General features: G+C 69.4%; 49 protein-coding genes (2 of these 49 running past the window's edge). 27 read left to right on the top strand and 22 right to left on the bottom strand.

What is annotated here, in order from left to right; translation table 11 throughout:
* Together GXW76_RS00760 and GXW76_RS00755 are read right to left on the bottom strand one after the other, a co-directional pair.
* On the bottom strand, positions 1-1705 hold the 5' portion of the coding sequence (locus GXW76_RS00760) for an AMP-binding protein (RefSeq protein ID WP_211860042.1). The gene continues 260 nt to the left of window position 1, outside the view; 1705 of the gene's 1965 nt are visible here — the first part of the coding sequence; the start codon lies at positions 1703-1705; its stop codon lies off the left edge, out of view.
* A gap of 349 nt (positions 1706-2054) precedes the next feature.
* Positions 2055-3041: a Bug family tripartite tricarboxylate transporter substrate binding protein gene (locus GXW76_RS00755; protein ID WP_211860041.1), complete on the bottom strand. Its 987-nt coding sequence runs from the start codon at positions 3039-3041 to the stop codon at positions 2055-2057.
* Positions 3042-3169: 128 nt separating this feature from the next.
* On the opposite strand from GXW76_RS00755, the gene GXW76_RS00750 reads away from it, so the two are divergent.
* From GXW76_RS00750 to GXW76_RS00740, 3 genes are read left to right on the top strand one after another with little or no spacing between them, the layout of a single operon-like run.
* Entirely contained in the window at positions 3170-4381 is a 1212-nt protein-coding gene (locus GXW76_RS00750; RefSeq protein WP_211860040.1) for a CaiB/BaiF CoA transferase family protein, read from the top strand.
* Between the two features lie 5 nt (positions 4382-4386).
* Positions 4387-5553, top strand: a complete 1167-nt coding sequence (locus tag GXW76_RS00745; RefSeq protein WP_211860038.1) for an acyl-CoA dehydrogenase family protein — start codon at positions 4387-4389, stop codon at positions 5551-5553.
* A gap of 16 nt (positions 5554-5569) precedes the next feature.
* Positions 5570-6307, top strand: coding sequence for an IclR family transcriptional regulator (locus GXW76_RS00740; RefSeq protein WP_211860036.1), 738 nt, complete (start codon positions 5570-5572; stop codon positions 6305-6307).
* A 289-nt stretch (positions 6308-6596) separates the two neighbouring features.
* Here the strand turns inward: GXW76_RS00740 and GXW76_RS00735 are convergent, their stop codons facing one another.
* From GXW76_RS00735 to GXW76_RS00705, 7 genes are all read right to left on the bottom strand, one after another.
* Positions 6597-7697, bottom strand: coding sequence for a tellurite resistance/C4-dicarboxylate transporter family protein (locus GXW76_RS00735; RefSeq protein WP_246513814.1), 1101 nt, complete (start codon positions 7695-7697; stop codon positions 6597-6599).
* Positions 7698-8202: 505 nt separating this feature from the next.
* Positions 8203-8955 (bottom strand): ABC transporter ATP-binding protein, encoded by a 753-nt coding sequence (locus GXW76_RS00730; protein WP_211860032.1) that lies wholly within the window; start codon positions 8953-8955, stop codon positions 8203-8205.
* Complete coding sequence (locus GXW76_RS00725) at positions 8936-10735, bottom strand: branched-chain amino acid ABC transporter ATP-binding protein/permease (RefSeq protein ID WP_211860030.1); 1800 nt, start codon at positions 10733-10735, stop codon at positions 8936-8938. The genes GXW76_RS00730 and GXW76_RS00725 overlap by 20 nt, the downstream gene beginning before the upstream one ends.
* Positions 10735-11592, bottom strand: coding sequence for a branched-chain amino acid ABC transporter permease (locus GXW76_RS00720; protein WP_211860028.1), 858 nt, complete (start codon positions 11590-11592; stop codon positions 10735-10737). Before GXW76_RS00720 ends, GXW76_RS00725 begins: the two co-directional genes overlap by 1 nt.
* A gap of 24 nt (positions 11593-11616) precedes the next feature.
* Entirely contained in the window at positions 11617-12801 is a 1185-nt protein-coding gene (locus GXW76_RS00715) for an ABC transporter substrate-binding protein (RefSeq protein ID WP_211860027.1), read from the bottom strand.
* Between the two features lie 40 nt (positions 12802-12841).
* Positions 12842-13924 carry a mandelate racemase/muconate lactonizing enzyme family protein gene (locus tag GXW76_RS00710; RefSeq protein ID WP_211860026.1) on the bottom strand — a complete coding sequence of 361 codons (1083 nt, stop codon included), beginning with the start codon at positions 13922-13924 and terminating at the stop codon, positions 12842-12844.
* On the bottom strand, positions 13921-15045 hold the full coding sequence (locus GXW76_RS00705; RefSeq protein WP_211860025.1) for a mandelate racemase/muconate lactonizing enzyme family protein: 1125 nt from the start codon (positions 15043-15045) through the stop codon (positions 13921-13923). The genes GXW76_RS00710 and GXW76_RS00705 overlap by 4 nt, the downstream gene beginning before the upstream one ends.
* Before the next feature lie 122 nt (positions 15046-15167).
* Between GXW76_RS00705 and GXW76_RS00700 the strand changes: the two genes are divergently transcribed.
* From GXW76_RS00700 to egtD, 4 genes are all read left to right on the top strand, one after another.
* Positions 15168-16067, top strand: coding sequence for a LysR family transcriptional regulator (locus tag GXW76_RS00700; RefSeq protein WP_211860024.1), 900 nt, complete (start codon positions 15168-15170; stop codon positions 16065-16067).
* 128 nt (positions 16068-16195) lie between these two features.
* Positions 16196-16393: a hypothetical protein gene (locus GXW76_RS00695; protein ID WP_211860023.1), complete on the top strand. Its 198-nt coding sequence runs from the start codon at positions 16196-16198 to the stop codon at positions 16391-16393.
* 54 nt (positions 16394-16447) lie between these two features.
* On the top strand, positions 16448-17644 hold the full coding sequence (egtB, locus tag GXW76_RS00690; RefSeq protein ID WP_211860022.1) for an ergothioneine biosynthesis protein EgtB: 1197 nt from the start codon (positions 16448-16450) through the stop codon (positions 17642-17644).
* Positions 17644-18639, top strand: coding sequence for an L-histidine N(alpha)-methyltransferase (gene egtD, locus GXW76_RS00685; RefSeq protein ID WP_211860020.1), 996 nt, complete (start codon positions 17644-17646; stop codon positions 18637-18639). Before egtB ends, egtD begins: the two co-directional genes overlap by 1 nt.
* Before the next feature lie 309 nt (positions 18640-18948).
* Here the strand turns inward: egtD and GXW76_RS00680 are convergent, their stop codons facing one another.
* Positions 18949-20181 carry a CaiB/BaiF CoA transferase family protein gene (locus tag GXW76_RS00680; protein ID WP_246513799.1) on the bottom strand — a complete coding sequence of 411 codons (1233 nt, stop codon included), beginning with the start codon at positions 20179-20181 and terminating at the stop codon, positions 18949-18951.
* Positions 20178-20945, bottom strand: coding sequence for an enoyl-CoA hydratase/isomerase family protein (locus GXW76_RS00675; protein WP_211860018.1), 768 nt, complete (start codon positions 20943-20945; stop codon positions 20178-20180). The genes GXW76_RS00680 and GXW76_RS00675 overlap by 4 nt, the downstream gene beginning before the upstream one ends.
* A 163-nt stretch (positions 20946-21108) precedes the next feature.
* On the opposite strand from GXW76_RS00675, the gene GXW76_RS00670 reads away from it, so the two are divergent.
* The gene (locus tag GXW76_RS00670) at positions 21109-22125 is read left to right on the top strand and encodes a Bug family tripartite tricarboxylate transporter substrate binding protein (protein WP_211860016.1); all 1017 of its coding nucleotides are present in this window, start codon (positions 21109-21111) and stop codon (positions 22123-22125) included.
* Between the two features lie 295 nt (positions 22126-22420).
* The gene (locus GXW76_RS00665) at positions 22421-23215 is read left to right on the top strand and encodes a DUF2189 domain-containing protein (protein WP_211860014.1); all 795 of its coding nucleotides are present in this window, start codon (positions 22421-22423) and stop codon (positions 23213-23215) included.
* Between the two features lie 87 nt (positions 23216-23302).
* Here the strand turns inward: GXW76_RS00665 and GXW76_RS00660 are convergent, their stop codons facing one another.
* The 9 genes from GXW76_RS00660 to GXW76_RS00620 all read right to left on the bottom strand — a co-directional run bounded on the left by GXW76_RS00660 (position 23303) and on the right by GXW76_RS00620 (position 33559).
* Entirely contained in the window at positions 23303-23683 is a 381-nt protein-coding gene (locus GXW76_RS00660) for a cytochrome C oxidase subunit IV family protein (protein WP_211860012.1), read from the bottom strand.
* 10 nt (positions 23684-23693) lie between these two features.
* Positions 23694-24416, bottom strand: a complete 723-nt coding sequence (locus GXW76_RS00655; protein ID WP_211860010.1) for a heme-copper oxidase subunit III family protein — start codon at positions 24414-24416, stop codon at positions 23694-23696.
* Positions 24417-24430: 14 nt separating this feature from the next.
* Entirely contained in the window at positions 24431-25099 is a 669-nt protein-coding gene (locus GXW76_RS00650; protein ID WP_211860008.1) for a cytochrome c oxidase subunit 3, read from the bottom strand.
* Positions 25096-26856: a cytochrome c oxidase subunit I gene (gene ctaD, locus GXW76_RS00645; protein WP_211860007.1), complete on the bottom strand. Its 1761-nt coding sequence runs from the start codon at positions 26854-26856 to the stop codon at positions 25096-25098. Before ctaD ends, GXW76_RS00650 begins: the two co-directional genes overlap by 4 nt.
* 114 nt (positions 26857-26970) lie before the next feature.
* Complete coding sequence (locus tag GXW76_RS00640) at positions 26971-27771, bottom strand: cytochrome c oxidase subunit II (protein WP_211860006.1); 801 nt, start codon at positions 27769-27771, stop codon at positions 26971-26973.
* Between the two features lie 291 nt (positions 27772-28062).
* The gene (locus GXW76_RS00635) at positions 28063-28269 is read right to left on the bottom strand and encodes a hypothetical protein (protein ID WP_211860005.1); all 207 of its coding nucleotides are present in this window, start codon (positions 28267-28269) and stop codon (positions 28063-28065) included.
* A gap of 471 nt (positions 28270-28740) precedes the next feature.
* Positions 28741-30432 (bottom strand): hydantoinase B/oxoprolinase family protein, encoded by a 1692-nt coding sequence (locus GXW76_RS00630; RefSeq protein ID WP_211860004.1) that lies wholly within the window; start codon positions 30430-30432, stop codon positions 28741-28743.
* A gap of 11 nt (positions 30433-30443) precedes the next feature.
* Positions 30444-32519: a hydantoinase/oxoprolinase family protein gene (locus GXW76_RS00625; protein ID WP_211860003.1), complete on the bottom strand. Its 2076-nt coding sequence runs from the start codon at positions 32517-32519 to the stop codon at positions 30444-30446.
* Positions 32520-32569: 50 nt separating this feature from the next.
* Positions 32570-33559 (bottom strand): Bug family tripartite tricarboxylate transporter substrate binding protein, encoded by a 990-nt coding sequence (locus tag GXW76_RS00620; protein WP_211860002.1) that lies wholly within the window; start codon positions 33557-33559, stop codon positions 32570-32572.
* A gap of 209 nt (positions 33560-33768) precedes the next feature.
* Here GXW76_RS00620 and GXW76_RS00615 point away from each other — a divergent pair, with 209 nt between their 5' ends.
* On the top strand, positions 33769-34671 hold the full coding sequence (locus GXW76_RS00615; RefSeq protein WP_211860001.1) for a LysR substrate-binding domain-containing protein: 903 nt from the start codon (positions 33769-33771) through the stop codon (positions 34669-34671).
* 351 nt (positions 34672-35022) lie between these two features.
* Here the strand turns inward: GXW76_RS00615 and GXW76_RS00610 are convergent, their stop codons facing one another.
* On the bottom strand, positions 35023-35748 hold the full coding sequence (locus tag GXW76_RS00610) for an ABC transporter substrate-binding protein (protein ID WP_211859999.1): 726 nt from the start codon (positions 35746-35748) through the stop codon (positions 35023-35025).
* A gap of 140 nt (positions 35749-35888) precedes the next feature.
* Complete coding sequence (locus GXW76_RS00605; protein ID WP_211859997.1) at positions 35889-36713, bottom strand: IclR family transcriptional regulator; 825 nt, start codon at positions 36711-36713, stop codon at positions 35889-35891.
* Between the two features lie 159 nt (positions 36714-36872).
* On the opposite strand from GXW76_RS00605, the gene GXW76_RS00600 reads away from it, so the two are divergent.
* The 17 genes from GXW76_RS00600 to GXW76_RS00520 form a co-directional block, all read left to right on the top strand.
* Positions 36873-38942 carry a hydantoinase/oxoprolinase family protein gene (locus GXW76_RS00600; protein ID WP_211859995.1) on the top strand — a complete coding sequence of 690 codons (2070 nt, stop codon included), beginning with the start codon at positions 36873-36875 and terminating at the stop codon, positions 38940-38942.
* Positions 38939-40588: a hydantoinase B/oxoprolinase family protein gene (locus tag GXW76_RS00595; protein WP_211859993.1), complete on the top strand. Its 1650-nt coding sequence runs from the start codon at positions 38939-38941 to the stop codon at positions 40586-40588. The genes GXW76_RS00600 and GXW76_RS00595 overlap by 4 nt, the downstream gene beginning before the upstream one ends.
* A gap of 42 nt (positions 40589-40630) precedes the next feature.
* Positions 40631-42160, top strand: coding sequence for an ABC transporter substrate-binding protein (locus GXW76_RS00590; protein ID WP_211859991.1), 1530 nt, complete (start codon positions 40631-40633; stop codon positions 42158-42160).
* A 4-nt stretch (positions 42161-42164) separates the two neighbouring features.
* Complete coding sequence (locus GXW76_RS00585; protein ID WP_211859989.1) at positions 42165-43118, top strand: ABC transporter permease; 954 nt, start codon at positions 42165-42167, stop codon at positions 43116-43118.
* Positions 43118-44977 (top strand): dipeptide/oligopeptide/nickel ABC transporter permease/ATP-binding protein, encoded by a 1860-nt coding sequence (locus GXW76_RS00580; RefSeq protein WP_246513798.1) that lies wholly within the window; start codon positions 43118-43120, stop codon positions 44975-44977. The genes GXW76_RS00585 and GXW76_RS00580 overlap by 1 nt, the downstream gene beginning before the upstream one ends.
* Positions 44974-45963, top strand: a complete 990-nt coding sequence (locus GXW76_RS00575; RefSeq protein ID WP_211859987.1) for an ABC transporter ATP-binding protein — start codon at positions 44974-44976, stop codon at positions 45961-45963. Before GXW76_RS00580 ends, GXW76_RS00575 begins: the two co-directional genes overlap by 4 nt.
* Before the next feature lie 22 nt (positions 45964-45985).
* A complete protein-coding gene (locus GXW76_RS00570; RefSeq protein WP_211859985.1) occupies positions 45986-46681 on the top strand; it encodes an SDR family NAD(P)-dependent oxidoreductase in 696 nt (231 codons plus the stop codon).
* Positions 46678-46953 (top strand): (2Fe-2S)-binding protein, encoded by a 276-nt coding sequence (locus GXW76_RS00565; protein WP_211859982.1) that lies wholly within the window; start codon positions 46678-46680, stop codon positions 46951-46953. Before GXW76_RS00570 ends, GXW76_RS00565 begins: the two co-directional genes overlap by 4 nt.
* Complete coding sequence (locus tag GXW76_RS00560) at positions 46950-48332, top strand: FAD-dependent oxidoreductase (RefSeq protein WP_211859980.1); 1383 nt, start codon at positions 46950-46952, stop codon at positions 48330-48332. The genes GXW76_RS00565 and GXW76_RS00560 overlap by 4 nt, the downstream gene beginning before the upstream one ends.
* Positions 48329-49447 (top strand): NAD(P)/FAD-dependent oxidoreductase, encoded by a 1119-nt coding sequence (locus tag GXW76_RS00555; RefSeq protein WP_211859978.1) that lies wholly within the window; start codon positions 48329-48331, stop codon positions 49445-49447. The genes GXW76_RS00560 and GXW76_RS00555 overlap by 4 nt, the downstream gene beginning before the upstream one ends.
* Positions 49448-49484: 37 nt before the next feature.
* Positions 49485-50348: an N-formylglutamate amidohydrolase gene (locus GXW76_RS00550; RefSeq protein ID WP_211859977.1), complete on the top strand. Its 864-nt coding sequence runs from the start codon at positions 49485-49487 to the stop codon at positions 50346-50348.
* A 190-nt stretch (positions 50349-50538) separates the two neighbouring features.
* Positions 50539-52257 carry a peptide ABC transporter substrate-binding protein gene (locus GXW76_RS00545; protein WP_338150859.1) on the top strand — a complete coding sequence of 573 codons (1719 nt, stop codon included), beginning with the start codon at positions 50539-50541 and terminating at the stop codon, positions 52255-52257.
* Between the two features lie 4 nt (positions 52258-52261).
* Positions 52262-53212 carry an ABC transporter permease gene (locus tag GXW76_RS26085; protein ID WP_211859975.1) on the top strand — a complete coding sequence of 317 codons (951 nt, stop codon included), beginning with the start codon at positions 52262-52264 and terminating at the stop codon, positions 53210-53212.
* A complete protein-coding gene (locus tag GXW76_RS00535) occupies positions 53209-54081 on the top strand; it encodes an ABC transporter permease (RefSeq protein WP_211859973.1) in 873 nt (290 codons plus the stop codon). Before GXW76_RS26085 ends, GXW76_RS00535 begins: the two co-directional genes overlap by 4 nt.
* Positions 54078-55088, top strand: coding sequence for an ABC transporter ATP-binding protein (locus tag GXW76_RS00530; protein ID WP_211859972.1), 1011 nt, complete (start codon positions 54078-54080; stop codon positions 55086-55088). Before GXW76_RS00535 ends, GXW76_RS00530 begins: the two co-directional genes overlap by 4 nt.
* Complete coding sequence (locus GXW76_RS00525) at positions 55085-56227, top strand: ABC transporter ATP-binding protein (protein WP_211859971.1); 1143 nt, start codon at positions 55085-55087, stop codon at positions 56225-56227. The genes GXW76_RS00530 and GXW76_RS00525 overlap by 4 nt, the downstream gene beginning before the upstream one ends.
* Positions 56116-57207, top strand: partial view of an NAD(P)/FAD-dependent oxidoreductase gene (locus GXW76_RS00520; protein ID WP_211859970.1) — the 5' portion only. It continues 237 nt past the right edge of the window; 1092 of the gene's 1329 nt are visible here — the first part of the coding sequence; the start codon lies at positions 56116-56118; its stop codon lies off the right edge, out of view. Before GXW76_RS00525 ends, GXW76_RS00520 begins: the two co-directional genes overlap by 112 nt.

Here is a 57207-nt window from a genome sequence, read left to right as displayed (position 1 = left end):
CCGGCACCACGACGCAGACGACGGCGGAGCCCGTCACCGCATCGTGCAGGCCGATGGCCGCGACCTCCGTCACCGTGCCCGTGGCGAGCACCGCCTCCTCGATCTCCGTCGGACCGATGCGCTTGCCGGAAACCTTCATCGTGTCGTCCGACCGGCCATGCAGGAACCAGAATCCGTCCGCATCGCGGGAGGCAAGATCGCCTTGCACCCACATGCCGGGGATGCGGTTCCAGTAGCTCTCGAGGAAGCGTTCCTCGTCCTTCCACAGCCCGCGCGTCGTGCCGATGCAGGCCTCGCGCATGACCAGCTCGCCGATCTCACCTGGCGGCAGGCTGCGCCCGTCCTGGCCGACGATGTCGCCACCGGTGCCCGGCACCGGGCCGTTGAAGCTGCACGGCTTCTGCGGGAAGAGGATATTGGACGCGACGATCGCGCACATCTCCGTCCCGCCGGAGAAATTCAGGATCGGCACGCGCCCACCGCCGAGGCGGTTCATCACCCAGAGCCAGGTCTCGCGGTCCCATGCCTCGCCGCTCGAGGGAATGGCGCGCAGCGAGGAAAGGTCGTGCCGGTCGAGCAGCGCGTCGGCGTCCCGCCGCAGCATGCGCGCCAACGTCGCGGCGGTGCCGAAATGCGTGATGCCGTGCTTCGCGATCAGCCGCGGGAGACGGTCGGGCTCGGGATAGGTCGGCGCGCCATCGGCAATGACGAGGGTCGCGCCGGCGAGCAGGCTGCCCATGATGGTAACGGTGCCGCCGAACCAGCCGAAATCGGTCGGCCACAGCAGCCGGTCCCCGGCCTTCAGGTCGAGCGACAACCGGGCATCCTGGCCGATCTTCATCGCCAGACCGCAGTGTGTGTGCACTGCCCCCTTGGGCCGGCCGGTGGTGCCGGATGTGTACATCAGCAGCACGGGGTGCTCGGCCGGAAGTTCGCTCGGCGCGCGCGGTGCCGTGCCGGGGGCAGCGACATCGTGCCACCACAGGTCGCGCCCGCCAGCCATCGGCGTGTCGATGCCACGGTGCCGCAGGACGACGACATGACGCACATCGGGCGCGTGATGCAGCGCCTCGTCGACCATGGGCTTCATGGGCGCCACATGGCCGCGACGCTGCGTCCCATCGACCGTGATGACGGCGCGCGCCCCGCTCATGGACAGGCGCTGCGCGATCGCATCCGCGCCGAAGCCGGAGAAGAGCGGCAGGGTGATGCAGCCGATCCGCGCGCAGGCCATGAAGGCCGCCAGCGTCTCCGGCAGCATCGGCAGGTACATCGCCACCACGTCACCCGGCCCGAGGCCCAACCCGGCGAGGCCCGCCGCCAGGGAGCCCGCCTCACGGTCGAGATCGGCGTAGCTCCATTGCCGCGACCCGCCGTCCTCGGCTTCCCAGATCACCGCCGGCCGATCCGGCGCGCGTTCGAGCGTTGCGGATATCGCGGTGTCGTAGAGGTTCGCGGTCCCGCCGATGCACCAGCGCGGATGCACGATGCCGTCCGACAGGTCGAGCATACGGTCCGGCGCACGCCGGAAACGGAAGCCGAGCCAGTCCGCGAGCGCACGCCAGTACCATTCGGGCTCGGTGGAGGAACGCGCGAGCAGCGCGTCGTAGTCGCTCGTGCCGGAAGCCTCGAGGAACTTGGTCCAGTTCGCGTCCCGACGAACCTGGTCCGATGGACGCCAGGCGATCTCCAGGTCGTGCGTCATGGGTTCCCTCCCTCGTGCAGACTGCGGGACAGGGTGCCGGCACACAAGGGCAGCAGGCGCCCCCTTTGGCGGTCGGTCGCCACGACAGCGAGAGCGTGAGCGTGAGGCCTTCTCGACCATCCCGCGCATGTGCGCCCGCCCTCGGCGGGCAATCGGGTCTTCGGGATCGGGGTCGGATCTGCGTTCGCGTGCAGCCGGCGAGCGCCGGCATGCGTCCTTGCATACCGGGACCCGGGTGCGGTCAGCGATGCCCCCGCCCTACACGACGCGACCCATCGTGAGGGAGGCGCACCGCAGGATGCGCAGCCCTGGTAGAGCGCCGGGATGGCCGCTGACGCTAGGGCCGCTGCTAATCCACGCTGATCCTCGCCGAGCGGACCAGTTCCGCATGCCGTTCGATCTCGCTGGCGAGGAAGCGTTCCAGGGCCTCCGGCGAGCCGCCGGCCGCCCCGTCGGCTATGTCCAGGCCTTGCTGCAGCAGCCAGTCGCGCGCCGGACTGTCCAGCATCTCGTTCACCGCGGCGTTCAGCGCGGTGATGACCGGGCGCGGCGTTCCCTTCGGCGCCAGCCATGCGAACCAGGTGCCCATCACCACGCCCGGGTAGCCCTGCTCCGCAGCGGTCGGGACATCGGGCAGAACGACAGCGCGCTTCTCGGACAGCACGGCGAGCACGCGGATCTCTCCGGCGCGACTCAGCGGCACGGTGCCGGGGGCGCCGAGGAACATGGCGCTCAGCCGCCCCGCGATGGCATCGGTCGTCGCCGCGGCGGGCGAGGTGTAAGGCACATGCGTCAGTTGCGTGCCCGTCGCCGCCGCCAGCATCGCGCCGGCCAGGTGCATGGAACTGCCGCTGCCGGTGGAGCCGTAGCTGACCGCACCCGGATTCGCCCGCGCCATGGCGACGAACTCCGCCAGGGTCGTGACCGGCGAGTTCTTCCCCACCACCAGCGCGTTGGGAATGGCGCCGAAGCGCGCGATCGGCTCGAAGTCGCGCTGCGAATGGAAGGTCAGGTTGCGATACAGCGCCATGTTGGTGGCCAGCGGCCCGGCCCAGCTGAACAGCAGCGTATGGCCATCTGCCGGTGCGCGCGCGGCCGCCATCATGCCGACATTGCCGGCGGCACCCGGCCGGTTCTCGATCACGAAGGGCTGGCCGAAGCGCTTCTGGAATTCCTGCGCCCCGAAGCGCGCCAGAGGGTCCGAGGACCCACCGCCCGCCGCCGGGACGATGATCCGCACCGGTTGCCGCGGCCAGGCGGGCTGGGCCACGGCTGGCGACGCCGCCAGCGCAGCCGCCGCGCCAAGCAGCGCCCGGCGGTCCATTCGCATGCCCATCTCTTCGTTCCCTCCGCGTCGACTGATGCCGTCGTCGTTTGACAGTATTTTCGCACCGGTGTTCTTTTTGTCCATACATGTGAACACCACAGCCCCGCCGCCGGCGACGGGCCGGAGGATGCCCGACCATGCCAGGCCCGCTCGACGGCATCCGCGTCCTCGACCTCACCTCGACCCTGATGGGCCCCTATGCGACGCAGACGCTCGCGGACATGGGCGCCGAGGTGGTGAAGGTGGAACCGCCGGAAGGCGACATCGTCCGCCATATCGGCCCGTCGCGGAATGCGGGCATGGGGCCGATCTTCCTCAACACCAACCGCGGCAAGCAGAGCCTGGTGCTCGACCTGAAGAAGCCGGATGGGCTCGCGGCCGCGCTGCGCCTCGCCGCCCGCTCGGACGTGCTGGTCTACAACCTGCGCCCGCATTCGATGGAAAAGCTCGGCCTCGGCTACGAGGCGGTGGCGAAGGTCAATCCGCGCATCGTCTATGCCGGCGTCTACGGCTTCGGGCAGGACGGGCCCTATGCCGCGCTGCCGGCCTATGACGACCTGATGCAGGGCGCCACCGGCGTCGCCGCGCTGAACGCCCGCATCCATGGCGGCACGCCGGGCTACGTCCCGCTCGGGCTGGTGGATCGCATCGTCGGGCTGGCGGCATCGGGCGCCATCTCCGCCGCGCTGCTGCACCGGGAGAAGACCGGCCAGGGCCAGCGCGTGGACGTGCCGATGTTCGAGACGATGCTGCCCTTCGTCCTCGGCGACCATCTCGGCGGCCTGTCCTACGACCCGCCGCTCGACCAGGGCGGCTATGCGCGCATGCTCTCGCCGGGCCGCCGGCCCTACCGCACGCGGGACGGCTGGATCTGCGCCATGGTCTACACCGACAAGCACTGGCGCGCCTTCTGTGCGGGGCTCGGGATGCCGGACCTCGTCGCCACCGATCCTCGCTTCGCCGACCACGGCGCGCGCATCGCCCATATCGACGAGATCCTCGACATGGTCTCCGGCATCATGGCGCAGCGCGACACCGCCGAATGGATGGAGTTCTTCATCAAGGCCGACATCCCGGCCATGCCGGTGAACGAGATCGCCGCCCTGTTCGACGACCCGCACCTGCGCGCCACCGGCTTCTTCGAGGATGAGGACCACCCCACCGAAGGCCGCCTGCGCCGCCCAGCCATCGGCCCGCGCTGGTCCGGCAGCCCCACCGGGGAACGTCGCGCGGCCCCGCGCCTCGGCGCCGATGGCGCTGCCGTGCTGCGGGATGCGGGATACACGCAGGACGAGATCGCGCAGCTCGCCGCCCTCGGCGTGACGCGGCTGCCGGAGTCAGGAGACTAACGCCCATGCACTTCACCCTCACCCCCGACCAGGAGGCGATCCGCGACGCCGTCGCCGCCATCTGCACGCGCTTCGACGATTCCTACTGGCTGGAGAAGGACCGCCACGGCGGCTTCCCGCACGACTTCCACGCCGCCATCGCCGAGGCCGGCTTCCTCGGCATCTGCATCCCGGAAGCCTATGGCGGATCGGGCCTCGGCATCACCGAGGCCGCGCTGATGATGGAGACGATCGCGGCCTCCGGCGGCGGCATGTCGGCCTCCACCGCCGTGCACATCAACATCTTCGGCCTCAACCCGGTCGTCGTCTTCGGCACCGAGGAGCAGAAGCGCCGCTTCCTGCCGCCGCTTGCGCAGGGCAAGGAAAAGGCCTGCTTCGGCGTGACCGAGCCGACCACCGGCCTCGACACCACGCGGCTCAAGACGCGCGCCGTGCGCAAGGGCGACCGCTACATCGTCGATGGCCAGAAGGTGTGGATCAGCACGGCGCAGGTGGCCGACCGCATCCTGCTGCTCGCGCGCACCACGCCGATCGAGGAAACCCGCCGCCCCGCCGACGGCATCTCGCTGTTCTACACGACGCTCGACCGCACCAAGGCGAGCGTGCGCGAGATCGAGAAGATGGGCCGCAAGGCGGTCGACTCGAACGAGATCTTCTTCGAGGGCTACGAGATCCCGGTCGAGGACCGCATCGGCGAGGAAGGCAAGGGCTTCCGCTACATCCTGCACGGGCTGAACCCCGAGCGCGTGCTGCTGGCCGCGGAGGCGGTCGGCCTCGGCCGCGCGGCGCTGAACAAGGCCGCCGGCTATGCGCGCGACCGCGTGGTGTTCGGCCGGCCCATCGGCAAGAACCAGGCGGTACAGCACCCGCTGGCGCAGGACTGGATGGCGCTGGAAGCCGCCTGGCTGATGACGCTGAACGCGGCCTGGCGCTACGACCAGGGCCTCGAATGCGGGGCGCAGGCGAATGCGGCGAAGTACCTGTCGGGCGAGGCCGGTCTGAAGGCCTGCCAGAACGCCATCATGACGCATGGCGGTTTCGGCTATGCCCGCGAGTACCACGTGGAACGCTACCTGCGCGAAGCCATGATCCCGTGGATCGCACCCGTCAGCCCCAACATGATCTGCAGCTACATCGCGGAGAAGGTGCTCGGGCTGCCGAAATCCTACTGACCGGAGTGCGAGGGCGATGACCGTCCGCCAGGCCGCGCATGTGCTGGAACTGCTGGAGTACTTCGCCCGCCGGCGCCGCCCCGCGACATTGTCGGAGGTCGCGCAGGATCTCGGCTGGCCGCGCTCCAGCACCTTCAACCTTCTCGGCACGCTGGCGGAACGCGGCTATCTCTACGAGCCGCGCGCGCGCGACGGATACTACCCCACGCCGCGCCTGCTCGCCCTCGCGCAGTCCATCGCGGAGGCTGAGCCGCTGCCGGAGGCACTGACCACGCTGCTGCGCGAACTCGTGGGCGAGACCGGCGAGACCGCCGCCATCGCCGCCTCGGCCGGCACCTCCGCGGTGTTCATCGAGGTGTGCGAGTCGCTGAAGCCGGTCCGCTACTTCGCGCAGGCCGGCCTGCGCATGCCGATCCACATCACCTCCTGCGGGCGCGCGATCCTGTCACAGTACCGGCCGCCCGAACGCGCGGCGGTGCTGCGCAGGGTGACCTACGAGCGCTTCGGGCCATCCACTCCGATGAGTGCGGCCGAAGTGGAGGCGGAGATCCGCCATTCCCTGGAGCGCGGCTGGTTCCAGAACCTGGCCGAGTTCAGCCAGGACCTCTGCGGCGTGTCGCTGCCCCTGCCCTTGGCGGGGCGGCAACTCGCGCTTGTGGTCGCCGGCCCGATCAGCCGGATGCAGGACCGCATCCCGGCGCTGGCCGCACGCATGCGCCGCGGCCTGGAGCGTGCCCTCCCCGCCGGCGGCTGACGGGAGGGCTTCGCGCCGTGGCGCTTTGCCTTCCGCCGCCACCCGGGCCTGCCGCGACGCTTGCCGTGATGAGCGTCATTGAGCCCGGAAACTGGAGAAGGATGATCCGGGCCCACCCCTTCAATCCCCAGCAAGGGATTGCAGGCGTGGCCTGCCGCAAGACGATCTCTGAGGCGGTGAAGAACCCGGGCGCTCCCGATCGGCCCGGTCGCATGGCGTGCGTGTTCGCATGTCCCACGGCGCAAGAGCCTCGGCTCTTCATGGCGCCTGGCCTCGTCTTCGCCATCACCTACCGGCATGATTGAGTCGACGCCCTGGCCCGCGCGGCATTGATCACCTTCAGTATGCGGAGAACGAGCCCCGAGAAGGTGGCGAACCATGCCGCCAGCGCGACATGGATGAAGACATCGGGAATCACCGCAAGGAACGGCAGATCCAGCGCACGCGCAAGCTGCAGCGTGCCGGTGGTGTACATGCCCAGGGGAAAGACCATGCCCCAGAACGTTGGCTCGTAGCGCAGCGGGTCCCGCCGCACGAGATACCGCCACAGGGTGAGTGCGATGAGGAATGGGATCCACCAGCTGGCGGCCGCCCAGAAGAACAGGGTGAAGCCCTTCAGGAACGGCGTGAATCCGGCCAGCACCGGCCATGTGCTGCTCCGCAGCAGCAGGGTCGATCCTGCGAGGGTGCTGATGGCGACGGCACCCATGTTGATCCAGTAAGGCGGCCCGAAATCCATCGAGCCGAGCCGCACGAAGGTCAAACGGTAGAAGATCAGCGGGATGATGGCCAGGTAGAGCATGCAGCCAACCATGAAATAGGCGAGACACAGGAATTGGATTGCGGGTGATGGTGCAGTCGCGGCGCCCAGAGTACCCTTGAGCACGACGATGGACTGAGTTGCCACTGCGGCGATCAGCCAGGCCCCGTTGATCCCGTCGGCCAGCGAAGGCTTGCGCTCACGGATCGTGACTGCCGTGAAGAAGGCATACATCACCAGGAACCAGAGCCCGAGGCCCAGATACCAGAGCACGCCGGCCAACTCCCCCGCGCCGGTGACCACGGCTGTTTGGGTACCGAGCACGCAAGTGCCGGCAACGATGGTGAAGAATCCTGGTGCGCGCTGGTGGTTCGAGAGATCCTGTGCCATGCGGCGCGGATAGAAGGCGAGGCGCGCAAGGGTCAGACCCCAGAGTACCAGGTATCCGATCCAGGCAACGGCCACGAGCGGCATCGCAATCCAACGAAGTCCGAGCAAATGGCTCGCTATGGAGATCACACCCGTCGCCATGACGAAGGCGAAGTATCCGGGGAAGAGATCACGCGCTGCGTCCAGCACCAATGTCGCGACCGGACGCAAGCGCCATGACGTCGAATGAGGTTGTTCCATGCTCACGCCCACAAGCGGATTGACCTGAGCCCCCCTTTTCTCCGCCACCGCCGATGGCTGGAGGCCAGGCTGGTGATGGTCCTACGTCATGGCAGCCAAGGCAATGCGAGTAGCCTCGGCGGGTGTGAGGCCTCCCGCTCCGCCACGCGGCCGCATCTGGTTGCAGTCGTCGCGCCGAGCGGACCGGCGACGGTTTGTGGAGCACCATCGGCAGCGTCATCGACGGCTTCAGTTCATTCGAATGCGCCGACTGCTTCTCCGCCGCTGGATGTGACCCGGCCGGATCGGAACGAGCTCTTGGGAGACCTGTGCGCGGCTGCCTTGTATCGTGGTTTCGTCAGCGCCGGACGCGTTCGGTTGTCCAATGGCTGCGGGTGGGCCGCGGTTCGGCTCGTGCGGTCAGGCTGCGTGGAGATGAAGCCCGCCGGCATGGCGGGATTCCCTACTCATGAACAGGGAACAGCTCGGCTTCGACAGAGGATGGATCGGTCCGGGATCCGGGCATTCACGCATGCAGGGCCGTGGGGACATCCTGGCCGAAATAGGCATGCTCCAACCGGTGCGGCAGGTCGCCCTCCTTCGCCCCGGCCTCAAGCACGATGCGACCCTGCGCCAGCGCATAAACGCGGTCGGAGACGGCGAGCGTCTTCTCGATCAACTGCTCGACCAACAGAACCGAGGTGCCCTTGGCCCGCAGCTCGCTCACGACGCCGAGCACGCGGTCCACCAGCACAGGGGAAAGACCGGCGGACGGTTCGTCCAACATCAGCAGTCGCGGCCGCCGTACCAGGCCCTGCGCAACCGCGAGCATCTGCTGCTGCCCGCCGCTCAGCGCTCCGCCGCGATCGTGTCGCTTGGCGGCGATCTCGGGGAAGTAGGACAGTGCCTCTTCGATGCGCGCCGAACGCTCCCTGCGCGGCAGGTCGTAGCCGGCGAGCAGCAGGTTGTCGGCCACCGAGATCTGCGTGAAGACGCGGTGCCCCTCGATGACGTGCACCAGGCCCGCGCGTGCGGCGTCCCGCGGGCTTGCGCGCGACAGGTCCTGACCGTCGAAGGTCACGCTGCCCGCCGTGACGGGCAGCAGGCCCGACATCGAGCGCAGCAGTGTCGTCTTGCCCGCACCATTGGGGCCGAGCAGCGCCACGACCTCGCCGGCGCCGATGCGCAGGTTCACGCCGTGCAACACAGCGATCTTGCCGTAGCCGGCCTCGAGGCCCGCGACCTCGAGAAGGCTCCGCTCAGGCGCCGAGATAGGCACTGACGACCTCCTTGTGCACGCGGATCTCGGCCGGCGTCCCCGCTGCGAGTACCTTGCCGAGGTTCAGCACGGTCACCTGGTCGCAGATATCGAAGATGAGGTCGGCATGGTGCTCGACCAGCAGCACACCGGTCCCGTGCCGGCTGATACCGCGGACCAGCGCGCCGAGGCGGCGGATCTCCTCGGCCGAGAGGCCCGCCGCCGGCTCGTCCAGCATCAGGAATGCGGGGCGGAGCATCAGTGCACGCGCGATCTCCATGAAGCGTAGCTCGCTGTGCTGCAGCCGGTCGGCGCGCGCGGCGGCGAGGTCCGCGAGGCCGACCGCCTCCAGCGCCAGGCGGGCGCGGGCCTCGAGCTCGCGCTCGTCGCGGCGGTGCCGCGGCAGGGCGAACAGCGCCTCGGCGAAGCCGGCGGTGCCGTCGATGGTGCCGCCGATCATGACGTTCTCGAGCACCGAGGCCTCGCCGATCAGGCGCGGCGTCTGGAAGGTGCGGGCGATGCGCAGCGTGGCGCGGCCTTCCGGGTCGCCGGCCCTCAGAGGGTTGGTTCCGATCGCCATGCTGCCGGCTTCCGGCCGATAGTAGCCGGAGATGACATTGAGCGTCGTCGTCTTGCCGCTGCCGTTTGGCCCGATGAGCCCGTGCACCTGGCCGGGTGCGACCTCGAGATCCAGCCCGTCGATCGCACGCACGCCGCCGAAGGCGAGCACGATGCCGGACAGCCGCATTGGTTCCGGCACCTTGCGCTGGCCGAGCAGCGCGTCGAGCGCAGCGGTCCGCGGGGTGATGACGCGGTTCTCCGGCAGCTTGCGCCGGCTGCGCGGGTCGATCAGCGCCGCGATGCCGCCCGGCATGGCGAGCACGATGACCAGCAGCAGCGCGGCATAGAGGAAGGTTGACCAGGCGGCGAGCGGCGCCGCGATCTCCGGCAGGAGGGTCAGGATCACCGTGCCGAGGAGTGGGCCCAGGATCGACCCGCGGCCGCCGATCAGGATGGCGATGAAGAACAGCAGGGAAAGGTCGAAGGTGAAGGCATCGGGCGTGATGTAGGTCTGCAGCGTGGCGAAGAGACCGCCGGCCATCGCCGCCAGCGCCCCGGCGAGGATGAAGACCAGCACGAGCAGCCGCGGCTTGCGGATGCCCGAGGCCTCGGCCGCGACCTCGGCGTCGCGCACCGCGACCAGGGCGCGACCGAAGCGGCTGCGCGCGATGTTCGCCGTGAGCCAGGTGCAGACCGCCGCGAAGCCGAGACAGAAGTAGAGGAAGCCCCAGGTGGTATCGAGCGGTTCCGGCATCTCCGGCCCGGCGATGCCGATGCCGCCGCCGGTCACGTCCTGCCAGGCGAGCGTGATCTGCGTGACGATGGTGGCGAAGCCCAGCGTCGTCATGGCGAAGTAGAAGGTGCGCAGGCGCAGAGCCGGCAGGCCGACCACGACGCCGGCCACTGCGCCCGCGACGCCGGCTGCGCCGAGCGCCGCGAAGGCCGGCAGCGGCGGGAAGACGTTGCCCGCGGCAAGCACGCTGGTGGTGTAGGCACCGATCGTCAGCAGCGCGACGTAGCCGATGGCGAGCTGCCCGGCATAGCCGACGATGAGGTTCAAGCCCGCCACCAGCACCCAGTAGACCGCCATGCGGGTGGCGATCAGCCCCCAATAGGCATTGCCCGTCAGCGGCATGGCCAGGCCGATGGCCAGCAGCAGCAGGAAGGGCCAGAGCGGCGAGAGCGGCCCCGCCACCTTCGGTCGGGTCCGGGGTGGCGCGGTTCCGGTCATCGCGTCCATCAGACCCTCCGCGCCGCCTGCGCGCCGAACATGCCCTGCGGCGCGGCGAGAAGGACGATGATGAACAGTGTGAACACGGCGACCGAGGAGAAGATGCCGCCGACCATGAAGTTCGCCGCCTGCTGGAAGAGGCCAAGGACGAAGCCGCCGATCACCGCGCCGCGGTTGTTGCCGAGCCCGCCCAGGGCAACAGGGATGAAGCCGTAGAAGTTCAGCAGCGAGCCGTTGGCGAAGAAGGCGAGCAGCAGCTGCCCGCCAGCGAAGCCCGCCAGCGCGCCGATCGCGCCGGCGAGCGCATAGCTCGCCATGCGCAGGTTGCGTTCGGGCAGGCCGAGGGCGCGGGCGGCGAAATTGTCCTCGGCGATGGCGACGAAGGCGCGCCCGACCAGCGTGCGGCGGTAGAGGTATTCGAGGCCGATGATGGTCGCGATGCAGACCACGACCGGCAGCCAGTATTTCTCATCCCAGATGCCGCTGCCGAAGTTCACCAGGCGCGGGAAGGGCTGCGGCTCCGTGCTCCATTCCATGGCCGTCGTGTGCTGGATCAGCAGCGCGAGGGCCAACGTCGTCAGCACGTAGAGGTGTTGTTCGAGGCTCTTGAGCACCGGGCGCACGGCGACGATCTCGGTCACCACGCCAATCAGCGCGCAGCAGATCAGCGTCAGCGCCAGGGCCGGCAGGACCGGCAGGCCCAGGCGGAGCATGAACATGGACCCGAAGACGCCGCCGAGCATGCCGAGCTGCCCGGCGGTGAAGCTCATGACGCGGGAGGTGGCGAACATCGTGTTGTAGGTGATGCCGATCAGCGCGTAGACCGCACCGACGGCAAGACCCGAGGCGATGATGGATGCGAGCATCGGTGTCCTCCCGCGCCGCCCCGCTCAGTAGCCCGGGGCCAGGGTGAAGGCGCCGTTGCGCGCGGAATTGGCGGCGGACATCACCACCTCCTCCACCGGGAAGCCGTTATGCTGGGTGGGTGAGTAGGAGTAGGTGCCGAAATAGCCGGGATAATTCCGCAGGCTGTTCCAGTTGCCGATGATGGCGTCGTTGGAGGTCGATCCGGTCGCGTCCACCGCCTTGGCGATGAGGTCGATGGCATCGATTGCCGAGGCCACCCACCAGAGCAGCGTGTCCTGGAGGTTCACCTTGCCTTGCAGACGCCGCACCAGGTCCGCCGTGCGCGGCGGCAGGTTGCCCGCGGCATCGTAGGAACAGCTGCGGTAGCCGATGGCGTAGACCTTCTCCCAGTTCGCCGGGCGCTCCACCAGGCTGCCGATCTCGCCCGAGGACAGCGCGGGATGGCCGACGAAGGGCACGTCCCAGTTCATCGTCGCACGCGTGTTCAGCATGCGCGCGATCATGCCGGTGGACACCGACCAGATGACGATCGCCTGCGCGCCGGCATTGCGGGCGCGCAGCATGTCTGGCGTCATGTCCGGCTGCGTCGCGTCGATGTTCGCCTTGTAGACGACCTCGGCACCGTCGCGCTGGAAGCCGGCGACCGAGGCGTTGACGGCGCTGACGCCGTAGCCCGTCGTGTCGCCGATCACCGCTACCTTGCGCGCATTGACGCGGTTCAGGCAGTAGCCGCGCACCGCGTCGTCCCATTGCGTGTTGGACGGGGTGATGCGGAATGCGTTGGGATAGCGGCGCTCGTCGATCAGCGTGTCGACGACGCAGGGGTGGATGTTGGGCATCTTCGCGCGCGCCATGATGGCGGTCACCGCGAGCGACTCACCCGAATTGGTCGGCCCCCAGATGGCATGGACGCGAAGCTGGCTGATCATCTCCTGCGTCGCGTTCACGGCCTTGGTCGGGTCGCCCTGGGTATCGCGGGTCAGGATCTCGATCCGCCGGCCCTTGACGCCGCCGGCGGCGTTGATGGCCTCGGTCGCAAAGAGCACGCCACGGTTGAAGCCTACGGCCGGTGCCGAACTCGGGCCCGTCAGCGCGGCGAGCCAGCCGATGCGGATCGGGTCGTTCTGCGCGAGGGCGGGGCGGGCGAGCGGGGCGCCGGCGACGAGGCCGGCGCCGCCGAGGGCCAATGAGCGACGCGTGATCTTCATGGACACTTTCCCTCCGTTGCGGCCGGCCTGATGCCGGCGTCTATGATTGCAGGTGGCGGATGTAGTCGCGGTTCAGGGTGAAGCCCCAGCCGGAGCGCTCCGGCACCAGGGCGTCACCCGCATCGAATTCCAGCGCTTCATTGTAGAGCCGTGAGAACCACGGCATGTACTCGAGATAGATCGCGTTCGAGAGAGCGCCGAGCACCTGGATGCTCGTCTCCGGAAACAGGTGGCTCGAGATCGCGATGTCGTGGCTCTGCGCCATGTGGCCGACACGCATGAATTCGCTGACACCGCCGGCGCGCTGCAGGTCCGGCATCAGGATGTCGGCCGAGCGCAGGTCCAGCATTCGGCGGAAGCCGTAGCGCGTGTATTCCGTCTCGCCGCTGGCGATCGGCGTGTCGAGCGCGGCGGCGACGCGGGCCAACCCTTCGAGGTCCCAGCAGGGCAGCGGTTCCTCGAACCAGGTGAGGTTGAAGGGTTCCAGCATCCGTCCCAGGCGGATCGCCTGGGCTTCATTCAGCCCCTGGTTCGCGTCGGCCATCAGCGCGATGCGCGGGCCGATGGCCTCGCGCACGGCGCGCACGCGCGCGGCGTCCTCCACGGGGTCGGCCTTGCCGAGGCGCATCTTCACAGCACCGAAGCCCTGCGCGACGAAGGCCTGGGCCTCGGCCACCAGTTCGTCCACCGTGTGGGACAGCCACAGCCCACCGGAATGGTAGGCCGGCACGCGGTCCCGCGCACCGCCGAGCATGCGGTAGAGCGGCATGTTCGCCGCCTTCCCCGCCGCGTCCCACAATGCGCCGTCGATGGCAGAGATGCCCATCACCGCCACACCCTGGTGGCCGATGAAGTTGATGTCTTTCCACGCACGCGCCCAGAATCCGGCGATGTGCCCTGCATCCTGCCCGACGATCAGGTCCGCGAGGCTGTCCACCATCTGGCGCAGCACCGCGGTGCGGCGGTCATGCAGGGTGAAGACCAGGTTCTCGCCGGTGATCCCGGCATCCGTGCGCACCGTGACGAGAATGACGCCGAAACGCGAGATGGCGCCGAGCGCACTGCCCAGCGGCCTGTCGAGCGGCAGGACGACGGGCGTCATCTCGACGGCGGTGACCTTCATGCGGCGACCTTCGCTTCGGTACGGACCGGCGGTGCGGCGAGGTAGCGCGCAAGGATCGCCGGGTCCGGGTCACAGCCCAGCCCCGGCCCTTTCGGCACCGCCACATGCCCGTCCCGCGCGCGCACCCAGGGATCGAAGGGGTTGGCTTCCATCTCAAGCCACAGCACCTCGACCAGCGGCCGCTCGCACAGTGCCGCGGCGATATGCAGCGTCGCGACGAAGCCCGGGCCAAAATAGGGGCAGTGGGGCACCACCTCGACGCCATGCGCCTGGCAGAGACGGAAGACGCGCAGCATCTCCCCGATGCCGCCGACCTTGGTGACGCTGGGCTGCGCGATGTCGATCGCGCCCGCCTCGACCAATGCCTTGAAGCCGAACATGCCGGCCGTGTTCTCGCCCGCCGAGAGCGGGATGCCGTGCCGGCGCAGGCCGGCGAGCCCGTGCGAATCCTCGGGCGGCCAGACTGGTTCCTCGAGCCAGTAGAGCCCGTCATCCGCAAGTGACGCCGCCATGTCGCGCGCCACCGGCGGCATCCAGGCGCAGTTCACGTCGAGCATGATCGCGGCATCCGGCGCCGCCTCCTTCGCCACGAGCACCGCCTCGCGCGTCACCTCGTGCAGCTTGATGTGACGATAGCCGACGCGGCGCGCGTCCGCGGTGTTGCGCGCCACCAGGCCAAGGTCGTTGCCGTAGGAGAGCAGGCTCGCATAGGCGGGCAGGCTCGCGCGCTCCCGCCCGCCGAGCAGGGCCCAGACCGGCTGCCCGGCGCGCTTGCCCAGCAGGTCCCACAGCGCGATCTCGACGCCGGACACGGCATAGAGATGCGCCCCGTTGCGGCCGAGCAGATGCGTCGCGTGCATCAGCTCGCGCGTCAGCGTCTCGATCGCGCGCGCGTCGCGGCCGAGTACGAGCGGCGCGACGATGGTGTCGAGCGCCGCCTTGGTCGCCGGGATCGCCGCGTGGCCGAAGGCCTCGCCCCAGCCGACCAGGCCGTCCTCCGTCTCGACCCGCACGAGCAGGATCTCGAGCTTCTCCCAGGGCCGACCGGCAAAGAGGGGGTGCGGCCCGCCCATGGTGAAGGGCAGCGCGACGACGGATGTCTCGACGGACGTGATGCGCATGGGCGTTCCTGCCTGCCCCGTCCCTCTGTCGCGAGGGATCTGCCAAGCGCGGCGGCATGATCCTGCGCGGCCCCGAAAATAAGCTCAACACGGCAATGCTTATGTAAATATAATCTCATCTGATGCGCCTGACTTACCGCCAGCTTGAGATCCTCCATGCCGTCGCCCGCCACGGAACTGTGACCGCCGCGGCGGAGACGCTGGGGGTGTCGCAGCCTGCCGTGAGCATGATGCTGCGCGAAAGCCAAGCCGCCATTGGCTTCCCCTTGTTCGGACGACGCAAAGGACGGCTGCATCCGACGGCCGAACTCAGCGTCATCCTCGCGGAGATGGATCGCGTCTTCCAGGGCGTCGCGCGGATCGACCGCCTCATCGACGGCATTCGCGACATGACCGTCGGCTCCGTCGTCGCAGCCGCCACGCCGACACTCGCAGACCATCTGCTTCCGCGTGCCGTCGCGGCCTTTCGCCGGTCGCGGCCCGGCATCCAGGTCGCGTTGCAGACCATGGACAACCTCGGCGTGATCGAGGCGGTGGTGCGCGAACGCGTGGACCTCGGCTTCGTGCTGACGCCGCTCGTGGCGCCTGACCTTCAGGTCGTGGCCCTCGACGAGACCGAGCTGGTCTGCGCCGTGCCGACCTCGCATCCCCTGGCCGGCCGGGACAGCGTGGCCGTCCGCGACCTTCCTGCTTGGCCCCTGATCGGCGTCGGCCGGGGGCTACCGCTCGGCGATCTCGTCGAGGCGGCCTTCGCCGCGGAAGGGCTGCGACGGCGCATCGCGATCGAGGTCACCCAGACATCCGTGGCCCTGTCGCTCGTTCGCGCCGGTGCCGGAATCGCCATAGTCGACCCCTACGGCGCGATGAGCGGCGTGCCTGCGGATCTGACGCTGCTGCGGCTGCACCCCCGGGTCTCCGTCGGGGCAGCGGCCATCGTCCAACGCGGTCGGGCATTGTCGCGGGCAGCGAGGTTGCTGCTGGCGACCACACGGCGGGTCGCCTCAATGCGCAATTCACTGTGATGCACGCCCCCCATGCGCGATCTGCCAGTGATGTAGTCCGGTGACCGAACTGCGCCGGGTATGCCGGAGGCTCCAACCATGGAGCGATGGCGGCGGCGAACTGCTCGCCTGACCTTCGGGAGCGCGCGGTGCCGCTGGTGCTGGAGGGTGTCGGGGAACGCGGCTCGCAGTGGACGACGATCGGCTCGATCGGCGCGATGCGCATCACCCAGGGACGAGTGCCAGGGGCGAAGCCGCCGACCGATATCGAAGCCGCGACCGCCACGCTTCAGTTCGAGATCACGAAGACGAGAAGGCGTCGCATGACGGGCGGCTCAACTGGGTAGATTGGCCATCCCGCCAGCGCCCCCATCTCGGCAGCGGCCCCTGGGAGAGAAGCCATGAACGATCTTGAGTTCAATGCGACACCGGGTGCGGCATTGGCGCGTCGCTTCACTGGCGTACGCGCCCGCACGGAGGCGCTGGTGGCACTGCTATCGCCCGAAGACCAGGTCATCCAATCCATGCCAGACGCCAGCCCGGCCAAATGGCATCGCGCCCACACGACCTGGTTCTTCGAGACATTCGTGCTGCGTCGCTTCGATCCAGGCTACCAGGTGTTCGATCCGGGTTACGCTTTCCTCTTCAACTCCTACTACGAAGCAGCCGGCCCCCGGCATGCGCGGCCCAAGCGTGGCTTGCTGACGCGACCCGGCACGGCGGAGGTATCCGCCTATCGGATACACGTCGATGCCGCCATGGCCCGGTTGCTTGCCGCGCCACCCGAACCTGCCGTTGCCCTGATCGAACTTGGCCTGCAGCACGAAGAGCAGCACCAGGAACTCCTGCGGACCGACATGCTGCATGCGCTGGCGGAGAACCCGCTTCGTCCGGCCTGGGATCCCGACTGGCAGGAGCCATCGCATGCGGCAGGTCCCATCACCTATATCGCGGGCCCGGAGGGCGTGGTGGAAATTGGGCACGCGGGTCCCGGCTTTGCGTTCGACAACGAGACGCCGCGCCACCGCGCCTGGCTCGCGCCCTACCGCATTGCCGACCGCCTGATCACCAACGGTGCCTGGTTGTCCTTCATCGAGGATGGCGGCTATCGCAAGCCGACTCTGTGGATGAGCGACGGATGGGCGGCCTGCGCCGCCGGGGATTGGAAGGCGCCGCTCTATTGGGAGCAGCGCGATGGTGCGTGGTGGCAGTTCACCCCCGGCGGTGTGCGCCCGCTCGAACCCGCCCGCCCGGTACGTCATGTCAGCTGGTACGAGGCGGATGCCTTCGCCCGTTGGGCCGGGAAACGACTGCCGATCGAAGCGGAATTCGAAGCCGCCGCACGTCTGCCGGGCTTCCACGACGCGACGGGGATCGTCTGGCAGTGGACCGGCAGCGCCTACCGGCCCTATCCCGGATTCCAACCTTGGGAAGGCGCCATCGGCGAGTACAATGGCAAGTTCATGGTCGGGCAGATGGTGCTGCGCGGCGGTTCCCTTGCGACCCCGCCCGGCCATGCGCGGCCCAGCTACCGGAATTTCTTCCCGCCCGACAAGCGATGGCAGTTCAGCGGCGTCCGTCTGGCGGAGGATGCGTGATGAGCGCGCACGCCCGGAAGAAGCCGCAGCGCCACGCCAAGGCCGATGACGCCGAGCGCTCGGCCTTGCTCGCCGACGCGCTGCGTGGCCTCGCCGCACCGCAGAAAGCGCTGCCCTGCAAATGGCTCTATGATGAGGCAGGTGCCGCGCTGTTCGGCGAGATCACGCGCCTGCCCGAATACTACCCGACCCGCACCGAGCGCCGCATCCTGCAGGACCGTGCCGCGGAGATCGGAACGGCGGCCGGCCCCGGTGCCGCAGTCGTGGAGTTCGGCTCCGGCGACGGCGAGAAGGCGGCCATCCTGCTCGGTGGCATGCCCAACCCCGCGGCCTATGTTCCGGTGGACATCGCACCGGCCTGGCTCGACGAGGCGAGCCGCAAGGTCGCGGCGGTGCATCCCCGTGTGCCGGTGCTTCCAGTCCTGGCCGACTTCTCGCGACCCTTCGCATTGCCACGCGCACTTGGCGCGGCGCGGCGCGTCGGGTTCTTCCCCGGTTCCACGATCGGGAACTTCACTCCGAGCGAGGCGAGCACCTTCCTCGAGCGTGCGCGCAGAACGCTCGGCGATCGCGCGCTCCTCGTGCTCGGCGCCGATCTCATCAAGGACCGCGATGTGCTGATCCCTGCCTATGACGATGCGGCTGGGATCACGGCGCGCTTCAATCTCAATCTTCTGGCGCGGCTCAATCGCGTGTGCGGCGCCGACTTCGATCTCGCCGCATTTCGCCATTGTGCGAAGTGGAACGACGCGGAAGATCGGATCGAGATGCACCTCATCGCTCGGTGCAGCCAGACGGTGACATTGGCCGGGCGGCGGTTTCACCTTGCGGCGGGCGAAAGCATCCATACCGAGAACAGCCACAAGTACGACCCCGAGAAGCTCGGCCGACTGTTCGCGGCCTCCGGCTGGGTGATCCTTGCCTCCTGGACCGATCCGGATCGGCTTTTCTCGGTCGGGCTTCTGCACGCGCCGCCGGAGACACGGCCTGAGTGATCGCAGAGGATCGCTGCGGGGGCAGCCTGGAAATTGGCGTGCCGAGCACACTCATCCGTGGAAGTCTCGATCTGACCTGACGATCACTATGATGCGGTGGGGTCAGAGGCGGGGGCGCGTGGCAGGCCGACGCGTCCCACTACGTGCCCATCCTGCCCGGAACCATGATGGCGCGTGCGCAGACACGGTGGCTTGGCGGGGTCGCGATGCTGAAGGTCCGCTTCAGCGGCTCGTGCGCCGCGTGCACGAAGAGCATGGATTGTCCATGTTGGGAGGAAGCCGCGCGGAACCGCACCGAAGGTGAGCCGCTCACGGGATCTCCCCGGCGACGTGGCCGGCTTCCTGCATGACCTCCTTGGTATGCTCGCCCAACCGCGGCGGCGGGCGGTCGTTGCGGGGCGGGGTCCTCGACATCCGGATCGGGCTGCCGATCACCCGGACCCTGTGCCCATCCTCGCGTGCGATCTCACGCACCATTCCGCGCGCGACGACCTGCGGATCGGAGAAGACCTGGGCAAGATTGTTGATCGGGCTGGCCGGCACGCCCGCGGCCTCGAACAGCGCGAGCGCGTCGGCGAGACCCCTCGGGGCAAGAGCCTGCTCGATCAGAGGCGCAAGGAGATCCGCGTGGCGCAGCCGTGCCTCGTTGCGCGCGAAGCGGGGGTCCTCCGCCACGCCCTCGAGGCCAAGTGCCGCGCAGAAGCTGCGGAACTGCCCGTCATTCCCGACGATGATCATCACGTCGCCATCGGCGCAGCGGAAACTGTCGCTCGGATAGACCGTCGCAAGGCGGTTGCCCGCGCGCCTCGGCAGATTGCCGGTGGCAAGGTAGCCGATGCCGATATTCGTCAGCGCCGCCACCTGCACGTCGAGCAGCGAAAGGTCGAGATGCTGCCCGAGCCCCGACCGGTCACGTTCCCTCAGCGCGGCGAGGATGGCGACATCCGCGTAGAGCGCCGTCATCTGGTCGGCGACCGCGATGCCGGCCTTGCGCGGGCCGCCGCCCGGCATGTCGTCGGCATTGCCGGTGATGCTCATCAGCCCGCCCATGCCTTGCACGACGGTGTCGTAGCCTGGCCGGAAGCGGTACGGCCCTGTCTGGCCGAAGCCGGTGATCGAACAGTAGACGAGGCGAGGATTGACCTCCGCCAGGGACGCGTAGTCGAGCCCGTACTTCGCCAGGCTGCCGACCTTGTAGTTCTCGATCAGCACGTCGGAACCGGCCGCGAGGTGGCGGACGAGATCCTGGCCCTCCGCCGTGGCGATATCCGCGACGACCGATCGCTTGCCCCGATTGCAGGTCCAGAAATAGGCCGAATCGTCCAGCGGGGAGGCGGGCTGAGCGGTGACGAAGGGCGGTGCCCATTCGCGCGTGTCGTCGCCGCGGCCGGGTCGCTCGATCTTGATCACGTCGGCGCCGAGGTCCGCGAGGACCTGCCCCGCCAAGGGACCCGCCATGACACGCGACATGTCCAGCACGCGCAGGCCGTCGAGTGCGCCCCTGCCCTTCACGGCAGCATCCGGCGCGTTCACGGGCATCATGCCCCCTTCCAGACAGGCTTGCGCTTCTCGGCGAAGGCCGCGAGGCCCTCCTTGCAGTCCTCGGTGCCGAAGACCGTCGAGATCAGGTCCACCGCCGCCTCCGCGCCTTCGCGGTAGCCCGCGGTCGCGGCGCGCAGGAAGGCCGCCTTGCCGAGCCGCATGAGCACCGGCGACTTGGCCGCGAAGATCGCGGCGTAGCGGCGCGCCTCCGCCATCAGCTCGTGTTCGGGGACGTGACGATTGACCAGCCCGAGCGTCACCGCCTCCGCAACGTCGAAGCTGCGGCCCGTGAACAGAAGGTCGAAGGCGCGGTGCCGGCCGATGATGCGCGGCAGATGGTTGAAGTGGATTGCCGGCAGCAGCCCGACATCGACTTCGGGATAGCCGAAGGTCGCATGGTCGGCAGCGATGATGACGTCGCAGGTGATCGCGATCGACATGCCCGCGCCGCGTGCGGCGCCGTTGACCGCGGCGATGGACGGCTTGCCGAGGCCGGATTGCAGCTCGCTGAGCCGCGCATAGATCTTGCCGACGATGGCGTGCGCCTCGCCCGGCGTTCCCCGGAGGAAGGCAGGCAGGTCGAGCCCACCGCAGAACCGTCCGGGGATGGCGCTGCCGAGGACGACCGCGCGCACGTCGCCATCGTCCCTTGCCCGCTCGAGCGCCGCGAAGAGCGCGTTCATGAAGTCAGCCGTGATGGCGTTCACCGGCGCGTTGTTGAAAAGAATCTCGGCGACGCCGTCGCGCACCTCGTAGTCGATCACGTCCTGCTTCCTCCGTTCCGCGCGTATGCATGCGTTGCGTCACGCTACGCCGGGCAGGCGGAGTTTGGCGAGACGGGGGCCTCGCTTGACACCGGGGCCGTATCACTTGCCGAATTGGTGCTTTGCCGGGCCGCGAGAGTCCGGAAATACCGGAGGACGTTACTTGCCAGCCCACCTGCGCCCGACATCCGTGCCCGTGCCCGCGAAGCGCCTTCCCAGCCGCCGGGCCGTCCTCGCGCTGCCGTCCGTGCTGGCCGGCCTCTCGCCGATTGCGGGGCGCGCGCAGGATGGCGCGTCCCGGCCGATCACTCTCGTCGTGCCCTTTCCCGCCGGCTCGGTGACGGACAACGTGACGCGCGCCGTCGCCCAGCAACTGCAGGAAATCCTCGGGCAGACCGTGGTGGTGGACAACCGGCCGGGCGCGCAGGGCACCCTCGCCGCCGCGCATGTCGCGCGGAGCCAGCCGGACGGGCAGACGCTGCTCATGGGCTCCTCGGTGATGTTCGTCGCGCGGAGCCTGATCCGGAATCTCCCCTACGACCCGGTCGAGAGTTTCACGCCGGTCTCGGGCATCGGCTCGACCTCCATGATGTTCATGGTGCCGGCCGCGTCTCCCCTGATGTCCCTCGCCGATCTCAGCGCCCGGGCGCGTCGGACCGATGCGCCGCTCAATGTCGGCTTCGGTTCACCGACAGGGCAGGTGGTGCTGGCTCTCTTCGCGACGGCGAGCGGCACGCAGCCCACCGGCGTCAGCTATCGCGGCATTCCTCAGGCGATGTCCGATCTGGTCGGCGGACATATCGAGGTCGCGATCGTCGACCTGGGAACCGGCATCGGCCAGGCGCGCGCCGGGCGCGCGCGTCCGCTCGCGGTCTCGGCAGCGGTGCGCAGCCCGCTCGCACCGGAGGTTCCGACCTTGCAGGAAGGCTTCGCGACGGCGGAGATGTCGCTCGAGACGATCATCGCGGTGCTCGGCCCGGCGCGCATGCCGGCGCCCGTCGTTGCCAGGCTGGATGAGGCGATCCGTACCGCCCTCGCCCGGACCGCCCTGCAGGAGCGCTTTGCTGCCCTCTCCACGGCGGTCCTGCCGCTGTCGTCAGGGGCCCTGGATACGAGGATCCGGAGCGACAACGCCCGCTGGGAAGCCATGATCCGGGAAGCGGGCATCCAGCCGGAGTGACGCCCGGCCCGTGAGCCATGGCGGGGTTGCGATCCGCTCCAGGCCTTCGCGTTCAGGACACTCTCGACGACCTGGTCCGCACGAGCCCGCCCGGCGGCGGGCCTGCGGCCCGGGATCAATCCGCGCGTGCGGCAGGAGGGTCGGTGTGCTATTCAAGGTATCGCAGTTGTTGACCTGAGAGCCTGCCGCTCGACGGACGCCTCTTCACCCTCGACACGACAGGCTTCAGGGCCATCCTCCGTGGCGCAATGTCACGGAAGGGGAGGCTGCGCTTGATGCATAAGGAGGGAACGCGATGGCTCACGTCTCGCTGCTTTCCGAGGGCAACCCCGACCAGATCGAGCCTGCCGTCCGCGCCATCGGTTTTTCCGATATCCGGATCGCCCTGACCAAGGGCTACGCAGACTTCACGGAGACCCCGACGCAGTTGGTCTTTCTCGGGATCATCTATCCGATCGTCGGATTCGTTGCGGCGCGGGCAGCATCCGGGGGCGCGCTCCTGCCGCTGCTCTATCCGCTCGTTGCCGGGCTGTCGCTGATGGGCCCGATTGCGGCCCTGGGCATCTACGAGTTGAGCCGGCGACGGGAGAAGGGCCTTCCGACCTCCTGGCTGAATGCCTTCGACGTCCTCCGCTCGCCGGCGATGCCGACGATCGCGGCGCTTGGCCTCGTCATGTGCGTGGTCTTCGTCGCCTGGCTCTATGCGGCACAGATGGTCTACCGGGCGACGATGGGCGATGTGGTGCCGGGGTCCATCTGGGGGCTGCTGGGCCAGGTGCTGACCACCAGCGCCGGGTGGAGCCTGATCCTTTGGGGGCACATCGTCGGATTCTTCTTCGCTGCACTCATCCTCACGCTCACGGTCGTGTCCTTCCCCCTCCTGCTCGACCGCAATGTCGGGCTTCGGGTCGCGGTATGGACCTCGGTGCGCGCGGTCTTCCGGAACCCGATCCCGATGGCGGCCTGGGGCATCATCGTCGCGGTCCTGCTGGCCCTCGGGTGCCTGCCGATCTTCGTCGGCCTCGCGGTGGTCATGCCGATCCTCGGCCATGCCACCTGGCACCTGTATCGCCGGGTCGTGGAGGCCTGACACGGGCGCGGTGCCGCCGGGGCAAGCCGCCGACCATCGCCTCGCCGTGCAATTGCAGTGGCCGACCGGCCGCTGCAATTGCGCGTGTCAGCCGGGGGTGCGGCTCAGGAACTGCAGCCGCGACAGCAGCGTGTGGTCCGCCTCCAGCATCATGATCGCCATGAAGATCAGCACGGCCACCGGCGGCAGGAGTATGGCGTAACCCAGCGCCAGCCTCTCCCATTTCATGTGCATGAAGACGGCCACGATCAGCCCTGCCTTCAGCATCATGAGCAGCAGGATCAGCGTCCAGCGCAGCATCCCCTGCAGGTGGAAGTAGTCCACCAGGTAGGAGAAGGTGCTGAGAACGAACAGCCAGACCCAGACCACGAGGTAGAGGCGGATCGGGTGCTGCTGGCCTTCTTCATGCGCGACCGCCGTGCCGGCCGCGGTGCCATGACCGGGGTGCGCGTCCGCTGCATGCGCCATGTCTCGCCTCCTACCAGAGATAGAACAGCGCGAAGATGAACACCCAGACCAGGTCCACGAAATGCCAGTACAGGCCGGTGATCTCAACGATCTCGTAGCGGCCCTTGCGGCTGGTGAAGAAGCCCGGCCTGCCGGTGTCGTAGTCCCCGCGCCAGACCTTGCGCGCGACGATCAGCAGGAAGATGACACCGATCGTCACATGCGTCCCGTGGAAGCCGGTGATCATGAAGAAGGCGGAGCCGAACTGCTCGGCGCCCCAGGGATTGCCCCAGGGCCGCACGCCTTCGTGGATCAGCTTGGTCCACTCGAAAGCCTGCATGCCGACGAAGGCCGCGCCAAACAGGGCGGTGACGAGGAGGAGGGCGGCGGTGCGCGCCCGGTCGCGCCGGTAGCCGCAGTTGACCGCCATCGCCATGGTGCCGCTGCTGGTGATGAGCACGAAGGTCATGATGGCAATGAGGATCAGCGGCAGGTGCTGGCCAGCGATCTCGAGGGCGAAGACCTCGCTCGGGTTCGGCCACGGCACCGTCGTGGACATGCGGACGGTCATGTAGGAGAGCAGGAAGCACCCGAAGATGAAGGTGTCGCTGAGGAGGAAGATCCACATCATGGCCTTCCCCCAGGAGACGTTCTTGAACGCCCTCTGGTCGGAACTCCAGTCGGCGACGAAGCCCTGCATCCCACCGGCCGGTTCCATGGTGGCCGGGGCCTGCGCCTGAGCGATGCCTTCCATCTTCGCGGGCCTCCCTATCCGTGCAGCAGCAGGCCGAACAGAACGATCCAGGCCACCAGGAGGAAGTGCCAGTAGGTGGCACAGAGTTCGGTGGCGAGGCGGAGCTGCGCGAGCGGCGCGCCACGCGCGGTGCGGTACGCGGTCTTGCCTAGCGCGACGACCCCGCCCACCAGGTGCAGCCCGTGCACCGCGGTGATGAGGTAGAAGAAGGAACTCGACGGGTTGGTCGCGACACCGAACCCTTCCTCCATCACCTGCCGCCAGGCGAGGTACTGCCCGGCCAGGAAGGCGAGGGCCGAAAGGCCGCCGGCCGCCAGCCCGACCGCGATACCCTCGCGCCAGCCGATCCGGGCTGCCATCTGCGCGCGGTGCAGGCCGATGCTACTGAACGCCAGCAGGGCGGTGTTGAACCAGAGCACCGGCGGCGTCGGCAGGGAGCGCCAGTCATCCGACATATGCATGCGCATGAGATAGGCGCTTATGAACAGCGTGAGCAGCGCGCCGACCACCGCGATGAACACCCAGAGCCCAAGCCTGGCGGGCGGAATCCCGGAGGCGCCCATCCCCGGGGCGTCGACCGGCACCCCGACTTCCAGCCACGGCTTCGCCATCAGCCGCTGCCGCGAAAGCCACCAGGCCACGACGCTGCCGATCAGCGCGAGGTAGATGAGGATGGCGCTCATTCCGCGGCCCTCGCCGGCGGATGATTCTGCGGGATGAAGTCCTGCGCGGCGCCGGGAACGCTGTAGTCGTAGGGCCAGCGATAGACCACCGGCAGCTCCTTCCCCCAGTTGCCGTGCGGCGGCGGGGTCTCCGGCGTCTGCCATTCGAGCGTCGTCGCGTTCCAGGGATTGGGTCCGGCCGGCCTGCCGCGCCGGAGGCTCCAGGCCAGGTTGAACAGGAAGACGATCTGGGCCGCGCCGACGATCAGCGCCATGACGCTGATGAAGGCGTTGAGCGTGGCGGCGGAGGCGGGAACGAAGGCGGTTTCGCCGATCTCGTAATACCGGCGCGGGACGCCGAGCAGCCCGATGTAGTGCATCGGGAAGAAGATCAGGTAGGCGCCGAGGAAGCTGACCCAGAAATGGAGCCGGCCCATCGCCTCGTTGAGCATCCGCCCCGTGATCTTCGGGTACCAGTGGTAGATGGCGCCGAAGATGACGAAGATCGGCGCCACGCCCATCACCATGTGGAAGTGGGCGACGACGAACATCGTGTCCGACAAGGGCACGTCCACCACGACGTTGCCAAGGAACAGCCCGGTCAGCCCGCCATTGACGAAGGTGACGATGAAGGCCAGCGCGAAGAGCATCGGCACCGTCAGGTGGATGTTGCCGCGCCACAGCGTCAGCAGCCAGTTGTAGACCTTGATCGCCGTCGGCACCGCGATGATCAGCGTGGTGGTGGCGAAGAAGAACCCGAAATAGGGATTCATGCCGCTGACGTACATGTGGTGCGCCCACACCACGAAGCTCAGCGCCCCGATGATGACGATGGCCCAGACCATCATGCGGTAGCCGAAGATGTTCCGCCGCGCATGGGTGCTGATGAGGTCGGAGACGATGCCGAAGGCGGGCAGCGCGACGATGTAGACCTCGGGGTGGCCGAAGAACCAGAACAGGTGCTGGAACAGCAGCGGGCTGCCGCCTTCGTGGTTCAGCCGCTGGCCCATCTCCACCAGCGCGGGCATGAAGAAGCTGGTGCCGAGCAGCCGGTCGAGCAGCATCATCACCGCACTGACAAACAGCGCGGGGAAGGCCAGCAGCGCCATGACGGTGGCGGTGAAGATGCCCCAGACCGTGAGCGGCATGCGCATCAGCGTCATGCCGCGCGCGCGCGCCTGCAGCACCGTCACCACGTAGTTCAGGCCACCCATGGTGAAGCCGATGATGAAGAGCATCAGCGATGCCAGCATCAGGATGATGCCCCAGTCCTGCCCGCCCGGCGTGCCGGAGAGGATTGCCTGCGGTGGGTAGAGCGTCCATCCCGCCCCGGTCGGTCCGCCGGGCGCGAAGAAGCTCGCCACCAGGACCAGCACGGCCAGCAGGTAGATCCAGTAAGACAGCATGTTGGCGTAGGGGAACACCATGTCCCGCGCGCCGATCATCAGCGGGATCAGGTAGTTTCCGAAGCCACCGAGGAACAGCGCGGTCAGCAGGTACACCACCATGATCATCCCGTGCATGGTGATGAACTGGTAGTATTCCGCCGGGGTGATGAAGTCGAAGGTGCCGGGGAAGCCAAGTTGCAACCGCATCAGCCAGGACAGCACCAGCGCCACCAGGCCGATCGAGGTCGCGGTCAACGAATACTGGATGCCGATGATCTTTGCATCCTGCGAGAAGACGTATTTCGTGAGCCAGCTCTTGGGGTGATAGAGCTCGACATCCGGGACTTCTGCCGCGGGGATGCCGTCGAGGGGGCCGGACGCGGTGCTCATCGTGTGGCCCTCCTGGCGGCCGGCGGCGCGTCGGGGTGCGCGGGCCGGGCCGGGTGATCTGCGCCCCGTTGTGGCTGTCGCGAATGCAGGATGGGACGCATGGCGCGCGGCCCCCTATCGCACGGCGGCCAGGCGGCGCGAGAACGTCGCCTGGTGCTCGAGCCATGCATGGTACTCGGCTTCCTCCACCACCACGACCCGCCCGCGCATCACAGGGTGGCCAAGGCCGCAGAGCTCGGCGCAGAGAGCCTCGAAGGTGCCGGTGCGGGTCGGCGTGAACCAGAAGAAGGTGACCTGGCCGGGCACCATGTCCATCTTCGCGCGGAATTCCGGCACGTAGAAATTGTGCAGAACGTCGATCGCGCGCAGAAGAACCTTGACGGGACGCCCGATCGGCAGGCGCAACTCGCCGCCTTCTACGATCACATCATCCTGTCCGGCGGGGTCGGCGGGATCGATGCCGAGTGGATTGTCGGGGCCGATCAGTCGCGCGGAAACGGTACCGAGGCGCCCGTCGCGGCCGGGCAGGCGATAGCTCCACTGCCACTGCTGGCCGACGATCTCCACCTCGGTCGCTTCCGCGGGCACGGTGATGAAGCTGTGCCAGACGATCAGCCCGGGCGCGAGCAACGCACCGACGCCGACCGCCGTTCCGATCGTCAGCCACCATTCGAGCCGCTTGTTCTCCGGCTCGTGTTCGGCCTTGTGGCCCGGCCGTGCGCGGAACCGCAGGACGCAGTAGGCCATGAACAGGACGACGGCAGTGAATGCGATGCCGGTGATCCAGAAGGTGATGATCAGCGTGGTGTCGATGTAGCCCCAGTTGGACGCGATGGGCGTCCACCACCACGGGCTCAACAGGTGGAACGCGACGGAGCCGACAGCCACCAGGACAAGGGCGATAACGACCGGCATCAGGGGTAAGCCCGTGCCTGGGTGAACAGGAGCGTCCCGTGTGCTGCCCAACGGCCGAGGCGTGTTCCCACGCTCCTGCGGTCGGACGAAAGGAGAGTCACTGGCTTGGGCTGGGCGTGGTCCGTGGCGAAGGCAGCGCGCAAGGCCATCGCGCCCCGCGGCGCGGGACGCATCCACCTCAATGGAACAGCCGAGATTACCGCCTTCACCATGACCGTCCTTTCTCCGTCTTCCTCCGGGCCTTTGGCACTCGATGAGGTACGCAGAAGCGGATCGTCGTCGCTGGCTAGATCACTGATGAAATTTATAGATCAGCGACGAATCTTCATGCGAGTCATATTTCCGGCCATTCCTCCGTTGACGGTCGGGGGCGCGGCTTGCCGGCCGGTTCACCCCGCCGGGCGCCTCATCGAAACCACGGGCTGATTGCGTCGATGTCCACTTCGGAGCGCAACGCGCGGCCGCCGCGCGCCAGTCCTCGGCGCCTTCGTCACGCACCCTTGCGCTTCCCGACACGCCGACGCTCCCGGAAACGCGGCCGCACCTCTTACCGGGTGACGGTACCATTCTCCGACATCCGCACGCGCCGCGACGTCTGCGGGCCTAGCGGTGGACGCCAGGCGGTGCACGCCAGCCACAGCGGCTACCGCATGGCGCCGGCGCCGCAACAGGGACGGGGATCGCCCCCCTCGTGTCGCGGACATGGAGAGTGTCCGGCGCACCACAGCAGGCGGGGCATTCGCTCGCGAATTCGCCGTCGGCTTACATCTCGCCGTTCGCCCGCTCGAGGGCGGCGAGCCGGGGCTCGGCCAGCCTACGGCGGCGACGGTGCGATGGTCGCTCGCTCCGCTCTGCCCGGACCGCCTCAGGCCGGCCCTCCCACGGAAGGGGCGACGCGACCCGGGCCAACCCCGCCGCTCCGGGAAGCTTGGGTTCAGAACCTCGTCGCAAGGCAGGGACGCGAGGCCGTCATCGACGAGCCATCGCGGAATCGGACGTCGCCGTGTCGATACCCCCCTGCCGATAGGCCGACGCATCGGTGACGTGTCCCGTCCCCAGGTCGCGCGCAATCGCCGCAGCAGGCCGATCGCGAGGATCGCCATGCCCGCCGCCGCCTGGCGTGCCGAGCGAGATGGTGTCACCCGCCTTCAGCACGTATTGCCGCTTCGGATCCACCTTGTCGCCGTTGATGCTCAGCACCCCGGCTGCGCCGTCCCGTCCGCCCTCGATGCCGAAGGCCGGGAAGATCGTGCGCTCGGCCAGGAAGGAAACGGCGATCGGCGTCTCCGACCGGCTCTCGATCAGGATCTCCTGCCCGAGGCCACCGCGATGCCGTCCTGGCCCGCCACTGTCCGGCCGCAGCCGCTTGTGATGGAAGCGCAGCGGGGCGATGTGCTCGCTGATCTCGACGGCGGTGGAGGAGACATTGGACGGCCAGGACAGGCAGGAAATGCCATCCCCATGGACATTGCCGCCCATGCCGCCATTGAAGAAGAACATGTTGGCGTAGGGCTTGCCGTTCGCATTCACGCCGGACTGGTTCATGCCCCACATCGGCGATCCGCACGCCGCCATGACGCGGTCGGGCACGATCTGGCCGAGGCAGCCGAAGACCAGCATCGGCAGGTAATGCCCGATCAGCATGCGCGATCCGCCCGGCGAGGGAAATTGCGGGTTCACGATGCAGCCCGCCGGCGCGACGATCGAAATGGGCCGCCAGGCGCCCTCGTTGTTGGGCAGGCCGGGGCTGGTGCAGACCTTCACCCCGTACATCACCATGGCATAAGTGTAGCAGAGCGCGCAGTTGATGGCGCGATCCACCTGCGCGTCCGTGCCGGTGAAGTCGGCGGTGATGGAATCACCCTGCACCGTCAGGGCCAGCCGGATGGTGATCGGCGTGTCCATCAGGCCGTCGGTCTTGATCTCGCTGCGATAGGTGCCGTCGGGCAGCGCGGCGATGGCATTGCGCATGGCCGCTTCGCAGCGACGATGGATCTCGGCGGCGAGGTCCGTCAGGTCCGCCAGTTGCGCCTGTTCCATCAGGACATGCAGGCGTTCCTCCATCAGGTCGAGCGCGACCACCTGCGCCCACAGGTCGCCGAGCGTCTGGTCGGGCGTGCGGACGTTCTGCCGCAGGATCGCGACCAGCGTCTCGTCCGTCACGCCGGCACGCATCAGCTTGAGCGGCGGGATCTGCAACCCTTCCTCGAACACCTCGCGCGGCTCGGGACTGCGGATCTTGCCACCGATATCCGGCGCATGGGCGGTGGAGGCGCTGAAGGCGACCAGCCGGCCGCCGCGGAAGATCGGCTTGGCCACCGTGATGTCCGGCAGGTGCCCCGTGCCGAGCCAGAGGTCGTTCGTGATCAGAACGTCGCCCGGTTCCAGCGTCTCGGGCGGGAAGAAGCGCAGGAAGTGCTTCACGGTCTCCGGCAGCGTCCCGATGAAGGAAGGGATGCTCTCCGTCGCCTGCACCAGCGACTGGCCCGCGGCATCGGTGACGACGCAGGAGAAGTCGTAGGATTCACGCACGAGTGTCGAGAAGGATGTGCGCACCAGCGCCGCCGCCGCCTCGTCCACCAGGGAGATCAGGCGCCGCCAGAGCAGTTCGAGTTCGACGGCGTCGAAGCTGCGGACGGCAGGGGATGCGTTGTCGTTCATGTCCGGCTTCCTCAGACGGCGCGCTCGGCGAGGATCGAGCCGTCCGCGAGCACCTCGATGCGCGCGTCCGGGCCGACGATGAAGGTGCTTTCGTTCTCCTCGAAGACGGCGGGGCCCTCGAGGCGCGTGCCGACAGGCAGGGCGTAACGGTCATAGACGGGCGTCGTCACCGCGCCGCCGGCGTCGGGAAAATGCACCTCGCGCTTGCCCTTCAGTGCAGTGGTGCCGCCGCCGAGGCCATCGAGCCGCAGCGTGCCGCCTGAACCGGGCATGGGTGCGGAAAGGGCAAGGCGAAGCGCGACGAACTGGGCCGCAGCACCGGGCGGCGTGCGTCCGAACAATCTGCGGTAGGCGGCCTCGAAAGCGGTGAGCACGTCTTCGGGGGTCAGCGTCTCCGGCAGCGCCACGGTGATTTCCGAGCCCTGACCCACATAGCGCATGTCCGCGAGCCGCCGGATGTCGCGTCGCGCGATGTCGGCGCCGGTCTCCCCGACCACCGCCATGGCATCCGCCTCCAGCGCGGAGAAGATGCGCGCCACCTCCTGCCACTCCGCATCCGCGAGCCGCGTGTTGAAGGAGGCGACGCGGTCGATGCGCGCCGGCGCCATCAGCATGCCGATGGTGCTGCCCGCGCCCGCACCCGGCGGGCACACCACCCGCGTCACGCCGAGCTTGCGCCCGACATGCCAGGCATGGACCGGCGCCGCGCCGCCGGTGGCGAGCAGCGCGTAGTCCTGCGGCACGCGGCCGCGCTCTGCGATGGCAACGCGCGCGGCGCCGGCCATGTTCTCGTTCACCACGTCATGGATGCCGAAGGCGCCGCGCGTGGCATCGAGGCCGAGCGTCCCGGCCAGCCCGTCCAGCGCGGCGCCGGCCGCGCCGGCATCGATGCGCATCGTGCCGCCGAGGAAGAAATCCGCGTTGAGATAGCCCAGCGCCAGGTCGCTATCCGTGACCGTGGGCTCGCTGCCGCCGCGCCGGTAGCAGACCGGCCCTGGCTGCGCGCCGGCACTTTCCGGCCCGACATGCAGCGTGCCGAGATCGCTGCGCCGGGCGATGGAGCCGCCGCCGGCGCCGATCTCGATCAGTTCGACGGTCGCGATCTGGACCGGCAGGCCCGAGCCGCGCAGGAAGCGCTTGGTGCGCGCCGCCTCGAAGCCCCACGCGACCAGCGGGTCGCCGTCATCGACCAGGGCGAGCTTCGCCGTGGTGCCGCCCATGTCGAAGGCAAGCACGCGATCGAGCCCCGCATGCCGCCCGAACCAGGCGCCCGCGAGAGCGCCCGCCGCCGGCCCGCTTTCCAGCAACTGCACGGGCGCGCGCTTGGCTTCCGCCACATGCGTGAGACCGCCATTGGACAGCATCAGGAACAGTCCGCCCGGGATGCCGGCGCGCTTCAGCGCGGCTTCGAGCGTGTCGAGATAGGTCTCGGCGATCGGCCGCACATAGGCGTTGGCCGCCGTGGTGACCATGCGCGGGTATTCGCGGATCTCCGGCGCCAGGTCGGAGGAGATGGAGATGGAAAGCCCCGGGAAGCGCTTCGCGATCGCTTCCGCCGCCATGCGTTCGTGCACCGGATTGGCGTAGGCATGCAGGAAGCAGATCGCGAGGCTGGTCACCCCGTCGGCGACCAGCGCCTCCACCTCGCGCAGCGCGGCATCCAGGTCGAGCGGGCGTTCGATGCTGCCGTCCTGGGCCAGCCGTTCCCGCGCCGGGCGCCGCCAGGGCCGCGGCACCAGTGGCGCCGGCATCTCCAGGAAGATGTCGTAGAGTTCGTACTTCCGCTCCCGCCCGATTTCCAGCACGTCGGTGAAGCCGTCCGTGGTCAGCAACCCCGTTGCCGCACCCTTCCGCTCGATCAACGCATTGGTGAACAGGGTCGTGGCGTGCACCACCCTCCCGATGGAGCCGGGCGCGATGCCGCCCTTCTCCAGCAGCCGGGTCAGCCCGGTGATTGCGCCGCGGGAGGGATCGTCGGGCGTCGTGCTTTCCTTCCAGATCACCGCCCGGCCGTCCGCGGGATCTAGGACGACGAGGTCGGTGAAGGTGCCGCCGATGTCGATGCCGAGCGAAAGCGACGCAGCCATGGTGCTCCTTGGGGGCAGCGATGAATGATGGAAGAAGGACGAGCGGCCGGTCAGTCGCCGCGGATGTTGTTGGCCTCGACCACCTGGCGCCAGCGGGCACGGTCGCGCCGGATACGGTCGGCGAAGGCCGGTCCGGCCTCGCCGATGGGGATGAGGCCGCGCTCCATCAGCGTGCGGGTCGTCTGCGGGTCGCGCAACGTGGCCTGGAAGATCTCCGCCAGCCCGTCGCGGATATCCGCCGGCAGTCCCGCGGGCCCCACCAGGCCGAACCAGTTGTTGATCTCGAGCGACGGGAAGCGGCCGGCCAGCGGCGTGAGTTCCGGCATCAGCGGCGTCGGCTGCGCCGCGGTCACGCCGAGGCCCTTGAGCTGCCCGCCGCGGATGCCGCCAGCGACCTCGGCGACATTCGCCACCATCATGTCCACCCGTCCGGCCGAGACGTCGAGCACCGCCGGCGCGCCGCCGCGGTAGGAGATGTGGTTCATCCTGACGCCGACCGCGTTGGCGAAGAGCAGCGCGCCGAGCTGATTGATCGAGCCGTTGCCCGAGGAGGCGAAGGTTGCCGTGCCGTCCTTCTGCCTCGCATAGGCGATCAGCCCGTCCACATCGTTGAAGGGCGCATCCGGCCGCACCACCAGCGCCATCGGCGTGCCGGCCAGATTGATGACCGGCGTCAGCTCGCGGTCGAGGTCGAGCGGGATGGGAATCCCGGGGATCGCCGGTGCGACGCTCATCATCCCCATGATGCCGCTGGCGAGCGTGTATCCGTCGGGCGCGGAGCGCGCTGCCGCCTGGGCGGCGATGAAGCCGTATGCGCCGCTGCGCACCTCGGGCACCGAGGCGACGCCGCGCACGCGCTGCATGCCCTCGCTGACGATCCGCACCAGGATGTCCACGGCCCCGCCTGGCGGGTAGCCGACCAGCAGCCGGATCGGCTGCTGCGGTGCCCAGGCAGCGCGCGCCGGCACCGCCGGCCCGCATGCGACGATGCTGCCGCCGAGCACGACGCGGCGCGAGAGGGGGCGGAACGAGTCGGTCATGATGCCTCCTTGCTTCACCGTCCGCCTGGCGCTCCCGTGCCGCCGGGTTGGCCCCGGCGAGGATGGGGCGGGGCCGTTCATGCGCCCGCCGCCCGGATCGGGAGGTCCCTGCTCCGTGATGGCTCAACTGTTCCGCGGCCTGTGGAGGGCTGACAACCGATACTCCCTCATGTCTTCATGACGGGATGGAATGAAGTCGCGACCGACCCATGCGCCGCCACACCCCACCGACTGCTGCATTGCAGGCCTTCGAGGCCTGTGCACGCCATCTTTCCGTCTCCCGTGCCGCGGAGGAGTTGCACCTGACGCAGAGCGCGGTCAGCCGTCAGCTCGCCGGGCTGGAGGCGTTGCTCGGCGTGCGGCTCTTCCTGCGCGTGCGGCAGCGCCTGGCGCTGACGACCGCCGGGGCCGCCTACGCGCCGCAGGTGCGCGCGGCGCTGGCAAGGATCGAGAGCGCGACCCTCGAGGTGCTGGCAAATCAGGGCGCCGGCGGCACGCTGACCCTCGCCGTGCAGCCAACCTTCGGCACGCGCTGGCTGATGCCGCGCATGCCGCGCTTCCACGCCGCGCATCGTCGGATCGTCGTCAATTTCCGCAATTACACGACGCGGCCGACGCCACTCGATTTCGCGGCGGAGGATGTGGACGCGGCCATCATGCTCGACGCTGCTGCGCGCCAGGGCGTCACATGCCATCCCCTGGTCGCTGATCGGCGCGTGCCCGTTTGCGCCCCTTCACTGCTCGAAGGCGGGCGCCTGACCTGCGTCGCCGATCTCGCCGACCACACGCTGCTGCAGCATTCGACGCGGCCGCGCGCCTGGTCGGATTGGCTCACCATGGTGGGGGCGACGGGCGTGGACGGGTTTCGCGGCCCCCAGTTCCACCACCATGCAATGGTCGCCGCGGCAGCGGCCCAGGGCCTTGGCATCGCCCTGATGCCGCGCTTCCTCGTTGTCGAGGAACTCGCGAGCGGCTGCCTCGTCGTTCCCTTCGACCGCCCCCTGGATACGGGCGAGGCATACATGCTCGCCTATGCGGAGGCTTCGGCGGATCTCCCGGCCCTGCGCATGTTCCGCGCCTGGCTGCTCGCGGAGGTGGACGGCGCGAACTGACGGCGTCGAATCCATGGTCACGTCCCGCCATGCCGCAGGATGCGACCCGCTGACGCAGGCGGACCGGCGAATGCCCGATGACGGTCGCATCGCCAGTGCCAATGCGCGTCCTGGGGTTTCCATCATGGCATGGGCCACAACGAGAACCCCGAGGTCCGGCGCCGCATTCTCGCGGATGAGCCCGAGTTCATCGGCATGGCGGCGAACCGCATCTGGGCGTGGCGCGCTGCGCGCCCTGCCCGCGTGCCTGGAGCGGTTTCCGTCCGCCTGAACTCACGAACACCGCTCCAGGCCCTTGTCTTTGCGAGCATCTTCACCCGATCAGGTGATTCCACCTGATCGGGATCTGCTCTAGGCGGCGGGCGCGACCGACAGTCCGCGTACCTTGTGCTTCTCGATCAGCCGCGCCACCAGGCCGCTCGACTTCGCTTCCTCGACGAAGTCCTGCAGGAAGCGTGCGGCGGCTTCATTGGCGCGAGCCGTGCCGATGGCCTGCTGCACGACGCTGAACCGGCCATCGAGGATGCGGGAGCCCGGCAGTGCCCCGGTGTCCTTCAGCAGCCGCGGTCGCAGGCCGGCGAGGGCTTCCAGCCCCTGCTCGGTGAACAGCCTGAAGGCGCCGTCGATGCTTTCCGCACGCAGCAGCGTGGCCTGTCTGATGTTGCGCTCGAGCCAGAGGTCGTAGGCCGCGCGCGCCGTGCTCGCGATGCGCACGCCGGGGCGGTCCACCTCCGCCATGGTGGCGATCGGCGATCCGGCGGGCACCAGGTAGGTCGCCTCGATCTCCACATAGGCGGCGGTGAAGGCGATCTTCTCGGCGCGCTGCGGCTCGGCGCCGATCAGGCCGATGTCCCAGGCGCCGGTGCCCACGGCGTCGGCCAGAATGCCGGGCTGCGGAAAGGGCACCAGGCGCAGCGGCACGCCAAGCCGTTCGGCCACCGCGCGCGCCATGTCGGGGGCGACGCCTTCCGGGCTGCCATGCTCGTCGCGGCTGGTGACGAGCAGGAAGTTGCTGAGGTTGATGCCGGCACGCAGGATGCCGGTGGGGGCGAGTTGGGCGATGATGTCGGGCGACATGGACCGTTTCCGTTCGGGTGCGCCCCAGTAGAGTCCGCGGCCGTGCAGACGGCAAATCGGCCCGCGGGCCGCGCCGCCGAGGAAGGAACGGCCATCACGGTCGATTGCCGCTGGCGAGCACCCTCGAATTCGCGCGCGCGTCAGCCCTGGGGAGCACGCGTCAGTGCCGCTGCGGCCCGCCGCAGGGCGGGGTCGAAGGGATTGAGGCTGCGGCTGATCATCGCGGCCTCCTGCCGCAGCATCTCGGCTATGATCTGCCTGCGTGCCGGCGTCAGCCGGTCTGTGGTGGTGCCGATGCTCAGCGCCGCGACCGCACGCCCATCCTGGTCGAGGATCGGCGCGCCGAGACCCGCCATACCGGGGATCAAACCGCTCCCCCCGCCGCAATAGCCGTCGCGCCGGACCTCGGCGAGTTCGGCCCGCAAGGACGCTTCGTCCGGCCCACCGACGTCGCGCATGCGCGGGAGGTTGTGACGGATGATCTCGTCCTGTTCCGCCGGCGGCAGGAAGGCGAGGATGGCGACCGAGCCCTGCCCCATGCCGAGCGGCACGCGGCCGCCGATGTCGCCAGTGAAGGAACGGATCGGCAGCGGTCCTGCGGTGCGCTCGATGCACACTGCGTCGTAGCCATTGTGCACCAGCAGGAAGAGCGTTTCTCCGAGCGCCGCGGTCAGGCGCAGCACGACGGGGCGCGCAATGTCGCGCAGGCCGGGCGTACCGCCCGCCTTCGCCGCCAGCAGGAAAAGTCCCAGCCCCAGCGTGTAGCGCTTGCGGCGCGCGTCGAAGCTGACCGCGTCTTCCGCCATCAGGGCGCGGAGCAGCCGATGCGCCGTGGGGCGCGGCAGGCTGGCGCGCGCAGCGAGATCCGTCAGTCGCATCCCGCCGCTGTCCACTTCCGAGAGCAGCCTCAGCAGATGAAAAACGCGACCTATGCCGCCGACTGCACCGTCCTCTGTGATTTTCATGGATGCTCCATTGTCCTGCTCATGCACGCAGGATTTTTCCATCCAGCGGAAAATTGCTGCCCTAACTGTCAGTAGGTGAAATAAGTGCTTGCCTGCCGCGGAATTGCAACCGGATAGTCATACCCAGCGCAGTCTTCATCCGTGACAGGGAAGTGCAGCATGGCCCGTTGGCGTGTCGGCGTGGACTCAGGCGGGACCTTCACGGACGTCTGTCTGTTCGACGAGGAGGAAGGCCGCGTCGAGGTGTGGAAGGTCTCCTCCACGCCCGACGATCCGTCCCGCGGCATCGCGCAGGGCGTCGAGGAAGGCATGCGCCGCGTGGCGCCGGACGCCGCGCAGCCCGGCGCGTCGGTGTCATACTTCGGCCATGGCACCACCGTCGCGACGAATGCGCTGATCCAGCATCGCGGCGTGAAGACCGGCCTGGTGACGACCGACGGTTTCCGCGACCTGCTCGAGATCGGTCGCCAGAAGCGCCCGGACCTCTACGACATGCAGGCGGACAAGCCGCCCACCCTGGTCGCGCGCGACCTCCGGCAGGAAGTGCCGGAGCGCGTGCGCCACGACGGCCACATCGATCTGCCGCTGGACGAGGCGCGCATGCGCCAGGCGGCCAAGGCGCTGAAGGAAGCGGGGGTGAAGGCGATCGCCGTCTCCTTCCTCTACGGCTTCATCCGCCCCGAGCACGAGAAGCGCGCCGTCGAGATCCTGCGCGAGGAGATGCCCGACGCCTTCATCAGCGCCGGCCATGAGATCGCGCCGGAGTTCCGCGAATTCGAGCGCCTCTCGACCGTCGTGCTGAACGCGTATCTTGGCCCCGTCATGCGCAGCTACATCGAGCGCCTGACGCCGCGGCTGCGCGACCTCGGCATGACCGCCACGCCGCACCTGACGCAGTCCAACGGTGGCGTCATCGGCTTCGGCACGGCCGCCGAGATGCCCGTGCGCGCGGTGCTCTCCGGCCCCTCCACGGGCGTCGTCGGCGCGCAGGCGATCGGCGCGCTGGCGGGCTTCGAGGACCTGATCACCTTCGACATGGGCGGCACCTCCACCGACGTGGCGCTGCTCAATGGCGGGCACTGCAAGCTGACGTCGGAAGCCATGGTGCACGGCTATCCGATCAAGGCGCCGATGCTCGACATCCACACGGTCGGCGCCGGCGGTGGGTCGATCGCCTATATCGACGCGGGCGGCCTGCTGAAGGTCGGGCCGCGGTCCTGCGGTGCGGACCCCGGCCCCGTCTGCTACGGCAAGGGCAACACCGAGCCGGCGACCACCGACGCCAATGTCGTGCTGCAGACGCTGAACCCGGAATATCTGCTCGCCGGCCGCATGAAGGTGGACCAGGGCCTGGCGAAGGCCGCGATCGGGCGGCTGGCCGGGAAACTCGGCCTCGGCGTCATGGAGACGGCGCAGGGGATCATCTCGGTCGTGACGGCGAACATGGCGCGGGCGATCCGCGTCATCTCCGTGCAGCGCGGCTACGACCCGCGCGACTACACGCTGATGGCCTTCGGCGGCGCGGGCCCGCTGCATGCGGCGCGGCTGGCCCGCGAACTGGACATGAAGCGCGTGCTGGTGCCGCCCTATCCCGGCATCCTCTGCGCCATGGGCCTGCTGCTGACGGATCTGCGCGCCGACTTCGCCGCGACCAAGCTGCTGCCCGCGACGGCGAAGTCCGTTGGCGAGGTTGCCGCCGCCTTCGACGGCCTCGCCACGCGCGCCGGCGAATGGTTCACGCATGAGGAAATCGCCGCCGCCGACCGCCACCTGACCCGCACGGCCGACATGCGCTACGCCGGGCAGAACTACGAACTCGCCGTGCCGCTGCCCGAGGGGCCGGTGACCGCGGCGACCATCGCAGCCCTGTCCGACGGCTTTGCCGAGGCGCACAGGCAGCGCTACGGCTTCGTCGCGGAGGGCGAGCCGGTGCAGCTGGTGACCCTGCGCCTGGAAGCCACCGGCCGCGTGCGCAAGGCGGAGCTGAAATCCTATCCGGATGCCGGCCCGGACTCGGCCGGCGCCATCATCGGCGAGCGCGAGGTGTGGTTCCCCGAGGCGGGCGCCTTCGTGCCCACGCCGATCTACAGCCGCGACAAGCTGCAGCCCGGCAACCGCTTCACCGGACCGGCCATCGTCGAGCAGATGGACACCACCACCGTGGTGCTGCCGGGGATGCACGCCCGGGTCGATCCCTACCTAAACCTCATCCTGGAGGTGACGGCATGAACGACGCGCCTGTGACCCACGCCCCCGTGCTCGATCCCATCACTGTCGAGGTGATCGGCGCCGCCCTTTCCTCCATCGTCGAGGAGACGGGCGAGGCGCTGATCCGCGCCTCCTACTCCACCAACATCAAGGAGCGGCGGGACTGTTCCACCGCGCTCTTCGACACCGAGGGCAACACGCTCTGCCAGGCGGAACACATTCCGATCCACCTCGGGTCGTTCATCGGCATCGTGCCGCACATCCTGAAGCTGCACCGCGTCGAGGACATGCAGCCCGGCGACGTCTTCGTCGGCAATGACGCCTACGAAGGCGGCGGCACCCACCTGCCGGACATCGTTCTGGCGGAGCCCATCTTCGTCGACGGGAAGATCGCGGCCTGGACCGTGAACCTGGCGCACCATTCCGACTTCGCCGACCGCGGCCATGCGCACATCTACCAGGAAGGCCTGCGCATCCCGCCGGTGCGGCTCTACCGCGCCGGCGAGTTGCAGAAGGATGTGCTCGACCTCATCCTGCTGAACTGCCAGGTGCCGCGGGAACGCCTGTCCGACCTTCGCGCGCAGATGGCGGCCAACCGCGTCGGCGTTCAGCGCTTCCAGGCGCTCTGCACCAAGTACGGCACCGCGACGGTGATGGCGGCCGGCGCCGCGCTGCTTGACTACGCCGAGCGGAAGATGCGCGCGGGCATCGCGGCCATGCCGGACGGCACCTGGACCTTCGAGGACGTCTTCGAAAGCACCGAGGTCGTCGAGCAGCTGCCCCTGAAGGTGAAGGTCACCATCCAGGGCGACAACATGTCGCTGCACTTCGACAGCCCGCCGCAACTGCGTGCCGGGTTGAACATGACCTGGACCGCGCTCGCGGCCACTGCCTACTACGTCGTGAAGTCGGTGGTGGACCCGACCATCCTGCCCAATGCGGGCCTCGCGCGGCCGCTGTCGGTCACGGCTCCGCCCGGCACCGTGCTGAACTGCGTGCACCCGGCGGCGGTGAACGGCCGCGTGCAGACCTGCCAGCGCGTGTCCGACCTCATCCTGGGCGCCCTGGCGCAGGCGGTCCCCGACCGCGTGACGGCGTGCTCCAATTCCGTCTGCACGGTCGCGACCTTCATCGGCCAGCGGCCCGAGGACGGCGCGATCTGGGTCTATCTCGAGACCATGGGCGGTGGTGCGGGCGCGCGCGCCAGCAAGGACGGGCTGGACGGCGTGCACGTGCATGTCACCAACACCTCCAACCTGCCGGTCGAGGCGCTGGAGATCGAGTATCCGCTGACGCTGCTGCGCTACGAGCTGGTGGATGATTCCGGCGGCGTCGGTACCCATCGCGGCGGCATGGGCCTGCGGCGCGTCTACCGCGCGGACCAGGACTGCCGGGTGCGCGTCGACGTCTCCCGCCTGTCATCGCGGTCCTGGGGGCTGCTGGGCGGTGGCCCGGGCGGGCATGGCGCCGTCGAATGCGGCCCCGGCGTGGTGTTCGACAAGGACAACGCGGTGCTGAAGGCGGGGCAGTGGTTCGCCGTCGTCAGCCCCGGCGCGGGCGGCTACGGCCCGCCGGACCGCCGTGATCGCACCGCGGTCGCGCGCGACCTCGCCGAAGGCGTCATCACCGAACGGACAGCGCGCGAGGCTTACGGCTACACTGCCTGAAGCAGGGTCACGTCTGGGCAACACGAAGAAGGGAGAGTTTGCATGGGTCCGTCCGCCACCCGCCGCGCCGTCCTGGCCGGCGCCGCCGCCTCGGCGATGCTGCCTTTCCTGCGCGCCGACCGGGCACGCGCCGCGACGCCGGGGGAACTCACCTTCGGCCTATCGAGCTTCCCGCCGAGCATCCAGCCCTGGGCCAATACCGGCACCGCGGCGGCGACGATCAAGCTGATGATCTATCGCGGCCTGACGTCCTATGCCGAGGATGGCTCGCTGCGCGGCGAACTCGCGGAATCCTGGCAGCGCGCCGGTGCCACCGGCTGGGAGTTCAAGCTGCGCGACGTGCGCTTCCAGAACGGTGAGAAGGTGACCTCCGCGGATGTGAAGTGGACGATCGAGCAGATCGCCGCCGAACGCTCCACCGCCTACTTCCGTGCCGAGATGCAGAAGGTCGAACGGGTGGAGACCCCCGATGACCGCACGGTGCGCATCATCATGCGCGAACCGGTGGCGACCCTGCCGGTGTGGATGGCGTCCTACCACCTGCCCATCATCTCGCGGAATTCACCGCGCGGGACCTTCGTCGGCGCCGGCCCGTTCACGCTGAAGGCGCAGGAACGTGGCGTGTCGCTTGAACTCGAAGCCTTCCCCGGCTTCCACCGCCAGGGCTTCCCGAAGCTGCGGCGCATCCGCGCCGTAGCCTATCAGGACGAGAACCTGCGCGTCGCGGCACTGCGCTCGGGCGACGTGGATCTGATCGAATACGTGCCGTGGCAGTCGATGGACGCCATCGCCGCCGACCAGAACCTCAAGCTGGACACGGTCGACGGCGCGTTCATGTTCCTGGTGTTCAACGGCGGGCGCCCGCCCTTCAACGATGCGCGCGTGCGGCGCGCCGTCGCGCATGCGGTCAAGCGCGAGGAACTGGTGCGCGCCGCCTTCTTCGGCCGCGGATCGCCCCTGATGCAACTGCCGGTCGCGGAATCGAGCCCCTACTACAACGCCGAGTTCAAGGACGGCTGGCGCTACGATCCCGACCTGTCGAAGCGCCTGCTGGCCGAGGCGGGGCACGCCAACGGCATCTCCTGCTCCCTGCTGTCCACCGCGCAGTACGGCATGCACAAGGACACCGCGGAGGTGGTGCAGCAGCACCTCGCCGCCGTCGGCATCCGCGCCGAGTTGAACCTGCCCGATTGGGCGACGCGCGTGCAGATCGGCAATCGCGGACAGTACGACCTCGCGGTGATGGGCACGGCTGCGGACAGCAACGATCCGGACGGTATCGCCAACTTCATCGACGGTTCGCTCGCTCCGTCCTACGTCCGCTCCCACGGGCTGAAGATCGACCGCATCACCGAACTGCTCGCCGCCGGCCGCGCCGAGTTCGACGAGGAGAAGCGGCGCGACATCTACCGGCAAATGGAACGGGTAGCGATCGAGGAGGCGCCGATCGCCGGGCTGACCTGGCGCAGCCAGGGCTATGCCATGCGCCGCCAGGTGACCGGCTTCCGCAACATGCCGGGCGCGCTGACCTTCTATTCGGGCCTGACGTTCGAAACGGCGGAAATCGCCTGACGCCATGCTCGCCTTCGCCGCGCGCCGGCTGCTGGTCTCGCTCGGGCTCGTCTGGGTGGTGGCGTCGCTGGTCTTCCTGGTGATCCACCTCATCCCCGGCGACCCGGCGGAGTTGCTGCTGTCCCAGGGCGGCATCGCCCCGGACCCGGCCGCGGTGGAAGAATTGCGGGAGAGGCTGGGCCTGAACCTCCCGCTCTGGACGCAGTACGTGACCTACATGACGGGCCTGCTGCGGGGCGATTTCGGCCTCTCGCTGCAGGACGAACACCCCATCGGCGAGGAAATCGCGCTGCGCCTGCCGCGCACGCTCGAACTCGTGGGCGCGGCGGGGGTCATCTCCCTCATCGTCGGCGTACCCCTCGGCGTGGCGGCGGCGCTGCGTGCCGGCGGCACGCTGGACCGGGTGCTGTCGGCCTGTGCGGGCCTCGCCCTGTCCATCCCGGTCTTCGTGGTCGGCACGCTTGCGGTGCTGGTGCTGGCGCAGGAGCTGCGGCTGGTCTCGGCGGGCGGCTACGTGCCTTTCGCGCGGGATCCCGGACGCCACCTCGCGCTGCTGTTGATGCCTGCCTGCACCATCGTGGTCGGCCTCGGCGCCGTGGTCTTCCGCGTCATGCGCAGTTCGGTGCTGGAAGTGCTGGAACGCGACCACGTGCGTGCCGCCCAGGCGCGCGGCGCCGCGCCAGGCGCGATCATACGCCGCCACGTCGTGCGCAATGCGCTGACACCCGTGGTCACGGTGGTGGCGCTGCATCTCGGCTCGCTGCTCGGCGGCACGGTGCTGGTCGAGTTCGTGTTCAACTGGCCCGGCCTTTCCGGATACCTGGTCCGCTCCGTGGAGGCACGCGACTATCCGGAGGTGATGGGCATCGTCCTCGTCATCTCCTCGCTCTTCGTGCTGCTCAACTTCCTGGTGGATCTGCTCTACGCCGTCATCGATCCGCGGGTCAGGCACGGCTGATGCGGCGGCTTTCGATCCGCGCTTTGGCCGCTCCCGGGATCCTCGCCGCCATCATCGTGCTGGCGGCGATCGCCGCGCCGCTGCTGCCGCTGACCGACCCGGTCCGGCAGGACGTGGCGAACCGGCTGACGGGCCCGTCCTTCACGCATTGGCTGGGGCAGGACGAGTACGGACGAGACGTACTGTCGCGCATCGTCTGGGGGGCGCGGGTCTCGCTCTCCGTCGCCTTCGCGGCGGCGGCGATGGCCGCGGCGGGCGGCACGCTCCTCGGCATCCTCGGCGGCTATTTCCGGGGCGTGGTCGAACTGGTGACAGTGCGCGTGGCGGAAGTGGTGCTGTGCTTCCCGCCGCTGCTGCTGGCGCTGCTGGTGGTCACGCTCATGGGGCCCGGTGCGGGAACGCTCGTCTTCTCGCTCGCCATCCTTTTCGCGCCGGGCTTCGCGCGCGTCGCCTATGCGGAGACGCTCTCCGCCCGCTCGCTCGATTACGTCACGGCGCAGGAAGCACTCGGCGCGCGCACGCGGCGTATCCTGGCCCGCACGCTGCTGCCCAACATCGCCCCGCCGCTGCTCGTCCAGTTCTCGCTCACGGTGGCGTCGGCGATGGTGCTGGAGAGCGGGCTGTCCTTCCTCGGCCTCGGCGTGGTGCCGCCCTCGCCCTCCTGGGGGCTGATGATCCGCGGCGCGCGGGCAAGCATGGAACAGGCGCCGCTGCTGCTGTTCTGGCCGTGTCTCGCGCTCACCGGCACGGTGCTGGTGCTGAACCTGCTCTGCGACCGGTTGCGCGACCTGCTCGACCCGCGCGGCAAGGCGGCAGGGCGGCCGGGGTTCCTGCGGCGCCTGGTGGCGCTGCCCGCGGCGCCGGTGGGCGCCCTGCCCGCCGCGCCTGGCCTGCTGACCGTGGAGGGCCTGACCCTCGAGATCCCTTCCCGCGCCGGCCAGGTCCAGGTGGTGCGCGACGTCGGCTTCAGCCTGGCGCCGGGCGAGACGCTGGCCATCGTCGGGGAGAGCGGCTCGGGCAAGACGCTGACGGGCCTCGCGGTGATGGGCCTCCTGCCCTCCGCCGTGAAGCCGGTGGCGGGGCGGATCCTGTTCACCGGCCGGGACGGGCAGGTGCGCGACCTGCTGCGCATGCCTGAGACCGACATGCGCGCCCTGCGTGGCCGCGACCTCGCGATGATCTTCCAGGACCCGTCGAGCAGCCTGAACCCGCTGCTGCGCATCGGCGCCCAGGTGGGTGAAAGCCTGCGCGCCCACGGCGTCACCCAGGGCGTGAAGGCGCGCGTCGTCGCCCTGCTGCGCCAGGTCGGCCTGCCGGACCCGGAGCGCGCGGCGGATGCCTACCCGCACGAGGTCTCGGGAGGGCAGCGCCAGCGCGTGATGATCGCCGCGGCCATCGCCAACCATCCGCGCCTGCTGCTGGCGGACGAGCCGACCACGGCGCTCGATGTCACGGTGCAGGCGCAGATCCTTGGCCTGCTGGCCGAACTCAGGCGCGCCGAGGGCGCAATGGGCATGGTCTTTGTCACCCACAACCTTGCCGTGGTGTCCGACATCGCCGACCGCGTGCTGGTGATGTACGCCGGCGAGGTGGTGGAGGAAGCCCCCGTCACCGACATCTTCGCTGCGCCGCGCCACCCCTACACCGCCGCGCTGATCGCGAGCATGCCGGAAGGCGAGGCCGAGCGCCTGTCCGCCATCCCCGGCGCCGTGCCGCAGCCCTGGGCGATGCCGACCGGCTGCCGCTTCGCCCCGCGTTGCGTCATGGCGGCCGAAGCCTGCCGCACTGCCGCGCCTGCGCTCGTGGAGATCGCGTCCGGCCGGCACTCGCGCTGCCTGCGCTGGGAGGAAATGGCATGAGCGCCGCGCCCGGCCCGTTGGTCCGTGGAGAAGGCCTCACGCGCGCCTTCCATCGGCGTGGCGGCCTGTTCCACCGGGGCGCGCCGGTCATGGCCCTGCGCGGCGTCGATATCGCAGTGAACCGCGGGGAGGCCGTGGGGGTCGTCGGCGAATCCGGCTGCGGCAAGAGCACGCTGGGGCGCGTGCTGTTGCGGCTGATGCCCCCCACCGGCGGCCGCGTTCTGTTCGATGGCGAGGACCTCGCGCAGCAGCCCGCCGCCCACCTGCGCGCACTCCGTCGCCGCATGCAGATGGTCTTCCAGGATCCCTTTGGCAGCCTCGATCCGCGGCGGACCGTCGGCGCGCAGATCGCGGACGGCATGCAGATCCATGGCCTCGCACATGGCAGCGGTGCGCGCGACGCGGTCGCGGCGCTGCTGAAGCAGGTGGGGCTCGACCCGGACCATGCGCGGCGACTGCCGCACGAATTCTCCGGCGGCCAGCGCCAGCGCATCGCGGTGGCGCGCGCGCTCTCGACCCGGCCGGATTTCATCGTGGCGGACGAGCCCGTCTCGGCGCTCGACGTCTCCATCCAGGCGCAGGTGGTGAACCTGCTGGCCGACCTGCGGGCGGAACTCGGCCTAGCCCTGCTGTTCATCAGCCACGACCTGCACGTGGTCCGCCACCTCTGCGACCGGGTGGTGGTGATGTATCTCGGCCGGGTGATGGAGGAAGGCCCGGCGCGGGACATCTTCCGGGCGCCGGCGCACCCCTATACCCGCGCCCTGCTGGCGGCGACGCCGTCCCTGCGCCACCGCGGCACCGCAGGCGCACCGCTCGCGGGCGAGGTCCCGAGCATCGCCAACCCGCCCTCCGGCTGCGTGTTCCGCACGCGCTGCACCATGGCGCAGCCGGCCTGTGCGGAGGCCGTGCCACCGATCGAACCCATGCCCGGCGCGGCGGACCGCCGCATTGCCTGCCTCCGCGCGGCAGAGCTTTCGCCGTGACAGGACTTCAGGAGAACGCCCGATGATGGACCCGCAGGGGCGCGTGGTGATGGTCTCCGGTGCGACGCGCGGGATCGGCCGCGCAGTGGCGGAACGGCTTCTGGACGCCGGCTATACGGTGAGCGCCGGCGTGCGCGACCCGTCCCGCCTGCCGGCGCATGCCGCCCTGACCGGGCATGCCTTCGACGCCGCCAGGACCGACAGCGCGGATGCCTGGGTCGCCGCCACCATCGCCCGGCACGGTCGCATCGACGCGCTGGTGAATGCCGCCGGCATCAACCCGCGCGGCACGCTGCTCGACCCTGACGAGAGCGCCTTCGACGCCATGTGGACCGTCAACGCCAAGGGGCCGATGCGGGTGATCCGCGCCGCCTGGCCGCACCTGGTGGCGGCGAAGGAAGGCCGGGTGGTCAACATCGCCTCCCTCTCCGGCAAGCGCGTGCGCAACGACAACCTCGGTTACGCGATGAGCAAGTTCGCCGTGATGGCGCTGACGCAGGAAGTGCGCCGCCAGGGTTGGGACCACGGGATCCGCGCCACCGCCGTCTGCCCCGGCTTCGTCGACACCGGCATGACCGCGCACGTCACCAAGGTTCCGCGCGACAGCATGTCCCGCCCCGAGGACATCGCCGCGCTGATCGAGGCCGTGCTGCGCCTGCCCAACAACGCCACCGTGGCGGAACTGCTGGTCAACTGCCGGCACGAGGACACGCTGTGAAACTGACACGCCTGCGCGATGCATCGCGCCCGCGCATCAGCCTGACGCTGGATGGCACGCCGATCGAGGCGCAGCAGGGCGACACGCTGCTGACCGCCCTGCTGGCCGGCGGCGCGGGTCACCTGCGGGAGAGCGAGTTCGGCGATGGCCCGCGCGCGGGCTTCTGCCTGATGGGCGCCTGCCAGGATTGCTGGGTGGTGGTGGAAGGCATGGGCCGGGTGCGCGCCTGCGCGACGCTCGCCGGACAGGGCATGAAGGTGCGGCGCGGATGAAGGTCGCGGTGGTCGGTGCCGGTCCCGCCGGGGTGCGCGCGGTCGAACGGCTGGTGGCGGCGGGCCTTTCGCCCGTGTGGATCGACGAGGCGCCGGATGGCGGCGGCCGCATCTACCAGCGCCCGCCGCCCGGGGTGAACCGCGACGCGCGCACGCTCTACGGCTTCGAGGCCCGGCGCGCGACGGCGCTGCACACGGCGCTCGACGCGCTCAAGCCGCGCAGCGACTGGCGGCCGGAGACGCTGGTCTGGCACATCCGACCCGAAGCGCGGCAGTTGCACACGCTGCATCGCGGGCGGCAGGCCGGGGTGGATTACGACGCCGCCATCCTCTGCACCGGCGCGATGGACCGCGTGATTCCCGTGCCGGGCTGGACGCGGCCCGGCGTGACGACGCTGGGCGCTGCGCAGATCGCGCTCAAGACTCAGGGCTGCGGCATCGGGGGGCGCGTGGTGTTCCTCGGCACCGGGCCGCTGCTGTGGCTTGTGGCATACCAGTATGCCAAGGCGGGGGCGGAGGTGGCGGCGGTGCTCGACACCACTCCCTTCGCCACCAAGGCCCGCGCGACGCCTGGTCTGCTGCGCGGCGGCGCAACCTTCGTCAAGGGGCTCTATTACATCGCCTGGCTGCGGCGGCGCGGCATCCGTATCGCGGAGGGCATCGCACCGCTGGCCATCGAGGGCGATGCCGGCGGCGTGACGGGCGTCGCATGGCGCGATGCCTCCGGCCGCGAGCACCGCGTGGCCTGCGACGCGGCCGGCATGGGCTGGGGGCTGAAACCGGAAGCGCAACTCGCCGACCTCGCGCGCGTGCCGTTCCGCCACGACCCGTTGCAGGCGAACTGGGTGCCCGAGCGCGACGCCGCCGGCCGGACACCGGTCCGGGGCATCTACCTCGCCGGTGACGGCGCCGGGATCGGCGGGGCGGAGGTGGCCGAGATCGCCGGCGCCCGCGCCGCGCTCGCGCTGCTCGAGGATGCCGGGCATCGCGTCGATCCGATCGAAACCGTCCCGCTGGACCGGAAGCTCGCCGCGCAGGCGCGCTTCCGCGCGGCGCTCGAGCGTGCCTTTCCGTTCCCGTCACACTTGGCGAGGGGCATCGCCGACGACACGATCCTGTGCCGTTGCGAGGGCCTGCGCACCGGCGAGCTGCGCGCCGCCGCGCGCGCCGAGGCCGCGACCGGCCCGGCGCCAGAGATGAACCGCGCCAAGGCCTTCACCCGCGTCGGCATGGGCCGCTGCCAGGGCCGTGTCTGCGGCGTCGCCGCGGCGGAAGTGCTGGCGGCGGAACTCGGCTGCGACGTGACGGCGATCGGCCGGCTGCGCGGACAGCCACCGGTGAAGCCGATCCCGATCCCCGCCGCGGGAGACGCGCCATGACCATCGCCTGCGACGTGCTGATCCAGGGCGGCGGCGGGGCGGGCTGCTCGGCCGCGCTGCACCTGGCGCAGCGGGGCCTGCGTGTCGTGCTGCTGGAACGCGGCCTGGTCGGCGGCCAGGCCTCGGGCGTGAACTACGGCGGCGTGCGGCAGCAAGGGCGGCACCCGGCGGAACTGCCGATCGCGAGGCGCTCGCGCGAACTCTGGGGGCGGCTGAAGGACCTTGTCGGCACCGATGCGGAATTCAGCATCACCGGCCACCTGAAGCTCGCGCGCAACGAGGCGGAGGAGGCGGACCTCATCGCCTATCTCGATGTCGCGAAGCAGCATGACCTGCCGCTGCGCATGGTCGGGCGCAACGCGATCCACCGGGAATACCCATGGCTCGGGCCGCAGGTGGTGGCGGGATCCTTCGCACCGGAGGACGGCGCGGCCAACCCGCGCCTGCTCGCGCCCGCGCTGGCCAATGCCGCGCGTGCCGCCGGCGCGGACATCCGCGAGCATCACGAGGTCGTCGCCCACGCGCATGACGGCGCGCGCTTCCACCTGCGCACCGCGGCCGGGGAGGCATTCACCGCCCCTGCCCTGCTGAACATGGCGGGCTTCTGGGGCGGCCGGGTCGCGGAGGCTTTCGGCGAACCGGTGCCGATCGAGGCGCTGAGCCCGAACATGCTCGTCACCGAGCCGGTGCCCTACTTCATCGAGCCCAACCTCGGCGTCGTGGGCGGCAATCTCTACCTGCGCCAGATCCCGCGCGGGAACGTCATCATGGGCGGCGGGCGGGGTGAATCCGATCCGTCCGTTCCCTGGTCCAGGCCGCTGCCGGAAATCTCCTTCCGCACGATGGGGCTGGCGGTGGAGGTCATCCCCTCCCTGGCCGGGGTGCAGGTCATCCGCTCCTGGACCGGCATCGACGGCAGGATGCCCGACGTCATCCCGGTAATCGGGCCGAGCCGCACCACGCCCGGCCTGTTCCACGCCTTCGGATTCTCCGGCCACGGCTTCCAGCTCGGCCCGGCGATCGGCGCCATCATGGCGGAACTCGTGGTCGACGGGCGCACCGACATTCCGCTCGAGGCCTTTCGCGTGGACCGGTTCAAGGCACCTGCCGCGTGAGGGTCAGCCCCCGCGCGAACGACGCATGGAGAACACGATGCTGATGCATGTCCGACCCGGGGTCTTTCTGAGGCGCGACCCCGTCGCCGATGCCGCGCCGGTGGTCTTCGACATTCCGCGCAGCGGTGCGGAGTATCCCCGCGCCTTCCGCGCCACCGCGCCGATGGCCGACGTGCAGCGGTCGATCTCGATGTATGTCGAGGAGGTCTACGGGAATGTCCCGGACGCCGGCGCGACCTGGCTCTATGCCTGCTTCCCCAATGTCTTCATCGACGCCAACCGGCACGAACTCGACATCGATCCCGAGGCGATCGAGGGCGAATGGCCGGCGGCGCTGCAGCCGGGCGCGAAGACAAAGATGGGCATCGGCCTGATCCCGATGGTCTGCGCCGGCACGACGCGCCTCTATTCGGGCAAGCTGCCCGTGGCGGAGGTGCGCGCGCGCCTCGACGACTACTACTGGCCGTACCACAACGAACTGGCGCGGCTGCTGAACGCGCAGCGGGAGCGCCACGGCATCGCGCTGCACATGAGCTGCCACAGCATGCCGGCGATCGCGGCGGCCGGGCAGGCGGATGCGGGGCAGCGCAGGTCGGACTTCGACCTCGGCGACCGCAACGGCACGACCTGCGGCGCGGAGGTCGTGGACCTGGTCGGATCCGTGCTGCGCGGATTCGGGTACAACGTGACGAACAACAAGCACTTCATCGGCGCCGAATGCGTGCGCAAGCACGGCAATCCGCAGAACGGCATCCACAGCCTGCAGATCGAGATGAACCGCAGCCTCTACATGGATGAGGCCGCGCGCACCCGTCGGCCGGAACTCGAGACGGTGCGCGCGCATCTCACGGAACTCGCGCGACAGCTTGCGGCTTACGCATGCTCGCGGTCTGCGGCGTAGCGACGCAGCGGACGCGGGTCTGCCTTTCCGGCAGGCTCGCGCTGCGTGACCTGCGCAGCGGGCATGCAGCGCCGTGCAGGAACGGTCGAAGAAGGGCGCGCACCGGGATCGATTCAGCTTGCCGGCGCCGGTCGCGCGCCTAACATCAACAAGCCCGGCACAAGCGCCGGCAGCAGGGGAGGACGCGAAGGTGACCAAAGCACCGGGCAGGATCGGCGAGGAAGCCTTCAGCGCATCGCCCACGGAGGGCACCGGCAGCCTGTCGCGGCGCCGGACCCTCCTCGCGACCGGAGCCGCGGGCCTCGCTGCGGCGCTGCCGCGCGGGACCTCGGCGCAGCAGCCGCAGCGCACGCCGCCCGCACCGGACCGGCCGCGCGGCCAGGTCATCGTCGGCCTCTCCCAGGAACCGACGGTCTTCAACCCGCTGATGCCGGCCATCGAGGTGGACCAGGGCGTCTGGTGGAACCTGTTCAGCCCGCTGTGGTTCATCGATCCGGACGGCAAATTCGTCCCGGACCTGGCGCGCGAGATCCCGACGGTCGCCAATGGCGGCATCTCGGCCGATGGCCTGACCTGGAAGGTGCGCCTGCGCCCGGGCGTGAAGTGGCATGACGGAACGCCCTTCACCGCCGAGGACGTGAAGTACACGTTCGACCTCATCAACAACACGTCCTTCCGGGCGCGCACGCGCGTCGGCCACAACCTGCTTCAGGACATCACCGTCACTGCACCGGACGAGATCACCTGGAGGATGGAACGGGCCTACGCCCCCTACCTGTCCATCCTGTCGCTGACCTTCATCGTGCCGAAGCATGTGCTCGGTGCGGCGAGCGACCCGAACACCGCGCCGTTCAACACCGCGCCGGTCGGCACCGGCCCGTTCCGCTGGGGCTCGCGCACGCCGGGCGACAACATCACGCTGACGGCGCACACCTCCTATCACGGGCGCGGTCCGTTCCTCGAGCGCGTGGTGTTCAAGTACATCCCGGACCTGACCGTGCTCTACACGCAGTTCCGCACGGGCCAGGTGGACTACACCGGCATCCAAGGCATCAGCCCGCCCTTCGTGCGCGAGGCGAGGACGCTGCGCGGACGCACCATCCACCTGTCGCCGACCGCCTCGGTCGAGAGCATCTCGCCGAACCTGGAGTTCGGCCCGCTCGCCGACAAGCAGGTGCGGCAGGCGCTCTACATGGGGATGAACAAGCGCGCCATCATCGACGCGATCTACTACGGCCTGCCGACGCCGACGGAATCCTTCATCCCGCGCGAGTCCTGGGCGTTCAACCCCGACCTCCCGGCGCATCGGCACGACCCGGCGGCGGCCAACGCGCTGCTCGACGCGGCGGGATGGCAGCGCGGGTCGGACGGCATCCGCGCCAAGAACGGCGTGCGGCTGGAATTCGCGAACTCGACCACCACCGGCAACCCGGTGCGCGAACAGGCGCAGCAGCTTCTGATGCAGGACTGGCGCACGATCGGCGCGGCGATGCGCATCAACAACATGCCCGCGGCCGTCATCTGGGGCGAGTTCTGGCAGCAGTCGCGCTTCAATTCCGTGATGGTCGGGGTGAACTTCATGCTCGGCAGCGACCCGGACGTGACGCCGCGCTTCCACAGCGGCGGCATCCCGGCCAAGGGCGGGCGCGGCAACAACAACATCCAGTATGCCAACCCCGAGGTGGACGCGCTGCTGGTGCAGGGCGCGACGCAGTTCGACCAGGCGGCGCGGCGCGCCACCTATGCGCGGATCCAGGGCATCATTCGCGACGACCTCGCCATCCTGCCGCTGTTCCAGTACGCCGTCGCCGAAGGCACGAAGGAGGGCCTGATCGGCTACAAGCCGAACATCAACACGTCCTCCAACTGCTGGAACATCCGGGAATGGTACTGGGCCCGCGCAGCGTGACGGCGTGATCTCCTACCTCGTCCGCCGGCTCGGCCAGGCGGTCCTCCTGCTCCTGATCGTCTCGATGGTGGGTTTCGCGATCCTCTATCTGGCACCCGGCGGGCCGTTGTCGCAGTTCGCTGCCGGCACCGACATGTCGCAGGAGGACCTGGACCGCATCGCGGAGCAACTCGGCCTGAACCGCCCGCTGCCTGTGCAGTATGCGGAATGGCTGCTCCGCATGCTGACGGGGGATTGGGGCCGGTCCTACCGCGACGGCGAGCCGGTGCTCTACGTTATCGGCTCGCATCTCGGTGCGACGCTGCAACTCATGCTGACCGCGACGCTGCTCGCCATCATGATCGGCTGCTGGATCGGTATCCTTGGAGCCATCCGCCGCTACTCGATCTTCGATACCCTCGCCACCGTCGGCGCGATGGTCGCGTTGTCCATCCCGACCTTCTGGTTCGGGCTGGTGGCGATCTACGTCTTCTCGGTCGAGCTCGAATGGCTGCCCTCCGGCAACCGGGAGACCGTCGGCGACGGGTCGCTGCTCGACCTGCTCCGCCATCTCATCCTGCCGGCTTCCGTGCTCGCGCTGGTGGAGACGGCGATCTGGAGCCGCTTCATGCGATCCTCCATGCTCGACGTGGTCAACCAGGACTACATCCGCACCGCCCGCGCCAAGGGACTGCCGGAGTGGCAGGTGCTGGCGGGGCACGCGATGCGCAACGCCGCCCTGCCGATGATCACCGTGGTCGGGCTGCAGCTCCCCACGCTGCTCGGCGGCGCGCTGGTGACCGAGACGGTCTTCACCTGGCCGGGCATGGGGCGGCTGTTCCTCGATTCCATCTCCTACCGCGACTATCCGGTGGTCATGGGCATCCTGATGTTCTCCGCGACGATGGTGCTGGTCGGCAGCCTGCTCGCCGACATGCTCTACGCCGTCGCCGACCCGAGGATCCGGCTCGGATGAGCGCCGCCGCCCCTGCCGCAGCACCCACCGCCGGCCTTAGGGTCCTGGAACGCTTCCGCCGCCATCGCCTCGCGATGTTCGGGGCGGTGACGATCGCGACACTGACGCTCGCCTGTTTTCTCGGGCCCTTCCTCCTGCCCTTCGACGACACCTACATCGACATCATGCAGCGCTTCGCCGCGCCGTTCGGCGGTGCACACATCCTGGGAACGGATGAGCTGGGGCGCGACATGCTCGCGCGCATCCTGATGGGCGGGCGCGTGTCGCTGCTGGTCGGCTTCGTCGCGATGGCCATCGGCATGGCGGTCGGCATCCTTGTCGGTGCCGTCGCAGGCTATTACGGCGGCCTCGTCGGCACGGCGCTGATGCGCTTCGTGGATGCCGTGCTGTGCTTCCCGGCCATCTTCCTGCTGCTGGCCCTCGCCGCGCTGGTGGAACCGGGCCTTACCTCGATCACGCTGCTGATCGCCGCGACCGCCTGGATGGATGTCGCGCGCATCGTGGAAGGCCAGATCCGGTCCCTGCGCGAACGCGACTTCGCCGTGGCGGCCGAGGTTCTCGGCGCGACAGACCGCTACATCATCCTGCGCGAACTGGTGCCCAACGCCGTCGCACCGATCGTGGTGGCCGCGACGCTCAACGTGGCGCGCGCCATCCTGCTGGAATCCTATGTCAGCTTCCTCGGCTACGGCATCCAGCCCCCGGTTCCGAGCTGGGGGAACATGCTGAACAACGCCCAGATCTACCTGACCAGCGCGCCCTGGCTGGCGATCCTGCCGGGCATCGCGATCACCCTGGCCGTGACCAGCTTCAACTTCCTCGGCGACGGGCTTCGCGACGCGCTGGACCCGCGGATGGATGGGCGATGACCGCCGCGCCGGTGCTCCAGGTCGAGGATCTCAGCGTCCGCTTCCGCACGCGCGGCGGGGAGATCGCGGCCGTCTCCGGCGTCTCCTTCGCGGTCCGCCCCGGTGAGACGCTGGCCGTGGTGGGCGAGAGCGGGTCGGGCAAGTCCGTCACCAGCCTTGCGCTGATGCGGCTGCTGCCGCCGGGTGCGGCCGTCACCGTCACCGGTCGCGTCGGCCTGCGGGGCAAGGACGGCCGCATGCTCGACGTGCTGACCCTGCCCGAGCCGGAGATGCGCGGCGTCCGCGGCGATGCCATCGCCATGGTCTTCCAGGAACCGATGACCTCGCTCAACCCGGTGAAGCCGGTGGGCGAGCAGATCGCGGAGGCGATCCGCCTGCACCGCGGGCTCGATCGCCGTGCGGCGACCGAGGAAGTGGTGCGGCTTCTCGACCTTGTCGGCATTCCCGCGCCGCGGCAGCGGCTGGCGAGCTACCCCCACCACCTGTCCGGCGGCATGCGCCAGCGCGTCATGATCGCCATGGCGCTGTCCTGCGAGCCTGCCGTGCTGATCGCGGACGAACCCACCACCGCGCTCGACGTCACCATCCAGGCGCAGATCCTCGACCTGCTGCGGCGCCTGCAGGAACGCACCGGCATGGCGGTGGTGTTCATCACCCACAATCTCGGCGTGGTGGCGGAGATCGCGGACCGCGTGATGGTGATGTATGGCGGCCGGGTGGTGGAACAGGCGGATGTCCGCCCGCTCTTCGCGCGCCCGCTGATGCCCTATACGGTGGGACTGCTGCGGTCAGTGCCGCGCCTCGACCTCGCCGGCCGGCGTGCCGGCCCGCTACCGGCCATCCCCGGCAATGTGCCGGACCCGCTGCACATGCCCGAGGGCTGCGGCTTCCACCCCCGCTGCGGCGATCACGTGGCCGGCCTTTGCGATGCCCGGCTGCCGGAACTCGAATCCGCGGGCGAGGCGCGCCTGGTGCGCTGCGTGCGCTGGCGTGAGCTGACGCCATGACGGAACGGCCGATCCTGGAGGTACGGGACCTCCGCAAGTGGTTCCCCCTCGGCTCCTCGCTGTTCTCGCGGCACCGCCAGCAGGTGAAGGCGGTGGACGGCATCTCCTTCAGCATGCGGCGCGGGGAGATCCTGAGCCTGGTCGGCGAGAGCGGCTCGGGCAAGACGACGGTCGGGCGCACGGTGCTGCGGCTGACCGCGCCGACCTCGGGCAGCATCACCTTCGACGGGCAGGACATCACGCGGCTGTCGCGGCGCCAGTTGCGCCCGCTGCGCCGGCGCATGCAGCTCGTCTTCCAGGATCCCTTCGCCTCGCTCAACCCGCGAATGACGGTGGAGCGGATCGTCTCGACACCGCTGATCATCCACGACGAACCCGGCGGTATCGCGGCGCGCCGGGCCAAGGTGGAGGCCGCGCTGCAACTCGTCGGCCTGCTGCCGCACCATGCGACGCGCTACCCGCATGAGCTCTCCGGTGGCCAGCGCCAGCGCGTCGGCATCGCGCGCGCGCTGATCCTGCGGCCCGACTTCCTGGTGGCGGACGAACCGGTGTCCGCGCTCGACGTCTCGATCCAGGCGCAGGTGGTGAACCTGCTGCTGGAACTGAAGGACCTGCTCGGCCTCACCATCCTCTTTGTCGCGCACGACCTCGCGGTGGTGGGGCACATCTCTGACCGCATTGCGGTGATGTATCTCGGCCGGCTGGTCGAGGTGGCGGAGACGCGCGTCCTCTTCGCCCGCCCGCGCCACCCCTACACCGAGGCGCTGCTGTCCGCCGCGCCGATCCCGGACCCGACGGTGGAACGCCAGCGCATCATCCTCGCCGGCGACATCCCGAGCCCAATCGACCCGCCGCCGGGCTGCGCCTTCAGCACACGCTGCCGCTACGCGACCGAGGCCTGCCGCGCCGCCGTGCCGCCGCTGCGTGAGGTCGCGCCCGGCCACCTTTCCGCCTGCATCCGCGACGATATCGCCCTGCAGGCCCCCCGCCATGGCGCCCTGACGGCGCCGAGCAAGGAAACCTGCCGATGTCGCCTCCGGTCGACCGGATACCGAGTGACGATCGCCTGCCCGAGGCCGTCGACGTCGTCGTCATCGGCGCCGGCATCATCGGCGTCTGCGCCGCCTACGAACTGGTGAAGAAGGGCCGTTCCGTCGCCCTCGTGGACAAGGGGCACGTCAGCGCCGAGCAGTCGAGCCGCAACTGGGGCTGGTGCCGTCAGCAGGGCCGCGACCCGCACGAAATTCCGATCGCGCGCGTAAGCCTCGAGATGTGGGACACGCTGCAGAGCGAGATCGGCGGCGACACCGGCTTCCGGCGCACCGGCGTCCTGCGGGTGACCAAGGACCCGGAGGAGATGGCGACCTGGGAACGCTGGGCCGAGATCGCGCGCGAGCATCAGGTGCGCAGCCGCGTCCTGTCCGGCGCCGAGGCGAGCGAGATGCTGCCGGGCAACGTCGAACGCTGGGTGGGCGGGCTGCACACGCCCAATGACGGGCGCGCCGAACCCTCCATGGCGGCGCCGGCCATCGCCACGGCAGCCAGGCGCCTCGGCGTCAGCCTGCACCAAGGCTGCGCCGCGCGCGGCATCGAGACGCGCGGCGGCGCCGTGGACGCGGTGGTGACGGAGAAGGGCCGCATCCGCACCCAGGCGGTGGTGCTGGCCGGCGGCGCCTGGTCCTCGCTGTTTTGCCGCCGCCACGGCATCCGCCTGCCGCAGGCCTTCGTGCGCGCCACCGCCTTCCGCACCGTGCCCGGGCCAGACCTGACCGACGGCGCGGTCGGCACCGCATCCTATTGCGTGCGGCGGCGGCTCGATGGCGGCTACACGGTGGCGCTGGCCGGCACCGGCACGGTGGATCTGACGCCCGACAACTTCCGCTACGCGCTCGATTTCCTGCCGACCTACCGGCAGCGGCGCGGCAACCTCAAGATCCGCATCGGCAAGCCGTTCCTCGATGCGCTGGTCACGGGCGCCCGCTGGTCCTTCGACAGCGTCACGCCATTCGAGAAGACGCGCGTGATCGACCCGACACCTGACCCCGAACTGGTGCAACGTGCGCTCGGCGCGTTGCGCGCCTCCTATCCGGAGGGCACGGGCATCGACGTGGCCGAGGCC

Origin of the sequence: Neoroseomonas soli (genome assembly GCF_018129065.1) — a bacterium.
Taxonomy (GTDB): domain Bacteria; phylum Pseudomonadota; class Alphaproteobacteria; order Acetobacterales; family Acetobacteraceae; genus Neoroseomonas; species Neoroseomonas soli.
This window is presented reverse-complemented; position numbering and strand designations above follow the sequence as displayed.

What these genes read in the sequence shown, in the direction of transcription:
- GXW76_RS00755 (WP_211860041.1), bottom strand. Translation starts at nt 3,041, where the DNA reads ATGGGCATGCGAATGGACCGCCGGGCGCTGCTTGGCGCGGCGGCTGCG.
- GXW76_RS00750 (WP_211860040.1), top strand. Translation starts at nt 3,170, where the DNA reads ATGCCAGGCCCGCTCGACGGCATCCGCGTCCTCGACCTCACCTCGACC.
- GXW76_RS00745 (WP_211860038.1), top strand. Translation starts at nt 4,387, where the DNA reads ATGCACTTCACCCTCACCCCCGACCAGGAGGCGATCCGCGACGCCGTC.
- GXW76_RS00740 (WP_211860036.1), top strand. Translation starts at nt 5,570, where the DNA reads ATGACCGTCCGCCAGGCCGCGCATGTGCTGGAACTGCTGGAGTACTTC.
- GXW76_RS00735 (WP_246513814.1), bottom strand. Translation starts at nt 7,697, where the DNA reads ATGGAACAACCTCATTCGACGTCATGGCGCTTGCGTCCGGTCGCGACA.
- GXW76_RS00725 (WP_211860030.1), bottom strand. Translation starts at nt 10,735, where the DNA reads ATGGACGCGATGACCGGAACCGCGCCACCCCGGACCCGACCGAAGGTG.
- GXW76_RS00720 (WP_211860028.1), bottom strand. Translation starts at nt 11,592, where the DNA reads ATGCTCGCATCCATCATCGCCTCGGGTCTTGCCGTCGGTGCGGTCTAC.
- GXW76_RS00715 (WP_211860027.1), bottom strand. Translation starts at nt 12,801, where the DNA reads ATGAAGATCACGCGTCGCTCATTGGCCCTCGGCGGCGCCGGCCTCGTC.
- GXW76_RS00710 (WP_211860026.1), bottom strand. Translation starts at nt 13,924, where the DNA reads ATGAAGGTCACCGCCGTCGAGATGACGCCCGTCGTCCTGCCGCTCGAC.
- GXW76_RS00705 (WP_211860025.1), bottom strand. Translation starts at nt 15,045, where the DNA reads ATGCGCATCACGTCCGTCGAGACATCCGTCGTCGCGCTGCCCTTCACC.
- GXW76_RS00700 (WP_211860024.1), top strand. Translation starts at nt 15,168, where the DNA reads ATGCGCCTGACTTACCGCCAGCTTGAGATCCTCCATGCCGTCGCCCGC.
- egtB (WP_211860022.1), top strand. Translation starts at nt 16,448, where the DNA reads ATGAACGATCTTGAGTTCAATGCGACACCGGGTGCGGCATTGGCGCGT.
- egtD (WP_211860020.1), top strand. Translation starts at nt 17,644, where the DNA reads ATGAGCGCGCACGCCCGGAAGAAGCCGCAGCGCCACGCCAAGGCCGAT.
- GXW76_RS00680 (WP_246513799.1), bottom strand. Translation starts at nt 20,181, where the DNA reads ATGATGCCCGTGAACGCGCCGGATGCTGCCGTGAAGGGCAGGGGCGCA.
- GXW76_RS00665 (WP_211860014.1), top strand. Translation starts at nt 22,421, where the DNA reads ATGGCTCACGTCTCGCTGCTTTCCGAGGGCAACCCCGACCAGATCGAG.
- GXW76_RS00660 (WP_211860012.1), bottom strand. Translation starts at nt 23,683, where the DNA reads ATGGCGCATGCAGCGGACGCGCACCCCGGTCATGGCACCGCGGCCGGC.
- GXW76_RS00655 (WP_211860010.1), bottom strand. Translation starts at nt 24,416, where the DNA reads ATGGAAGGCATCGCTCAGGCGCAGGCCCCGGCCACCATGGAACCGGCC.
- GXW76_RS00650 (WP_211860008.1), bottom strand. Translation starts at nt 25,099, where the DNA reads ATGAGCGCCATCCTCATCTACCTCGCGCTGATCGGCAGCGTCGTGGCC.
- ctaD (WP_211860007.1), bottom strand. Translation starts at nt 26,856, where the DNA reads ATGAGCACCGCGTCCGGCCCCCTCGACGGCATCCCCGCGGCAGAAGTC.
- GXW76_RS00640 (WP_211860006.1), bottom strand. Translation starts at nt 27,771, where the DNA reads ATGCCGGTCGTTATCGCCCTTGTCCTGGTGGCTGTCGGCTCCGTCGCG.
- GXW76_RS00630 (WP_211860004.1), bottom strand. Translation starts at nt 30,432, where the DNA reads ATGAACGACAACGCATCCCCTGCCGTCCGCAGCTTCGACGCCGTCGAA.
- GXW76_RS00625 (WP_211860003.1), bottom strand. Translation starts at nt 32,519, where the DNA reads ATGGCTGCGTCGCTTTCGCTCGGCATCGACATCGGCGGCACCTTCACC.
- GXW76_RS00620 (WP_211860002.1), bottom strand. Translation starts at nt 33,559, where the DNA reads ATGACCGACTCGTTCCGCCCCCTCTCGCGCCGCGTCGTGCTCGGCGGC.
- GXW76_RS00615 (WP_211860001.1), top strand. Translation starts at nt 33,769, where the DNA reads ATGCGCCGCCACACCCCACCGACTGCTGCATTGCAGGCCTTCGAGGCC.
- GXW76_RS00610 (WP_211859999.1), bottom strand. Translation starts at nt 35,748, where the DNA reads ATGTCGCCCGACATCATCGCCCAACTCGCCCCCACCGGCATCCTGCGT.
- GXW76_RS00605 (WP_211859997.1), bottom strand. Translation starts at nt 36,713, where the DNA reads ATGAAAATCACAGAGGACGGTGCAGTCGGCGGCATAGGTCGCGTTTTT.
- GXW76_RS00600 (WP_211859995.1), top strand. Translation starts at nt 36,873, where the DNA reads ATGGCCCGTTGGCGTGTCGGCGTGGACTCAGGCGGGACCTTCACGGAC.
- GXW76_RS00595 (WP_211859993.1), top strand. Translation starts at nt 38,939, where the DNA reads ATGAACGACGCGCCTGTGACCCACGCCCCCGTGCTCGATCCCATCACT.
- GXW76_RS00590 (WP_211859991.1), top strand. Translation starts at nt 40,631, where the DNA reads ATGGGTCCGTCCGCCACCCGCCGCGCCGTCCTGGCCGGCGCCGCCGCC.
- GXW76_RS00585 (WP_211859989.1), top strand. Translation starts at nt 42,165, where the DNA reads ATGCTCGCCTTCGCCGCGCGCCGGCTGCTGGTCTCGCTCGGGCTCGTC.
- GXW76_RS00580 (WP_246513798.1), top strand. Translation starts at nt 43,118, where the DNA reads ATGCGGCGGCTTTCGATCCGCGCTTTGGCCGCTCCCGGGATCCTCGCC.
- GXW76_RS00575 (WP_211859987.1), top strand. Translation starts at nt 44,974, where the DNA reads ATGAGCGCCGCGCCCGGCCCGTTGGTCCGTGGAGAAGGCCTCACGCGC.
- GXW76_RS00570 (WP_211859985.1), top strand. Translation starts at nt 45,986, where the DNA reads ATGATGGACCCGCAGGGGCGCGTGGTGATGGTCTCCGGTGCGACGCGC.
- GXW76_RS00560 (WP_211859980.1), top strand. Translation starts at nt 46,950, where the DNA reads ATGAAGGTCGCGGTGGTCGGTGCCGGTCCCGCCGGGGTGCGCGCGGTC.
- GXW76_RS00555 (WP_211859978.1), top strand. Translation starts at nt 48,329, where the DNA reads ATGACCATCGCCTGCGACGTGCTGATCCAGGGCGGCGGCGGGGCGGGC.
- GXW76_RS00550 (WP_211859977.1), top strand. Translation starts at nt 49,485, where the DNA reads ATGCTGATGCATGTCCGACCCGGGGTCTTTCTGAGGCGCGACCCCGTC.
- GXW76_RS00535 (WP_211859973.1), top strand. Translation starts at nt 53,209, where the DNA reads ATGAGCGCCGCCGCCCCTGCCGCAGCACCCACCGCCGGCCTTAGGGTC.
- GXW76_RS00530 (WP_211859972.1), top strand. Translation starts at nt 54,078, where the DNA reads ATGACCGCCGCGCCGGTGCTCCAGGTCGAGGATCTCAGCGTCCGCTTC.
- GXW76_RS00525 (WP_211859971.1), top strand. Translation starts at nt 55,085, where the DNA reads ATGACGGAACGGCCGATCCTGGAGGTACGGGACCTCCGCAAGTGGTTC.